This is a genomic window from Paenisporosarcina sp. OV554, assembly GCF_003058165.1.
Taxonomy (GTDB): domain Bacteria; phylum Bacillota; class Bacilli; order Bacillales_A; family Planococcaceae; genus Paenisporosarcina.
This window is the reverse complement of the sequence record NZ_QBUC01000025.1, coordinates 1-52,033: the sequence shown is the minus strand read 5'-3', so window position 1 is coordinate 52,033 and position 52,033 is coordinate 1. Positions and strand designations below refer to the sequence as shown.

The 52,033-nt window shown below is 39.2% G+C and carries 53 protein-coding genes, 2 tRNA genes and 1 rRNA gene; 3 read left to right on the top strand and 53 right to left on the bottom strand.

Features of this window, described 5'->3' with window-relative positions:
• Positions 1-483: 483 nt before the first annotated feature.
• From lysS to C8K15_RS16845, 17 genes are all read right to left on the bottom strand, one after another.
• On the bottom strand, positions 484-1,980 hold the full coding sequence (lysS, locus tag C8K15_RS16925; RefSeq protein WP_108587566.1) for a lysine--tRNA ligase: 1,497 nt from the start codon (positions 1,978-1,980) through the stop codon (positions 484-486).
• Between the two features lie 275 nt (positions 1,981-2,255).
• Positions 2,256-3,281, bottom strand: a complete 1,026-nt coding sequence (dusB, locus tag C8K15_RS16920; RefSeq protein WP_108587564.1) for a tRNA dihydrouridine synthase DusB — start codon at positions 3,279-3,281, stop codon at positions 2,256-2,258.
• Between the two features lie 16 nt (positions 3,282-3,297).
• On the bottom strand, positions 3,298-3,510 hold the full coding sequence (locus C8K15_RS16915; RefSeq protein ID WP_108587562.1) for a helix-turn-helix domain-containing protein: 213 nt from the start codon (positions 3,508-3,510) through the stop codon (positions 3,298-3,300).
• Positions 3,462-3,980: a 2-amino-4-hydroxy-6-hydroxymethyldihydropteridine diphosphokinase gene (gene folK / locus C8K15_RS16910; protein WP_108587560.1), complete on the bottom strand. Its 519-nt coding sequence runs from the start codon at positions 3,978-3,980 to the stop codon at positions 3,462-3,464. The genes C8K15_RS16915 and folK overlap by 49 nt, the downstream gene beginning before the upstream one ends.
• A complete protein-coding gene (gene folB / locus C8K15_RS16905) occupies positions 3,977-4,345 on the bottom strand; it encodes a dihydroneopterin aldolase (protein WP_108587559.1) in 369 nt (122 codons plus the stop codon). The genes folK and folB overlap by 4 nt, the downstream gene beginning before the upstream one ends.
• A gap of 14 nt (positions 4,346-4,359) precedes the next feature.
• Positions 4,360-5,211 (bottom strand): dihydropteroate synthase, encoded by an 852-nt coding sequence (folP, locus tag C8K15_RS16900; RefSeq protein WP_199224134.1) that lies wholly within the window; start codon positions 5,209-5,211, stop codon positions 4,360-4,362.
• A 2-nt stretch (positions 5,212-5,213) separates the two neighbouring features.
• Entirely contained in the window at positions 5,214-6,065 is an 852-nt protein-coding gene (pabC, locus tag C8K15_RS16895) for an aminodeoxychorismate lyase (protein ID WP_108587555.1), read from the bottom strand.
• A complete protein-coding gene (pabA, locus tag C8K15_RS16890) occupies positions 6,065-6,658 on the bottom strand; it encodes an aminodeoxychorismate/anthranilate synthase component II (protein WP_108587553.1) in 594 nt (197 codons plus the stop codon). Before pabA ends, pabC begins: the two co-directional genes overlap by 1 nt.
• Positions 6,655-8,073, bottom strand: coding sequence for an anthranilate synthase component I family protein (locus tag C8K15_RS16885; RefSeq protein ID WP_108587551.1), 1,419 nt, complete (start codon positions 8,071-8,073; stop codon positions 6,655-6,657). Before C8K15_RS16885 ends, pabA begins: the two co-directional genes overlap by 4 nt.
• A 108-nt stretch (positions 8,074-8,181) precedes the next feature.
• On the bottom strand, positions 8,182-9,105 hold the full coding sequence (cysK, locus tag C8K15_RS16880) for a cysteine synthase A (protein ID WP_108587550.1): 924 nt from the start codon (positions 9,103-9,105) through the stop codon (positions 8,182-8,184).
• A gap of 245 nt (positions 9,106-9,350) precedes the next feature.
• Complete coding sequence (locus C8K15_RS16875) at positions 9,351-10,286, bottom strand: peptidyl-prolyl cis-trans isomerase (RefSeq protein WP_108587548.1); 936 nt, start codon at positions 10,284-10,286, stop codon at positions 9,351-9,353.
• Positions 10,270-11,151, bottom strand: a complete 882-nt coding sequence (gene hslO, locus C8K15_RS16870; RefSeq protein ID WP_108587546.1) for an Hsp33 family molecular chaperone HslO — start codon at positions 11,149-11,151, stop codon at positions 10,270-10,272. The genes C8K15_RS16875 and hslO overlap by 17 nt, the downstream gene beginning before the upstream one ends.
• A gap of 17 nt (positions 11,152-11,168) precedes the next feature.
• Positions 11,169-11,933: a type III pantothenate kinase gene (locus C8K15_RS16865; RefSeq protein WP_108587545.1), complete on the bottom strand. Its 765-nt coding sequence runs from the start codon at positions 11,931-11,933 to the stop codon at positions 11,169-11,171.
• Between the two features lie 209 nt (positions 11,934-12,142).
• Positions 12,143-14,140, bottom strand: coding sequence for an ATP-dependent zinc metalloprotease FtsH (gene ftsH, locus C8K15_RS16860; protein WP_108587542.1), 1,998 nt, complete (start codon positions 14,138-14,140; stop codon positions 12,143-12,145).
• A gap of 131 nt (positions 14,141-14,271) precedes the next feature.
• On the bottom strand, positions 14,272-14,814 hold the full coding sequence (hpt, locus tag C8K15_RS16855; protein ID WP_108587540.1) for a hypoxanthine phosphoribosyltransferase: 543 nt from the start codon (positions 14,812-14,814) through the stop codon (positions 14,272-14,274).
• An 18-nt stretch (positions 14,815-14,832) separates the two neighbouring features.
• The gene (gene tilS, locus C8K15_RS16850) at positions 14,833-16,221 is read right to left on the bottom strand and encodes a tRNA lysidine(34) synthetase TilS (RefSeq protein ID WP_108587538.1); all 1,389 of its coding nucleotides are present in this window, start codon (positions 16,219-16,221) and stop codon (positions 14,833-14,835) included.
• A 26-nt stretch (positions 16,222-16,247) separates the two neighbouring features.
• Positions 16,248-18,665, bottom strand: coding sequence for a SpoIIE family protein phosphatase (locus C8K15_RS16845; RefSeq protein WP_108587537.1), 2,418 nt, complete (start codon positions 18,663-18,665; stop codon positions 16,248-16,250).
• Between the two features lie 186 nt (positions 18,666-18,851).
• Here C8K15_RS16845 and C8K15_RS16840 point away from each other — a divergent pair.
• Positions 18,852-18,925 (top strand) — tRNA-Met (locus C8K15_RS16840).
• A 48-nt stretch (positions 18,926-18,973) separates the two neighbouring features.
• Positions 18,974-19,045: transfer RNA gene (locus C8K15_RS16835), tRNA-Glu, on the top strand.
• Positions 19,046-19,092: 47 nt separating this feature from the next.
• On the opposite strand, the gene C8K15_RS16830 is transcribed toward C8K15_RS16835, so the two are convergent.
• The 26 genes from C8K15_RS16830 to metG form a co-directional block, all read right to left on the bottom strand.
• On the bottom strand, positions 19,093-19,554 hold the full coding sequence (locus C8K15_RS16830; protein ID WP_108587535.1) for a DinB family protein: 462 nt from the start codon (positions 19,552-19,554) through the stop codon (positions 19,093-19,095).
• A 135-nt stretch (positions 19,555-19,689) separates the two neighbouring features.
• Positions 19,690-20,112, bottom strand: a complete 423-nt coding sequence (locus tag C8K15_RS16825) for a S1 domain-containing RNA-binding protein (RefSeq protein ID WP_024536352.1) — start codon at positions 20,110-20,112, stop codon at positions 19,690-19,692.
• A 125-nt stretch (positions 20,113-20,237) separates the two neighbouring features.
• Positions 20,238-20,651 (bottom strand): FtsB family cell division protein, encoded by a 414-nt coding sequence (locus C8K15_RS16820; RefSeq protein WP_233260544.1) that lies wholly within the window; start codon positions 20,649-20,651, stop codon positions 20,238-20,240.
• Positions 20,652-20,717: 66 nt separating this feature from the next.
• A complete protein-coding gene (yabQ, locus tag C8K15_RS16815; protein ID WP_369973778.1) occupies positions 20,718-21,191 on the bottom strand; it encodes a spore cortex biosynthesis protein YabQ in 474 nt (157 codons plus the stop codon).
• Positions 21,188-21,487, bottom strand: a complete 300-nt coding sequence (gene yabP / locus C8K15_RS16810; RefSeq protein WP_108587529.1) for a sporulation protein YabP — start codon at positions 21,485-21,487, stop codon at positions 21,188-21,190. Before yabP ends, yabQ begins: the two co-directional genes overlap by 4 nt.
• 87 nt (positions 21,488-21,574) lie before the next feature.
• Positions 21,575-21,865 (bottom strand): RNA-binding S4 domain-containing protein, encoded by a 291-nt coding sequence (locus C8K15_RS16805; RefSeq protein WP_108587526.1) that lies wholly within the window; start codon positions 21,863-21,865, stop codon positions 21,575-21,577.
• 1 nt (position 21,866) lies between these two features.
• Positions 21,867-23,330, bottom strand: a complete 1,464-nt coding sequence (gene yabN, locus C8K15_RS16800) for a bifunctional methyltransferase/pyrophosphohydrolase YabN (protein ID WP_108587524.1) — start codon at positions 23,328-23,330, stop codon at positions 21,867-21,869.
• Between the two features lie 5 nt (positions 23,331-23,335).
• On the bottom strand, positions 23,336-24,955 hold the full coding sequence (locus C8K15_RS16795) for a putative polysaccharide biosynthesis protein (RefSeq protein WP_108587523.1): 1,620 nt from the start codon (positions 24,953-24,955) through the stop codon (positions 23,336-23,338).
• A gap of 118 nt (positions 24,956-25,073) precedes the next feature.
• Positions 25,074-25,610: a stage V sporulation protein T gene (spoVT, locus tag C8K15_RS16790; protein ID WP_108587521.1), complete on the bottom strand. Its 537-nt coding sequence runs from the start codon at positions 25,608-25,610 to the stop codon at positions 25,074-25,076.
• 109 nt (positions 25,611-25,719) lie between these two features.
• Positions 25,720-29,241 (bottom strand): transcription-repair coupling factor, encoded by a 3,522-nt coding sequence (mfd, locus tag C8K15_RS16785; protein WP_108587519.1) that lies wholly within the window; start codon positions 29,239-29,241, stop codon positions 25,720-25,722.
• A 338-nt stretch (positions 29,242-29,579) separates the two neighbouring features.
• On the bottom strand, positions 29,580-29,807 hold the full coding sequence (locus tag C8K15_RS16780) for an anti-sigma-F factor Fin (protein WP_108587518.1): 228 nt from the start codon (positions 29,805-29,807) through the stop codon (positions 29,580-29,582).
• A 55-nt stretch (positions 29,808-29,862) separates the two neighbouring features.
• Positions 29,863-30,426 (bottom strand): aminoacyl-tRNA hydrolase, encoded by a 564-nt coding sequence (gene pth, locus C8K15_RS16775; RefSeq protein WP_108587516.1) that lies wholly within the window; start codon positions 30,424-30,426, stop codon positions 29,863-29,865.
• 104 nt (positions 30,427-30,530) lie between these two features.
• On the bottom strand, positions 30,531-31,178 hold the full coding sequence (locus C8K15_RS16770; RefSeq protein ID WP_108587514.1) for a 50S ribosomal protein L25/general stress protein Ctc: 648 nt from the start codon (positions 31,176-31,178) through the stop codon (positions 30,531-30,533).
• Positions 31,179-31,253: 75 nt separating this feature from the next.
• Entirely contained in the window at positions 31,254-32,213 is a 960-nt protein-coding gene (locus tag C8K15_RS16765) for a ribose-phosphate diphosphokinase (protein WP_108587512.1), read from the bottom strand.
• Between the two features lie 13 nt (positions 32,214-32,226).
• Positions 32,227-33,597, bottom strand: coding sequence for a bifunctional UDP-N-acetylglucosamine diphosphorylase/glucosamine-1-phosphate N-acetyltransferase GlmU (gene glmU, locus C8K15_RS16760; RefSeq protein WP_108587511.1), 1,371 nt, complete (start codon positions 33,595-33,597; stop codon positions 32,227-32,229).
• A 378-nt stretch (positions 33,598-33,975) separates the two neighbouring features.
• A complete protein-coding gene (gene spoVG / locus C8K15_RS16755) occupies positions 33,976-34,266 on the bottom strand; it encodes a septation regulator SpoVG (protein ID WP_108587510.1) in 291 nt (96 codons plus the stop codon).
• Between the two features lie 154 nt (positions 34,267-34,420).
• Positions 34,421-34,795, bottom strand: a complete 375-nt coding sequence (locus tag C8K15_RS16750; protein ID WP_108587509.1) for a RidA family protein — start codon at positions 34,793-34,795, stop codon at positions 34,421-34,423.
• Positions 34,792-35,625 (bottom strand): pur operon repressor, encoded by an 834-nt coding sequence (gene purR, locus C8K15_RS16745; RefSeq protein ID WP_108587508.1) that lies wholly within the window; start codon positions 35,623-35,625, stop codon positions 34,792-34,794. Before purR ends, C8K15_RS16750 begins: the two co-directional genes overlap by 4 nt.
• Positions 35,626-35,681: 56 nt before the next feature.
• A complete protein-coding gene (gene ispE / locus C8K15_RS16740; RefSeq protein WP_108587507.1) occupies positions 35,682-36,548 on the bottom strand; it encodes a 4-(cytidine 5'-diphospho)-2-C-methyl-D-erythritol kinase in 867 nt (288 codons plus the stop codon).
• A 161-nt stretch (positions 36,549-36,709) separates the two neighbouring features.
• Positions 36,710-36,898: a small, acid-soluble spore protein, alpha/beta type gene (locus C8K15_RS16735; protein WP_108587506.1), complete on the bottom strand. Its 189-nt coding sequence runs from the start codon at positions 36,896-36,898 to the stop codon at positions 36,710-36,712.
• Positions 36,899-37,017: 119 nt separating this feature from the next.
• A complete protein-coding gene (gene veg, locus C8K15_RS16730; protein ID WP_016429962.1) occupies positions 37,018-37,281 on the bottom strand; it encodes a biofilm formation stimulator Veg in 264 nt (87 codons plus the stop codon).
• A 147-nt stretch (positions 37,282-37,428) separates the two neighbouring features.
• A complete protein-coding gene (gene rsmA, locus C8K15_RS16725) occupies positions 37,429-38,322 on the bottom strand; it encodes a 16S rRNA (adenine(1518)-N(6)/adenine(1519)-N(6))-dimethyltransferase RsmA (protein WP_108587505.1) in 894 nt (297 codons plus the stop codon).
• Entirely contained in the window at positions 38,315-38,881 is a 567-nt protein-coding gene (gene rnmV / locus C8K15_RS16720) for a ribonuclease M5 (RefSeq protein ID WP_108587504.1), read from the bottom strand. The genes rsmA and rnmV overlap by 8 nt, the downstream gene beginning before the upstream one ends.
• A gap of 389 nt (positions 38,882-39,270) precedes the next feature.
• A complete protein-coding gene (locus C8K15_RS16710; protein ID WP_108587502.1) occupies positions 39,271-40,494 on the bottom strand; it encodes a G5 and 3D domain-containing protein in 1,224 nt (407 codons plus the stop codon).
• A 127-nt stretch (positions 40,495-40,621) separates the two neighbouring features.
• Positions 40,622-41,392, bottom strand: coding sequence for a TatD family hydrolase (locus C8K15_RS16705; protein WP_108587501.1), 771 nt, complete (start codon positions 41,390-41,392; stop codon positions 40,622-40,624).
• Positions 41,393-41,632: 240 nt separating this feature from the next.
• Positions 41,633-43,591, bottom strand: a complete 1,959-nt coding sequence (gene metG, locus C8K15_RS16700) for a methionine--tRNA ligase (protein ID WP_108587500.1) — start codon at positions 43,589-43,591, stop codon at positions 41,633-41,635.
• Positions 43,592-43,929: 338 nt separating this feature from the next.
• Between metG and C8K15_RS16695 the strand changes: the two genes are divergently transcribed.
• Entirely contained in the window at positions 43,930-44,208 is a 279-nt protein-coding gene (locus C8K15_RS16695; protein ID WP_024536327.1) for a transition state genes transcriptional regulator AbrB, read from the top strand.
• Between the two features lie 40 nt (positions 44,209-44,248).
• On the opposite strand, the gene rsmI is transcribed toward C8K15_RS16695, so the two are convergent.
• The 10 genes from rsmI to rrf all read right to left on the bottom strand — a co-directional run bounded on the left by rsmI (position 44,249) and on the right by rrf (position 51,926).
• Complete coding sequence (rsmI, locus tag C8K15_RS16690) at positions 44,249-45,130, bottom strand: 16S rRNA (cytidine(1402)-2'-O)-methyltransferase (protein WP_108587499.1); 882 nt, start codon at positions 45,128-45,130, stop codon at positions 44,249-44,251.
• The gene (locus C8K15_RS16685) at positions 45,130-45,402 is read right to left on the bottom strand and encodes a GIY-YIG nuclease family protein (protein ID WP_108587498.1); all 273 of its coding nucleotides are present in this window, start codon (positions 45,400-45,402) and stop codon (positions 45,130-45,132) included. Before C8K15_RS16685 ends, rsmI begins: the two co-directional genes overlap by 1 nt.
• On the bottom strand, positions 45,389-46,135 hold the full coding sequence (locus C8K15_RS16680; RefSeq protein WP_108587497.1) for a tRNA1(Val) (adenine(37)-N6)-methyltransferase: 747 nt from the start codon (positions 46,133-46,135) through the stop codon (positions 45,389-45,391). Before C8K15_RS16680 ends, C8K15_RS16685 begins: the two co-directional genes overlap by 14 nt.
• A 149-nt stretch (positions 46,136-46,284) precedes the next feature.
• A complete protein-coding gene (gene yabA, locus C8K15_RS16675; RefSeq protein WP_108587496.1) occupies positions 46,285-46,650 on the bottom strand; it encodes a DNA replication initiation control protein YabA in 366 nt (121 codons plus the stop codon).
• 25 nt (positions 46,651-46,675) lie between these two features.
• Entirely contained in the window at positions 46,676-47,491 is an 816-nt protein-coding gene (locus tag C8K15_RS16670) for a PSP1 domain-containing protein (RefSeq protein ID WP_108587495.1), read from the bottom strand.
• Positions 47,484-48,488: a DNA polymerase III subunit delta' gene (gene holB, locus C8K15_RS16665; RefSeq protein WP_108587494.1), complete on the bottom strand. Its 1,005-nt coding sequence runs from the start codon at positions 48,486-48,488 to the stop codon at positions 47,484-47,486. Before holB ends, C8K15_RS16670 begins: the two co-directional genes overlap by 8 nt.
• Positions 48,489-48,586: 98 nt before the next feature.
• Positions 48,587-48,916: a cyclic-di-AMP receptor gene (locus C8K15_RS16660; protein ID WP_108587493.1), complete on the bottom strand. Its 330-nt coding sequence runs from the start codon at positions 48,914-48,916 to the stop codon at positions 48,587-48,589.
• Between the two features lie 55 nt (positions 48,917-48,971).
• Positions 48,972-49,616 carry a dTMP kinase gene (tmk, locus tag C8K15_RS16655; RefSeq protein ID WP_108587492.1) on the bottom strand — a complete coding sequence of 215 codons (645 nt, stop codon included), beginning with the start codon at positions 49,614-49,616 and terminating at the stop codon, positions 48,972-48,974.
• The gene (locus tag C8K15_RS16650) at positions 49,613-51,040 is read right to left on the bottom strand and encodes an aminotransferase class I/II-fold pyridoxal phosphate-dependent enzyme (RefSeq protein WP_108587491.1); all 1,428 of its coding nucleotides are present in this window, start codon (positions 51,038-51,040) and stop codon (positions 49,613-49,615) included. Before C8K15_RS16650 ends, tmk begins: the two co-directional genes overlap by 4 nt.
• Positions 51,041-51,810: 770 nt before the next feature.
• Positions 51,811-51,926, bottom strand: a 5S ribosomal RNA gene (rrf, locus tag C8K15_RS16645).
• Positions 51,927-52,033 lie beyond the last annotated feature (107 nt).

Here is a 52,033-nt window from a genome sequence, read left to right as displayed (position 1 = left end):
TGTATTAGGCACGCCGCCAGCGTTCGTCCTGAGCCAGGATCAAACTCTCCATAATGGTGAGTCGATTAGCTCGACTTTGTTGCTGGCGTCAAAAATTTGACGTTTATAATGAACAATTAAGTTCAAGTTTGTTTTCGATACCGACAGGTGTCGGCGGAAGAAAACGTTTTTGCTTCCCGCACCGAAGTGCGTTCCGCTTGTTAGTTGACGTTTTGCTGTTCAGTTTTCAAGGTTCATTTCGTTGGTCACTCTCGCGACAGCAACTTTTATATCTTAACAAATCCAGTTTGTTATGTCAACAAAAAGTTTTGTTTAGTTATTTTTGTTTGCCGCTCGTTTTGGCGACTTGATTACTATACCACCATACAAAAGTGTGCACAAGTCTTTTTATAATTAAAAGATTATTAAAATAATAGACCGTAGATTCTTCCTTACAAATTAAAAAGAAGCCGGGACGATAACCCGACTTCTTTCTTGACTTACTTAGTCACGATGACGCATTTGTGGGAACAATAGAACATCGCGAATCGATGGTGAGTTTGTTAATAGCATAATTAAACGATCAATACCAATACCTAGTCCACCAGTTGGAGGCATTCCGTATTCAAGCGCTTCGATAAAATCATCATCCATTTCATGAGCTTCATCATTACCCGCTTCTTTTTCAACAAGTTGAGCTTCGAAACGTTCGCGTTGATCGATTGGGTCGTTTAATTCTGTGAAAGCATTTGCGTGCTCACGACGAACGATGAATAACTCAAAACGATCTGTGAAACGGCCGTCTTGTGGATTTTTCTTAGCTAATGGTGAGATTTCCACCGGGTGGCCAAAAATAAATGTAGGTTGAACTAATGACTCTTCGACTTTTTGCTCAAAGAATTCATTAAGCACATGTCCTACTTCCATAGAAGGTTTAATATCCACACCATGTTCTTTTGCTAAAGCGTGAGCTTGTTCTTTCGTCATCTCTACCCAGAAATCAACGCCCGTCATTTCTTTGACTGCATCAGCCATGTGTAGACGTTTCCAGCCAGGGGATAAATCAATCTCATCTTCTCCGTACATTACTTTCGTTGTACCGAGAACATCTTGTGCTACATGTGCGATTACGTTTTCAGTTAACGCCATGATGTCATTGTAATCTGCATAAGCTTCATACAACTCGAGCATCGTAAATTCAGGGTTGTGTCTTGTTGAAATTCCTTCGTTTCGGAATACACGACCGATTTCATAAACTTTTTCTAAGCCACCCACGATTAATCGTTTCAAATGCAGCTCTATTGCAATACGCATATATAATGTCATGTCTAATGCATTGTGGTGTGTTATAAATGGTCTTGCTGCAGCTCCGCCAGCAATTGCATGCATAAGTGGTGTTTCCACTTCTAAGAACCCTTGTCCATCTAAATATCGACGCATCGATTGAATGATACGGCTACGGGTGATAAATGTATTTTTGCTCTCTTCACTAGTAAGTAAGTCTAAGTAACGTTGGCGGTAACGTTGTTCAACATCTTTTAAGCCATGGAATTTTTCCGGCATAGGACGAAGTGCTTTTGTTAAGTGAGTGAATTCAGTTGCTTTCACCGAAAGTTCTCCTACTTGTGTACGGAAAACATTCCCACGAACGCCGACGATATCTCCTAAGTCTGCCGTAGTAAATAAATGGTAAGCTTCGTCGCCAATTGCATCTTTACGTACGTATATTTGAACTTGACCACCGAAGTCTTGAAGATGAGCGAATCCAGCTTTCCCTTTTCCACGCTTTGTCATGATTCTACCAGCGATCGTCACTTCGCGTGGTTCTTCATCCAATTGTTCTTTTGAAAACTGTTCAAACTCTTCATGAATTCCTGCCGATAAATGTGAACGTTCAAAACGCCCGCCAAATGGATCCAGTCCACTCTCACTTATTGAAGACATCTTTTGGCGTCTCACCAAAAGTTGATCATTTGTTTCTGTTTCATCTAAATGTGACATATTCATTTCACTCCCTTTTCTTTTGATAGCTCCGTTTAACCATTTAACGGAAAGCTAAGAAGAACCCAATAGACTGTATTTGATTGAAAACCGATTCAAAAATATCATTTGTTCGTCATCGCTAGCCATTCATAATGAACCTATTGTACACAATTTCACAATCGTCTTCACGTCTTATTGCATTTTTCGTTTAAATCTGAATGTATTTCCATAATTCTGATTATTTTCTTCTATATAAAGAAGAGCTATCACCAAAAGTGACAGCTCTCTTTGTTTTACATTACGCTTGCTTCTAGTTCACGGCCAAGTGCCATTTGCTCTTCTGCAAAGTTGTTAATGAATGTGCGTAGTTCTTGTGCAGATTCAGTTTGGTTAATTAAATTACGTGCTTTTCCGTTTCCACGGATGCCTTTTAAGTACCATGAAGCATGTTTACGCATTTCTCGAACGGCAACGTGTTCACCTTTAAGTGCCACTAACCGTTCGAAGTGAAGTAAGCAGACATCCATTTTCTCACGAACAGATGGTTCTGGTTTTAACTCACCAGACTCCAAATATTCCACGGTGCGGTAAATCATCCACGGATCACCTAATGCTGCGCGACCAATCATGACACCATCAACACCTGTTTCCTCTAGCATACGTTTTGCATCTTGAGGCGTTTCTACATCACCATTACCAATAACGGGAATCTTGACATTTTCTTTCACTTGGCGAATAATATCCCAGTCTGCGTGACCTTCATACATTTGTACGCGTGTACGTCCGTGAACAGCAACCGCTGATCCTCCCGCGCGTTCAACAGCTTGCGCATTTTGAACTGCATATAAATGATCAAGATCCCAACCTGTACGCATTTTCACACTTACTGGTTTTTTTACGTTGTCGACAACAGCCGCAACCATTTCGTAAATTTTTTCTGGATCGAGCAATAACTTCGCGCCCGCTTCACATTTTATAATTTTCGAAACTGGGCATCCCATGTTGATGTCAATAATATCTGCCGTAGTGTTTTGGTCTACATATTTTGCAGCTTCAACAAGTGTATCTTTGTCCCCACCAAAAATTTGTAATGACAACGGGTTTTCTCTGTCATCAATGTACAGCATGTTCATCGTTCTTTCGTTTTTATGCACAATACCTTTATCGGAAATCATTTCTGCATAAACAAGTCCAGCACCAAACTCTTTTACCGTTAAACGGAATGCCGAGTTACAAATACCAGCCATTGGCGCTAACACTACACGGTTATCCATTACATGCTTGCCAATTTGAAATGGCTTATCATTCATCTTCGTCATTGTTCACCCTCCTTTCTTATGAATTCGTTTCACCCATTAACTCTTCTACCTCTATATGCAGCACGGATGCCATATTATCTAATTGTTCTATTGTTGGTACTCGAGTTCCACGCTCGATTTGACCTAATACCGATGTTGACATGCCGATTTTATGGGCAAAGTCGAGTTGCTTCATCGCTTTTAGCTTTCTAAACGCACGAATGCGTCTACCCCATCGATTGTTTTCCATACGTGAACGCCTTCTTTCAGTCCTCTTGCATACTCGCGCAAAGACACACCCGTTACTGGATGAACACCCTCAGGCACCAATTCCATTAACGGTACGAGAACGAACCCTCGCTCATGCATTCGCGGATGAGGGACAGTCAGTTTCTCTGACACTATATTTTTATCATTATAGAGCAAAATGTCAAGGTCTATACATCTTGGTCCCCAGCGAAATTCGCGAATACGCCCTAGAGTCTGCTCAGTTTCCAAGCAAATTAAAAGGATTTTTTCTGCAGATAAATCACTCTTTATTTCGACAACTATATTTAAAAAAGTTGCTTGTTCAGTATATCCTACAGGATCGGTTTCATAAACAGACGAAACCTGAGTTACTGTTAATTCAGGTTGTTCTTGCAACATGAGAACCGCATCTTGTAACATGTCAAACCGATTTCCAAGATTCGAACCTAACGATAGGTATGCGGTATTCATACATATTCGCCTCTCGTAATTTCAACGGATACCGAACGATAATGACCAGGAATTGGAGGGTCAGGTTTAATTACGATTACTTTACACCCTTTTACGCGATCTTTGAATGTCGTTAATATTTCTGTTGCAATTCGCTCTGCCACAGTCTCTACTAACTTAACAGGTTCACCTTCAACAATATTTTGACAAATGAAAAATGCTTCTGCATAGTTTACCGTTTTGTCTAAATTATCTGTTTGACCGGCTTCTTGTAAATCAACAGCTAGAGAAAGTGTTACACGGAAGCGTTGCCCGAGTCTCGTTTCTTCAGCCAACACACCATGATTTCCCCAAAATTCCATGTCATTCACATGAATATAATCCATTTACTTCGCCCCTCTTAACTTTCTATATATGGTTGTTTATCAATCAATACATCCATCATGCGCACAGTGCGAACAATTTCTTTCACGTCATGCACTCGCACCATGTGACATCCATTCATGATACCAAAGGATACCGTTGCTGCTGTTCCTTCAAGACGTTCTTCAATTGGCAGATTTAAGACTTTGCCAACCATCGTTTTGCGAGATGTTGCTAGTAACACTGGGTAGCCCATCTCCACAAGATCCTGTAAATGTTGCATCATCAAAATATTTTGTTGCGTAGTTTTAGCAAATCCAATGCCTGGATCTAGCCAAATATGATGGCTTGGAACTCCTGCAGCTTTGGCAATTTGAACACTTTCTTCTAGATCCTTACGTACGTCCGGCCAGAAATCAGTATAGTTGGTATTATCACGATTATGCATCAATAAAATAGGCACACCGAGTCTTGCCGCCACTTCCGCAATCGCAGGTTCACGTTTAGCACCCCATACATCATTAATGATATGAGCACCTGCTTGTATGGCAGCTTCCGCCACTTTTGCTTTATATGTATCAATTGATATAGCCACATCGAGTTCCCTAGATAATGCATGTATAACGGGAATGACACGAGAGAGTTCTTCTTCAAGACTTACGGCCGCATGACCTGGTCGTGTTGATTCACCACCGACATCAATAATTTTCGCACCTTCAGCAACCATTTTCTTTGCATGATTAATTGCCGCTTCTACAGCATCGAATCGTCCACCATCTGAGAATGAGTCTGGTGTTACATTCAATATCCCCATAACAATTGTTTCTTTATGAAAATCAAAAACCGTTCCATTCACTTCGAACGGTTTTGTATAGTGGATTAAATTCACCATTATCGCTCCTTGCTTGTCTGTTCCACATGATCCTTATAGTGATCGTGTAACTTCCTGTAAATTAATCCATTCTTTCCGTCAAACAGATTCGTCCCAAGTTGATGAATGGGCACCAACTCTTGTACAGCATTCGTCACAAAAACTTCATCAGCCTCTTCAAGCTTTCCAGGAGTAAATAAACCTTCTTCCACATTAATCCCAAGTGATTCCGCTGTCTTAATCACCCAATTACGTGTAATTCCAGCTAAAATTCCTGTTTCTAGAGCAGGAGTATACAATACACTGTCTTTCACCCAAAACACATTTGATGTAATACCTTCTGCTACATGCCCTTCACCTGTTAAAAAAAAGCCTTCTTGTTCTGCAAGAGATGGTAATTCTAAGCGCGCCAGAACATTATTTGCATAATGGTGAGATTTATATCGATGTTCGCTTTCTGGTGTATTGCGTCGAGTTTTTAACCATACGGCTGATTTTTCTTTGCCACGTATAAAAGGCGGCAAGTTTTTTCTAAACAAAATGACTGACGGTTTTTCATAAACAGAAGGAGCTAAACCAATTTCATGCTCGCCAGCAGATACATTCAGTCTAAAATAACCGTCTTTCCCGCCACTTCTTGCATTTAGCTCAAGTATGATAGCTTTCAACATCTCTAAATCTAATTCGAGTTCAATTCGAAATTCATCGAGCGCCTTACGCAACCGTTCTATATGGTCTTCAAGTAAGAAAGGCTCTCCTTCATATGTACGGAATGTTTCGAAAAAACCTAAACCATATAAAAAACCGTGGTCAAAAGGAGAAATACGCAACTCATCTGCCTTAACAAACTCCCCATTCATCCAAGCCCACATTACACTTCCTGCTTCTTAGCCGGCTGGCAATAGGTGTGAATGAAATTCCGCAGCAATTGTTTACCTTCTTCAGTCATGATTGATTCAGGATGATACTGAACGCCTTCAATGGCAAATTCGCGATGACGAAGGCCCATAATTTCGCCTTCCGCCGTCCAAGAAGTCACTTCTAAACAATCGGGAAATGATTCTTTTTCAACAATTAATGAATGATAACGCGTTGCTTGAAATGGATTTGGCATTCCGGTATTAACACCTTTTCCATCGTGATGAACAGGTGAAGTTTTGCCATGCATTAAGCGCTCCGCTCGAATGACATTTCCACCGAATGCTTGTCCAATCGATTGATGCCCTAGACACACTCCGAAAATTGGAATCTTTCCAGAAAAGTGCGTAATGACATTTAGGCTGACGCCTGCATCATTTGGCGTACAAGGTCCTGGAGAAACAACAATCATTTCAGGTTTTAACGATTCAATATCAGCAATCGTCAATTCATCATTACGTTTAACGATTAACTCTTTTCCAAGTTCGCCAAAATATTGAACTAAGTTATAGGTAAATGAATCGTAGTTATCGATCATTAAAATCATTTTTTCCCCACTCCCTCCGCCATTGCTTTTGCTTGCCACAGTGCTTTTGCTTTGTTTAAAGATTCGATGTACTCATTTGCTGGACTCGAGTCAATAACAATACCGGCTCCTGCTTGAATATGAGCCATACCATCTTGCACAAACGCTGTGCGAATGACGATATTGAATTCCAAGTCACCTGTGTAACCGAGCCAACCGATAGAACCTGTATATAAACCGCGTCTGACGGGTTCAAGTTCTTCAATAATTTCCATTGTCCTGATTTTAGGTGCTCCCGTAATGGTTCCTCCAGGGAATACCGCGCGAAGGACTTCAGCATTAGATGTGTTTTCAGCTAGTGTTCCTCTTACGTTAGAAACAATATGCATCACGTGCGAATATTTTTCGATAACCATGAACTCGTTTACTTCAACAGAACCATATGCCGAGACACGCCCTAAATCATTGCGTTCTAAATCAACTAACATGACATGTTCAGCACGTTCTTTTTCGTTATCAATTAATTCTTTTGCTAGTAGCTCATCTTCATTTTCATTTTTCCCACGAGGACGCGTTCCTGCGATTGGCCGAGTTGATAGTTCATCGCCTTTTTTCTTCACCAATAACTCTGGCGATCCTGATACAACTGCAAACTCGGGCGATTGAATAAATGCCATGTACGGCGAAGGATTAAACGAACGTAACGCCTCATAATATGTTACGGGAGATACGCTTAGCGCCTTCGATTGACGAACAGACAAGTTTACTTGGAACACATCGCCTTGGCTAATATACGCCTGGATACTACGCACTGCTTCTTCAAAAACGTCTCCAGTCATAGAGACATGAAGTTCCGTCTGGTCGTCAAGTACTTCTGTCGCTCCACCCGCAATAAACACTCGAGCCGCTAAACCTTTTTTAGCCGCTTGTCTCCATTTTTCACTTTCTGCTTGCAAATCAACATCCACAGTCGAAATATGCATAACATGCACTTCTTCTTTCTCAATATCTAAAACCGCCCATTGATCCAGCAAGTAGAAGTACAAGTCTGGAATATGTAAATCATCTTCCGTGCCATTTGGCAACGCTTCAATTTGTCGAGCATAGTCGTATGTAATGAACCCTGCTGCACCACCTTGAAAATCTGGCAAATCAGCGATATGTGCAAATTGATATTCTTCTACTAGCTTTTCGACTAATTGCAGAGCTTCTCCGTGTCTTTCTTCCACTTTCCCATCACGCCACTTTATCAGTAAACCACTTTCAGTTGATTCTATAACGGCTAATGGATTCCATGCTGCCACACTAAATTGCCCTCCGCGTCCACTTTCCATCAAAATATGGTGAGACTCAGTTTGTGTGAGCTCTTTATAAGCATAATAAAAATCATCTTTATTTAGTGACATTGTTGCTGTATGTAATTGAACATCCTGCATGTCCATTCTCCCCCTGAATAACAAGTATCGCTTTCATCTTATCGCGAATCACTAGTTAAACGCCACAAAAAAGAGAGAACGTCTCCGCTCCCTCTTTATCTATTACTATTAGTCTTCAAATTGATACAGTGGTGTACTTAAATAGCGTTCTCCATTCGAAGGAAGAATAGCTAAAACTTTTTTGCCTTTACCAAGTCTACGTGCTACTTCTAACGCCGCATGCACAGCGGCTCCTGATGAGACACCACCAAGAATTCCTTCTTCTCGCGCTACTTTTCGCGCTGTTTCATACGCATCTTCATTTGACACTTGAATAATGCTGTCATAAATTTCAGTATCCAACACTTCAGGAACGAAACCGGCACCAATTCCTTGGATTTTATGAGGTCCTGGTTGACCACCCGATAAAATTGCTGAATCTTTTGGCTCAACTGCCACAATTTCAATTCCCGGGAAGTTCTTTTTCAATACTTCACCAGCACCAGTGATTGTTCCACCTGTACCAATACCTGAAACAAAAGCATCTAGTTGATCCATCGCTTCTACAATTTCAGGACCAGTCGTTAAACGATGTACTTCTGGATTTGCTAAGTTATTAAATTGTTGAGGCATATACCAGCCGTTTTCTTCTGCTAATTCAGTTGCTTTTGCAATTGCACCCTTCATTCCGTCAGGTCCTGGAGTTAACACTAAGTCAGCACCGTATGCACGCAATAAATTACGTCGCTCCATGCTCATTGTTTCAGGCATAACAAGTACCGATTTATACCCTTTAGCTGCAGCAATCATAGCGAGACCTATTCCTGTGTTACCACTTGTTGGTTCAATAATCGTATCACCTTGTTTTAACTTTCCATCACGTTCTGCCGCTTCAACCATTGAAAGAGCAATACGATCTTTCACACTACTACTGGGGTTGAAGAATTCTAACTTCAAATATACCTCTGCGTCTTCAGGTCCTGTAAGTCTGTTTAATTTAACAATCGGGGTTTTACCTACTAAATCTGCTACTGAATTACCTACTCTTGTCATTTTCTCACTCCTAATACCTAGTAGTTCAATTGGTTTTATTATCTTCTTAATCCTACCAATTTTTCTGACTTTTCGCAAACAAAAAGCAGCCACCTGAACGAATCAGAAAACTGCTTGGTTATATCGTTATAATACGTAACTTTAAGCCCTTTTATGTCTATTCCAGAAGATTGCGTAACGGTTACTCGTAGGCAAAGGAAACCACCGTGAAGTCGAGCTAGAGTGGCGCTTTCAGCATTTCGATCTTATTCGCCATAAAACCATTCGGTGTCAAATTCTTTCCAAAACGCTTCTGGGGAAACGGATTGTGGTAGTTGTTCCAAAGCCAATTCACGTTTGATATGATCTTTCACATCTTCAAAAGAGAACTCTTGACCTTCTACAATATCCTGTAAGTAGACGACGCCGTATCGACCTTCAGATAGTGCAACTGGACTACTCCATTGGTCTACTTCTAGTTTACTAGCTGCTTCCACAACAGAAGAATCTACATTCTCTTGACCTTCAGAAATATATCCAATATCTCCACCAAGACTTGCCGAAGAAGCATCAACTGACCGTTCACGAGCTAACACATCAAACGAAGAACCATTTTCGAGTTCATTTACTGCCTCTTGTGCGTCTGATATAGTCTGTAAAACAATTAAACTCGCTTGATATGTAGTAGGGATATTATAAAGGGACTGGTTTTCATCAAAAAATGTTTGGATTTGCTCATCTTCAATCACCACGTCTTTTGTTAACACTTTATCTAGTATTAATTGGGCACGCGTTTTTTGACGGTGCATATCACTGTTCAAAGACAGACCTTGTGAACCAGTGCTGTCTTGAGCAGTTCTGATTAAGGACAATTCCAAATCTATTTCTTTATCAGTCACTTTAATTTCGTATTTTTTAGCAGCCGTATTCATTACTCGAGCGTTTACCAGCTCAAGTAATGTTTCTTTTCCATACTGCTCTTCCATCGCGACCATCCAGTCTTCACGGGAAATCTCCTCTTTTCCAACTGTAGCCACAACTTCATTGCCGCCAGTTGGTCCGTTTGGAACTAGCCAAGCGATAAACCATAACATGTTTCCAAGCAATAAAAGACCTAAAACAATAAGTACAGGTTTCGTTTTCAATTTCTTCTGAGTAAGTCGCCCGTCGCGACCACCTACATTATTATGAGTTGATTTCATCGATATAAGATTCCAATTCTTGCTGTGAATATTCATACGTTTCCATACAGAAATGACATTGCGCTTCTGCTTTGCCGTCATCTTCAATCATTTCTTGAATTTCATTTACACCTAAAGCTAAAATAGCCGTTCCAAATCGTTCCTTCGAACAGTTACATTCAAATGAAACGTCCATTTTATCTAGTACATGGACATTTTCTTCACCTAAAACCTCTTGCAATAATTCTTCAGGGGATAAACCCTTTGCAATCAGTGTAGATACAGGCTCCATAGAACTTAGTTTTTCTTCAATAACAGAAATCGTGTCATCTTCAATTCCTGGCATTAACTGAATGATAAAACCGCCTGAAGCCAAAATTGAATTATCCGGATTTACTAACACACCTAACCCAACAGAAGAAGGTACTTGTTCTGATGTAGCGAAGTAATATGTGAAGTCTTCACCTAGTTCACCCGATACTAGTGGCACTGAACCCGTAAAGAAGTCTCTCATTCCTAGGTCTTTAACTATCGTCAACATGCCATCTGTTCCAACTGCGCGTTTCACATCAAGCTTACCGTGCTCATTCAATTCAAAGTGGGTCTGAGGATGTGAAACATATCCACGTACTTCACCTTTTGAGTTACTATCGACGATAATGGCACCGATAGGACCTTTACCTTCCACTTTAACCGTTATCTTATCTTCACCTTTAAGCATAGCCCCCATCATAACGCCAGCTGTCATCGAACGACCAAGTGCTGCTGATGCAGTTGGCCACGTTGCGTGACGTTGTTGTGCTTCTCTTATTGTATCGGTTGTACGAACCGAAAAAGCTCTCACTTTTCCTTCAAATGCTAAAGCTCTTACTAAATAATCATTCATTTTCGTTTCCTCTTTTCTTAATGGTTACGTTCGTATATTAAATGCAATCCTTTTAAAGTTAAATAAGGGTCAATTTTATCGATTACGGTCGATTCTGCGGCAATTAAATTAGCCATCCCACCAGTCGCAATGACAGTAGGCTGTAATTTACTTTGTGCTTTCATACGAGATACAATACCTTCAACTTGCCCGACATATCCGAAAACAATACCGGCTTGCATGGCAGAGATTGTATTTTTACCAACTACACTCTCGGGCTTGGTTAATTCAATACGAGGTAATTTAGAAGCTTTAGTAAATAGAGCTTCGGTTGAAATACCAATACCAGGAGCAATCGCGCCACCCATATAATCGCCTTTTTCATTTATATAACAATAGGTTGTGGCCGTTCCAAAATCAACAATAATGAGTGGTGGTCCATATTCTTCTATCGCCGCCACTGCGTTGACAATACGGTCTGCGCCAACTTCACGAGGATTTTCGTATTTAATATTTAATCCCGTTTTCACACCTGGACCTACTATGAGTGGCTTAAGGCCAAAATATTTCTGACACATGCGTTCCAACGAAAACATGATAGACGGAACAACGGACGAAATGATGATGCCATGAATTTGACTAAAGTCGATACCGGCATGATTAAATAACGCCTTTACTTGCATGCCGTATTCGTCTTCCGTTTTGTAACGATCCGTTTCCATGCGCCAGTGATGAATTAATTCGTCTGAATGATAAACACCCAGCACAATATTCGTATTTCCAGTATCTAAAACGAGTATCATTAGTGTACCTCACAAATTCCATTAATAGATTGCTTTAGTATTGCAGTCTGCCTACTTTGACCTTCTACACTTCGCTTTTCGTGTCTAACAATCAGGCCATATTTCTCACCTATACTTTTCTGTAAGTCATCATACCATAATTATCTATGCATAAAAAAGCTGAGCGACTTCCACATAGGGAGGCCGCTCAGCTTTATATGCATTATTCGTTATTTACGATCTTCTTTAATGCCTGGTGAAGGTTCAACTGTTGTTTCTTCCTTCGGTAGATCCGCTATTGATGGGTCGTTTGGTGCGCCTGTAACGTCTGGTGTTACTTCGTCAACCTTTTCCGTTTCCACATCTACTATTTCAGTTACAGAATCCTTAACCGGACGAACAGGTAAAGTACCATGTTCTTTCAGGTGCATAATTTGACCAGCATCTAATGTTTCTACTTCAAGAAGTGTGGTTGCAATTAGCTCAAGCAATTCACGTTTTTCCGTCAAAATTTCTTTCGTACGGGCGTATTGCTCTTTGATCATAGTTTGCATTTCTTGGTCAATTTCGTAAGCAATCGCATCTGAATAATTTTGTTCAGAGTTAAAGTCACGACCCAAGAAGACGTTTCCGCCTTGCGCTTGACCAAATTGCATCGGTCCAAGCTTATCGCTCATTCCGTATTCTGTCACCATGCTCCGAGCAATACTCGTCGCACGTTGGAAGTCATTATGAGCACCAGTTGAGACTTCACCGAAGACTACATCTTCAGCTACACGCCCGCCAAGTAAACCAGAAATTTTATCAAGTAATTCTGGTTTTGTCATGAAGTAACGATCTTCTTTTGGTAACATAACTGCATATCCACCTGCTTGACCACGTGGAACGATGGTAACTTTATGTACAATTTCTGCATCATCTAAAGTTAATCCAATTACTACGTGTCCCGCTTCGTGGTAGGCAACAATATTGCGTTCTTTTGCTGAAATGACTTTACCCGTTTTAGCAGGACCTGCAATTACACGGTCAGTCGCTTCATCAATATCTTCCATATCAATCTTCTTCTTGTTACGACGTGCAGCAACTAAAGCTGCTTCGTTCAGAAGATTTTCTAAATCCGCACCAGAAAATCCTGGTGTACGTTGTGCGATTGCTTTAAAATCTACTTCTTCTTCTAAAGGTTTGTTACGTGCATGTACTCTTAGGACAGCTTCACGACCTTTAACATCTGGGCGACCAACCGTGATTTGACGGTCAAAACGTCCTGGACGAAGAAGAGCTGGATCTAAAATATCTGGGCGGTTTGTTGCCGCGATGATAATAATACCTTCATTCGCTCCGAAACCATCCATTTCAACAAGTAATTGGTTCAAGGTTTGTTCACGCTCATCGTGTCCACCACCAAGACCTGCTCCACGTTGACGACCAACTGCATCAATTTCATCGATGAAAATGATACATGGTGCATTTTTCTTGGCATTTTCGAAAAGGTCACGTACACGAGATGCACCAACCCCAACAAACATTTCCACGAAATCAGAACCACTAATAGAGAAGAAAGGAACACCTGATTCGCCTGCAACAGCACGAGCAAGTAACGTTTTACCAGTACCCGGAGGACCAACTAGAAGAATCCCTTTAGGAATACGAGCACCAATTGCATCGAATTTGCGAGGGTCTTTTAAGAATTCAACCACTTCTACAAGTTCTTGTTTCTCTTCGTCCGCTCCTGCTACATCTTCAAAACGAACTTTTTTCTTTTCATTATCATATAATTTCGCTTTACTTTTCCCGAAATTCATCACTCGGTTACCGCCACCCTGAGCTTGGTTCAACAAGAAGAAGAACAGGATAAAGATAATGATGAATGGAATTAAGCCGGTAAAGAATTGCACCCATCCGCTTGTTTCAGGTGCTGGTAAAACTTTGACACCGCTCGTTTTTGACGCTTTGTCGATGGCAGTTAGGACTGATGGGTTATCCATAGTAATGGCAGTGACGAATTCCTCGTCTTTTTTATACCCTTCCATTTTCCCTCGAACTTCATACACCCCTTGATCTGGTTGCATTGAAAATTCAGTAACCTTGCCACTTTCTAACGCAGTAAGAAACTCGCCATAATTGACTTCTTTGGTAGGTTCTTTCCCGCTGTTAAACGTACCAAAAATCCCAATAATTACGAGGAAAATTAATAAATAAAATATGGTGTATCGAAATATTCGATTCATCCCGAACCTCCTCAAGAAATATACAGAAAAACTAATGATAATCTTATCATACGAAGAAAAAAGGGTACAACGATATGCCTTGCCTTTTACACGTTATTCTTTAATTTATGTCGTAAATTAAATTCAATCTATTAAAAAGAGTAAACTTCTTTCTTCAAAACTCCTACATACGGTAAGTTACGATATTTTTCCATGTAGTCTAATCCGTATCCTACTACAAAAGCATCAGGAACAATAAAGCCAACATAATCCGCTTGTAGATCAACTTTACGACCCGTTGGTTTGTCTAGTAATGTAACGACTTTAATCGATTTTGCTTTACGGTATTTAAACAGGTCAACTAAATAGCTAAGTGTTAACCCACTATCGATAATATCTTCTAAAATTAACACGTCACGACCTTCAACACTTGTGTTTAAATCTTTTACAATTTTCACTTCACCAGAAGAAACTGTGGCATTCCCGTAACTTGAAACGTCCATGAAATCAATTTCCATGTAAATATCCATACGCTTCATAAGGTCAGCCATAAATGGCATTGCGCCTTTTAGTACACCAACCGCGAGTGGGAATTTATCGTTGTAATCAGCAGTTAAAACTTCGCCTAATTCGCGAATTTTTGTTTGTAGTTGTTCTTCAGAAATTAACACTTCTTGAATATCTTTTTCTAACATATGGGTTCCTCCTTGAGCTTAGTGGCTCTCTTTTTCAATCATGAACTGATGTGTCCAACCTTCATGTGGTTGTTTAGTAAAACGCGAACCTAATCGCACGCCTGGTACACCAATTATCTCTCGTTGATGTGTTTCGAGCAATTGAACTGCCTGGCGGGTATGTCGAGGAACTTTTTCATCAATCATTAAGCGAGATAAACGCTTAGGTTCTTTCATTCCTTTTAGCAACAATCGGTCTCCCGGTTGTCTTCCTCGCACATGAATAGGTAGTTCACTTATATTAAGTGTTACATACCATCCGTCGTCCACATTCATCTCGTCTTCTCGATTAATCATCTTTATCCGTAAGTCCATCCCAACAGAAACCCACTCTCCAATGACAACTATGCTCTCAGTGGCGGGTATTGCTGAGTTCGCTTCTTCAAAAGAAAACAGCATTGTTGAGTAGTGGCGGAACCCTTTTCTCCCGTCTGGAAGATGAATCTCACTTGAACCATCACATTCGAGACACTGGCTATGGACTTGTTCAATAAGCGAATGGCTTAACCATAAACTTTCATTAGGGTATAGATAGTTTAATAGTAGTAGAACTACTCTTTTTTGTAAAGCAACCTCGATACCTTGAAATTGAAGTAAGTCGATAGATAGTGCATGAGAGTCCGATGAAAGGATGATTTTTTCATATTCCATCATGGCAAGTTTGTGCAACAATTGCTCATCTTGTTGCTGCTGATGTGTCCATTTCGTAATAGCCGCTGCCACATTTTGGTTTTCTTCTTGGACGAGCGGGACGATATGATGACGGAATCGGTTACGGGTATAAGTGTCCTTTTTATTACTGGAATCTTCACGATATGTATAGTGCTGTTCATTCAAATATTGTTCTATTTGTTTTCGTGTTACAGATAGCAAAGGACGAATTAATTCACACTTTCCATAATTGCGTTTTGCGTACATACCATTCGATCTTGTTCCTCTTGTCAAACCCATAAATACAGACTCCACTTGATCATCCGCATGATGAGCTACTGCCAGTTTGTTGTAATGACTTTCCTCCATCACTTGTTCAAAAAAGCGATAACGTTCACGACGACAAACATCCTGTAAGTTCCCATTTTCGCGAAGAAGAATGTTTTTTATAGGTAATGTTTTACTGTGAAACTGAATGTTCCAACTGTCACATAAATCCCTTACAAAACGTTCATCTTCGTCGGACTCTTTTCCTCTAAGACCATGGTTTGCATGAATACAACCTAGTTCGATAGCGAGAAAATCTTTTTGTTTGTGCAAAAAAGTGAGGAGCGCAATTGAATCTGCGCCCCCAGAACATCCGACAAGAAGTCGATCTCCTTCGCTTATTAATCGATGTCTTTGATTATATGTTAAAATCTCTTCACGAAAACCCAACTTCTTGTCACCTCCTTGCTTTTATTCTATTTTATCATTCTTTCCCGGGAAATATTTCGATAAGATGGAGAAAAGAGTGACCATTCTGGTACAGCGTGTCTTAGTTTTACCACAATAAGTGTTCGATCATCTTCAGCAGCTGGATATTTATTATTAAATTCTGCAGCTAATACATCAGCGAGAGATCCTGTAGGCGTCGATTCATACTTTTTCATTAACCTAATTAGTTCGTTTTCTTGTTCTTCTAAAGAGTAATCCGGTGAAAACATTCCATCTGACAACATAACTAAAATATCTCCAGCTTTAACAAGCCGTTCTTCTGCATCTACCGACATGGTTGGTAAGAACCCAATTGGCACACTTTGACTATCAATTTTCACACAATCCTTCCCTCTTAGTAAATACGTTGACATGCTACCCGCTTTAAACGACCACAATTTACCTTGCTGTAAATCAAGCAATGCTAAATCCACCGTTGCATATAAATCGGAATGGTGTTTGAGTGACATGACGTAATGTAACGTATGCATTGCAGTTTCTGGGTTCATTTGGTGTTGTAAACATTCTCTTAATAACCTAATGACTTTTCTACTCTCATGATAAGCTTCCATATTTTGACCCATTCCATCAGATAATACGAATGCAACTAGCCCACTATGCAAAGGAATGACACTATGGGCATCCCCAGAATATACCGTATTTTGATAGGAACTCGTAAATACTCCGTAATCATACGTAAATCTCACAGCAGACTGAAAAGTAATTTGGATGTGTGAAAATGGATCCTTAATTTCAGAAGTACGACTAATTTCAAAAGGTTCATCATATAATTCATGAAGAATCGGAATGATAAGTCTCTCACCTATCATTTGATTCGTTTCCCACTCTGCTTGTTTGATTGGTAAACAACAGACAATCTTTCTTGCTCCTTGTTCTTCGGAAAGCATATCAATTTGAAAATGTGCAATTTTAGCATCATCTAAGCGTTTCGAAATTTTCTCTTCTTCTGATTCGTGGTTTGCTTCATTCATCTGAAGGTCTGCCATTAGATCGCTGACATGCTGACTCATGTCACGCAATTGGTAGGCTAGCATCTTTTTACCATGAGCATAGTGTCCAGCAAGTTTGTTATTTGCATACTCTTCTTCAAGTGCATCCACCAAGCCATTTGAACGTACACATTTTTCTTGAATCCGATCATTTAACCGATAACGAACACCTGATTTGGTATGAGCCCTCATTTCTTTCCATTCCTCGATCACCGGGTACATCCCTTGGCCAGAGTCACCCCAACATTTATCTTGTCTAAAGCAAGTTCCACATACAGAATATTCAGGTGTTTGGCTAGTCGAAGCAGTTTCTTTTTGTGTGGGAAAGCGATCGTTGACAAGTTGTGTAATAAATTCTACAAACTGTTGGAAATCGAATAGTTGAGTATTTACTTTATCAGTAAGCCATTGTTGCCTTTTAAAAAGAACTGATGATGGTTTTGGGAAAAACTGATTCTGAGCATAGTTTATCCAAGAAGTTGGCAATATAAAAAAAATCATGCTCGCACAAGCGAGAGAAGCAAAATAAACTTTATCGAGTGGTAACGTATTGTCATATACAGTGAAGAATAGCGCGGCTCCGAAAGAACCTATTGCAATCCATAATCGATTTTTATTTTGAAACAACCCCGCACTTAATCCAGATAGGGCATAAACCGCAATCATGCCGCTAAACGATAGTTGGGACAGGCTAAGTATTGTACCCATAATAGTGGCTACTGCCGTTCCGACAAATACCCCACCCACACTAACCGCTCCAAATATCACAAGATGAACGAGTACTAGAGGCACTGAGACGAGACCAAATAACAATCCCCCCATCCCCGTTAACATCAAAGCACTCACCATCACCGCTGCTCCAATTCGTTCAAACGTCCATTTCGCTGTCGTAAGAGCGTGCATAGGAACAAACAGTTGGAATAAAAAGACCGTCATAATCGCAGATAAAATACTTTCATACAAAACTAGTAACGATACCGACAATGGGATGGCGCCGCCATATGATACCCACTGCCATCCAAATTGGACAAGCAAGATTACCATTGCAACTTGAAATGGTATAAATTTTTTGTTTTTAAGAATTTGGCTGATTCCTTGATAACCACCGATCTGCAACACATGAAGGATAGTCTGACCTATTCCGAGCGTCAAGCTCCCACTGAGGCCCCCAATCCAAACAAACGGTAGATAACGCGGATACCTCCTCGCCACGATTGCCCAAATTGGTAAAAAGAAAGGTACCGCTGCTTCAAATAACACTGCTTTCGATAAGAAGAATGCAAAGAATAAAATAAGTGTAGATAGTGTGATTTTTAATTTTTTCTTTTTTACTAAGAGCATCCAACGGCTCCAAACAGGCATTTTCTTCACACCATCAGTTGTTAACGACTTCATGAAACCATTCCCTTCCCCTACGATGTTTCTCATTATAGGAGAAGGATTGTTTAAAGTTTGTCTATTTGTGACAACACAAACAAAAAACATTTCGACGAAATATCAGAAGAAACCGTAAAAATTTTTAAAAGATAGCTTGACATTCGCATATATTCACTTGTATTATTATAAATGTTCTTTAAAAACGGCGGCCTAGCTCAGCTGGCTAGAGCGTACGGTTCATACCCGTGAGGTCGGGGGTTCGATCCCCTCGGCCGCCATATTAAGAAAAGCAGAAAGCGCCACTTTGGCGCTTTCTGCTTTTCCTAGGCCCCTTGGTCAAGCGGTTAAGACACCGCCCTTTCACGGCGGTAACACGGGTTCGAACCCCGTAGGGGTCATCCGAAAAACTCACAAGAGATATTCTCTTGTGAGTTTTTTTGATTATCTAGGAGTTTCTTACACGCTCAATTTGTCGTTTATGATGTTCATCATGTTCCCAAAAATCAGTGAAATAGCTCATAATCGACAAAGTATGATCACCAATTTGAAATTCTTTATTCCATTCACTTTCATCTACTACTTCAAGTTTTTGTGTAATGCGCTGACGCTCAATTTTCGCATAAGCGATGGTTTCTTCAAATGTTTGTTCAGCAGCACGTGCTGCAGCTTTTGAATTAAATTCTTCGAAAGCTGGAAATCTTTCAAGTTTAGCACCTTCTTTCATGTTAGGAAGTCGATCTTCCGAAGTGAACCGATCCCATTCAGCCAAGTGCATGACAATTTCATTTGGTGACCATTTTCCTTGCTGGTATGGACTCATTGCTTGTTCAGGTGTTAGTTCTTTTAATGAATCCAACCATGCTTGATAATTTTTATGTGTTCTTAATATTTGTTGTTTGCTGCTCATAAGCCACACTCCTTTCTATTATTTTTCTCTACCATAAGCTACAATCCCTTTATTCCAATACGCAAAAAAACATCCCCGCATATCAGCAGGGATGTTGTTAAAAACACTTTTTCTACGATCAAAACAGCCAGCAAATTATCCTCGTTTAGCTCCGCGACCGCCACGTTTAGTTTCAGTAGCACGTTTTAAAGTGGTCAAACGCTCTTCACTGTCTTTTAAGAAACGCGCCATTTTTTGCTCAAAATTCTCTTTAAACGGACGATCTCGATCGTTTGGACGATTATTCGGGCGTGGACGTTGAGGACGTTCTGGTCGCTCAGCTTGTGGCTTGGCTTTACGAATAGATAAGCCTATTTTGCCGTCAGCTTCCACATTCATCACTTTTACTTCAACCATATCTCCGACTTTCAAATGCTCGTTGATATCTTTCACATAGTTGTCAGCGACTTCACTGATATGAACAAGACCTGTTGAGCCACCTGGTAGTTCGACGAATGCGCCGAAATTTGTGATTCCTGTTACTTTACCTTGTACCTTGCTGCCTACTTCAATTGACATAAAAAAAATGCTCCTCCTTAAAAATTAAGCCGGCTTCTTTAGAAGCCTTGTAATAGTAAAATCGGACCCAAAAATAAAGATCTCCATTCTTAATTATATCCAACAAAAAAAGAGTGTCAATAAGACTACTCTTTTGAATCAATGTTTTTGTCATCATTTTCTTCATTTTCAGGGATAGCAAAAATAATTTCATTGTCTTCTGAAAGGAAATATTCTTTTCTTGCAAGCTTTGCAATATATTCATCATCATTTAACTTTAAAATTTGAGATTTCAACATGTCGTGTTCGTCTTGAACTTCTTCTAAGGCTTGAAGAACTTCTACCTTTTGGTTTTCTTTAGCAGCTAGCGCTTGTGATTTATCAAACATTGTAAGCGTTAGCCAACCCATTACTACAACTACAATGACAGCGAAAGCACCCAATCGTCTAAACAAACGGGTTTTATGTGCTTTTTCACGCTTCTCTAGGCGTTCAACCGAGCGGACATAATCTTTATTAATGGATGAAATATTACGATTTTCTTCAGTTTTCTTATTCACACCCAAGTTGTTCACTCCCAGCCATAATTTGTCAACTTATTAGTAGTTGCTATTATAACTGATAAATCATTTTTTTTGAAGGGTCCTTCGGGGTATTTTTTCATTTATTTTATTAAATAGTATTATCAAAGGCCATAGTATAACCATAAATAGTTTAACAAGGACACGAATAATATTACGTATGATTGTCACAATTAAATGAATGACCCACCATATTGGATGTACAATTAATCTCATAAATACCCTTCTCACAAAAAGCATTGGTGTTCGAAACCATAACTCATAACAAATGATTCCAACAATTTGAGCACACGGATCGTATATTCTCCACGTTCCATCTCTTAACTGAAATAATAAGTAGAAACTCGCAATTCCGAGTCCTATCCATAATAAAATTTCAAAAAATCTTTGATAACGCCTAATAATTGCACCTGGACGGAGAGCTTGACAACTGTCACGAAAACTTTCAACTAAAAAACCTGTGGCCACGCCACTTAACATCATGGCCAACAGACTTAAGAATTGATATGAAATCGTCATCCAAACAATTTATGCAGGAAGTTACGGGTAGGTTCACGATCTTCATCATCGTATTGGAAAGTTCGCACATGACCTTCAAGAGTCAGTAACCCTTTGTCCACATCTAGATGCACAATCCGTAACTCTTCACCTTTAATACTTAAATGTCCTTGTGAAGTTTTTACTGCAAACTCTTCTGCGTCAAAACGCTCAATAGATTTGACAGATGTTAAGTCCATACGCTTACGATTTCGTAAACTAATAACGTGGTCTCCTGATGGAATCGTGATAGATGGATGTTCGGCTTGATATTGCATAAAATTCCTCCTTTACTTGTCCAGTCCATTAACTATATGCAGACAAACAAAAAAGCATGACCATTTTTGGCCATGCTCATTAATTAATTAATCTTCATCATCGACAAATTCAGGATCAACCTTTTCAAGTCTTTCTTCTTTTAAGATGGTATACATCATTGTTGACTCTTCCTTTTTAACAACTTCTTTCAACATCTCAATACATGCTGTTACAACCTTTTGGCCAAAACGAATGGCTAATTCGTCGCCCACTTTAATGACTGAACTTGCTTTACTTACTTTGCCATTGACTGTAATACGTCCTTGATCTGCCACTTCTTTTGCAAGTGTACGTCGTTTAATTAAACGTGAAACTTTTAAAAATTTATCTAATCTCATATCATTCATCCCCTTTGGATTGTTTGGCTTGTTGCCAAAATGCTTCGAGTTCATCTAATGTATATTCACTGAACTCACCTTTACCTCGTGCTACGCTTTCCTCAACAAATTGAAAACGTGTTTTAAATTTGCGATTCGCATGTATCATTGCCTCTTCAGGCGAAAGACCATAAAAACGAGCTACATTCACAATTGTGAAGAGTACATCGCCAAGTTCATCGAGTTGTGATGCTTTAGTACCGGCGTTAATTTCATGGGTAAATTCTTTCCACTCTTCTTCAAATTTCAACCAAGCACCCTCAGCATTTGGCCAGTCAAAACCAACTTTGGCTGCGGCTTTTTGGAAGTTGTAAGATGTCAAAAGTGACGATTCTGAGCGTTCTTGTCCATCTAAAACAAGTATATGTTGATTCCCTTTTTCTTCTGATTTCAATTGTTGCCAGTTGCGCAATACATCTTCTGAACTTTCAACTTTTACGTCCCCAAAGACATGTGGATGTCTGCGAATCATTTTAGAAGAAACGCTTTCGAGCACATCTTCTAAGCTAAAGTATCCATCATCTTCACCAATTTGAGCATGTAAGAACACTTGAAGCAAAATATCGCCTAATTCTTCTATCATGCCATCATCATCTTGGTCATTTACAGCTTGTAAAAATTCATGAACTTCCTCTATTAAATATTTCTTTAATGTCTCATGTGTTTGTTCGCGATCCCATGGACAGCCTTCAGGTGCGCGAAGCATAGCGATAATCTCTCTAAATGTTGACCATTCTTTTAATCGTGCTTCCCGCTTGTTTGTCGGCGGCACATAAATCGTCGTCAAATTGTTCAGTTCTGCAGCACGGTCGAGTTCGTAAAGCGGCACGACTCTCAATAGCTCATCTGCAGAACCAGCAGCCGTTACAATGGTTACGGGATAATCCTCTGGATACTTCTCCATTAACGTTAACTTCACGTCAGACGCACTGTACGCATCATATACTTGAGCGATTAAGACATGTTGAGACATTTGAACGTCGTCTCTTTTAAACATCGTTCCATCAAGCAACTGAAAACCTTCAATTGGGTCAATGCGTAATGCATTAAAAATAGGGTCTAAAAAGCTTTGCCCACCAACAATTTCAAGTTGAATGCGTCCCTCTGTTTCTGCTTCCACTAACCACTGAACGGTTTGTTCCGCAACTAAAGGATGACCTGGAACTGCGTAAAATAAAGAATCTGATTGTGATAATGTGATTAATGTTTCAACAATTTCTTTATACACGGCTTCAAAAGCATCGTGTTTTTCGTAAATGGCATCAAAACTTTCAAACGAAATTCCTTCATTCACTAGTTCCTGTAACACCGGATGTTCAGCTGTTCGCACATAAAGTCTTTGTGCCTTCACTAATTTTTTATACACACCTAGCGGTAACTGCTCTAAATCTCCCGCTCCTAAACCAAGAACTGTAATCGTATGCATAAACGTCACCCCTTCCTCTTTTCACTATGTAGCCACAATTGAATCATGGCCATTCTCCGCCCAAGTGGCAATAAAAACCATTCTTTTTCCGCAACAATTCGACTCTTTGCTATATATAGTAAAAAGACAGTTGCCCCTAAACCTACACTGCTGAGGGCTGTAAACATGGCTCTTAAGCGACTTGAAAACCCATCAAATATCCAACTATCTGCAATAATTCCCCACATCATTACGATGACAATCATAAATAACGAAGCTACACCTAAATGGCCATAAAATTTGGCTGTGGCGAAACGAATCTTCCAAATTGAATAGACATACACGTATAGACTTAGCGTGATAAAGGCAAATCCAACATTACTAGCAATCGCCGCCCCCATTATTCCATATTTAGGGAGTAACCAAGCATTGCATAGCCACTTAAGAATAAGTCCAGTGATTAACAAGAACGCTGGAAGAACAACTTTTCCTAAACCTTGTAGAACAGACGTCATGGTTAAGATTAGCGACAGCCAAAATATTTGAATACAGAATATCATTAATGTTGCTGATAAGTCTCTCGTTTCAAACAACATTTCATTAACTGGTGGTAACACCAAAATGAGACCTAGCGTCGCTGCCGTTCCGAATAATAAGGCAATCCTAAACGTTAATTGTGCGTAAGGAATAGCATTTCTACCCGACTTTTTTTGGGTAGTATGGGCAATTAACGGAACTATGGAGAGTGACAAAGTAGAAGCAATTAGAATTCCCATTTGAACAAGAGGTAAGCCTCTGTCATAGGTCCCTTTCGTTTCCATCGCGGTTAAACGATTCATTCCCGTTTCAGTTAAACTACTAAAAATCGTAAATGAGTCGACTAATTGGAAAAATAACAAGATAAGAGAACTCATACTGACACTTAAACTAATAATAGTCAGATCTTTAATAATTGGACCAACCGGAACTTTGCTCTGCCTTTTCTTAAATAAACTATACGATAGTTTCTTTCGTATAAATAAAAGAAGCAATATGATACCAGCGATTTCGCCCACGATGGCACCTAGTAAGGCGGTACTCCCTGCCGTATATAATGATGCGCCCGTCTTCACGACAACATATGTACCTACTAAAATAACTGTCACGCGCACCATCTGTTCAATAACTTGTCCATATGCAACAGGTTCCATTCTTCCTTCAGCTTGAAACGAACCTTTTAGTAGCGCCAAAATAGGCATTAATAACACCACAAACGATCCAGTACGAAGAAGTTGGGCAAGTTCTTTATCACCCATCCATCGTGCTAATACATCTGCTCCTGTAAATAACAACGTAAAACTGACAATTGATATCACACTTAGATAAATAAATGCTATTCGTAAGATGGTCGATCGCTGATCCAAGTTTGACTGGTCATGTGCATCTGCTAAAAGTTTAGAAATAGCGACAGCAAATCCATACGAGGTCCAAACAGTTAATACCCCGATAAATGGATAGACTTGCTGATATATGTAAAAACCTTGATCCCCGACAATATTTTGAAAAGGAATTCGGTACACTGCACTTAAAGCCTTGACGATTAGGGCAGCAATTGTCAACAAAACTGCACCTTTCATAAATTTTTGCATCGTCCATTCATTGTTCATAGTTGTTCCTCATTCCAATCAAGCAATAGCTAGCGCGGACGAATCCACTTTTAATGACTTCTATTATAACATGAAAAAAAACGTCTTCTTATGTGATTAAGAAGACGTTTTTCTACATTTAGTGTTCCATTTGTTTGGCTAGAAAATGTGCTGCTGTTTCTACTGCTTTTGTTTCTGAATCTCCAATAAAATGAACTTTTGATATTAAGTAAACAGCACCAATTGGGTTGCCATCGACAATAATCGGCGCAACACAATACGATTTCACTTGTTCAACTTGACCTGGAATCCATTCTACCGCTTTTTCCATTTTTTCCGATACGATCGTTCGTGATTGCAAAATTTCTTCTGCTTGTGAGGATAATCGACGATTTAAATAATCTTTTTTCGATACACCTGCCACTGCAATCATTTCATCCCGGTCGCTAATAAAAGCGGGTGTGCCAAGTGTCGCATACAGCGTTTCTGCATACTCTTGCGCAAAACTACCGAGTTCACTAATTGGGGAATACTTTTTTAATATGACTTCGCCATCTCGGTCCGTAAAAATCTCAAGCGGGTCTCCTTCACGAATTCGGAGAGTTCTTCTAATTTCTTTTGGAATGACGACACGGCCGAGGTCATCAATTCGTCTGACGATACCTGTTGCTTTCATCCTTGTTGCCTCACTTTCAACAGAATTCAAATTTCTTTGATTTCTACCTTAGTATGCATCAAGATTGGACAAAATATGCAAGTCCGTCATTGCTCACCAAAAAAGGAATCTAATTCTTTTGAGCTTGAGGTAAAATCATCATCATCGCTTCTAAAACATCAAACGGATGATGTGTACCCGTTTTCTTTTCATCAATAGATAATAACAATTGTTGGTTAGCGTTCATCTGGAATCCTACTGCTCGCCCGTAAACCATTGATGACTCCACTAACATGGCACCGTTCGTTGTCTGAGTGCCACTTTTCGAAAATTTCACAACCAGTTGTTTATTCTGTTCTTTAATTGATTCCACATTCGCTTGTTTTGCCCAAACTTTCATTCTTGAAATTTTCATTAAGCGTTCTACCTCAATTGGCATATTTCCAAAACGGTCGATCAATTCATCCACTAAGTCTTCGTAATCCTTCTCATTTTCCACTGCTTTAATTCGTTTATACATCTGAATTTTTTGGAATCCATCTGGAATATAAGCATCAGGTAAATAAGCATCATACGGTAATGAAAATTCGACATCAAGGATTTCATCTTTTTTGATGCCACTTTGTTTTTCTTCGATTGCTTCTTGTAACATCTGAGCATATAAGTCAAAGCCGACTGAATCGATAAAGCCATGTTGTTGTGACCCTAATAAATTCCCTGCTCCACGTATAGATAAATCGCGCATGGCAATTTTAAATCCTGAACCCAGTTCTGTGAATTCTTTAATGGCTTGTAATCGTTTTTCAGCCACGTCAGTTAACACTTTATCACGTTGATACATGAAGTACGCATAAGCCACACGATTTGAACGGCCTACACGTCCTCTTAATTGATACAATTGCGACAGTCCCATACGGTCTGCATCTTGCACAATAAGCGTATTCACATTAGGAATATCAATCCCTGTTTCAATGATGGTCGTCGTTACGAGCACATCAAAGTCACCTTCTAAAAATGACAGAATAACGGATTCTAGCTCTCTTTCCGCCATTTGCCCGTGCGCAAAACCTACACGCGCTTCAGGAACAAGCATCTGTATCTCATCCACTTTACGTGCCATATCTTCAACTCGATTATACAAATAAAATGATTGTCCACCTCGAGCCATTTCACGTTCAATAGCTTCTCGAACAAGTGATCCATTTTGTTCCATTACATATGTTTGAACAGGAAAACGATTGGCTGGTGGTGTTTCGATAACCGATAAGTCACGAACGCCAATCATCGACATATGAAGTGTTCTCGGAATAGGAGTAGCAGTTAATGTTAAAACATCGACATTCGTCTTTAAATGTTTGATTTTTTCTTTGTGTGTCACACCAAAACGCTGTTCTTCATCGACGATAAGCAATCCTAAATCATGATAGACAATATCTTTTGACAATAAACGATGTGTCCCAACAACTACATCTACTGAGCCTGCTTTTAATCCTTTAGTCGTCTCAGTTTGCTCTTTTTTTGACCGGAAACGACTTAATAATCCCACTTCTACTGGGAAATCAGCAAATCGTTCTTTCATGGTCTCGTAATGTTGTTGCGCTAAAATGGTCGTCGGTACTAGAAAGGCTACTTGTTTACTCTCTTGTACTGCTTTAAATGCAGCTCGAATCGCCACTTCCGTCTTGCCGTATCCAACGTCCCCACAAATCAAGCGATCCATTGGTCGTTCTTTTTCCATATCCCGCTTAACTTCTTCAATTGAACGTAATTGATCATCCGTTTCTTCATATGGAAATGCTGATTCAAATGCTTGTTGCATGTCTTGATCAGGCTCAAAAGCATGCCCTTTTTCAGACTCGCGTTTTGCATACAGTTTAATTAAATCATCTGCAATATCTTGCACCGCAGCTGTTACTTTAATTTTCGTTTTCTTCCACTCAGCGCCACCTAGTTTATGGAGCTTTGGTTCTTTCTCTTCTGAGGCGACATATTTTTGAATTTGGTCAATTTGATCAACTGGAACAAATAATTTATCTTCCGCACGATAACGAATGTGTAAGTAGTCTTTATGAATCCCATTGATTTCAAGCGTCTCTATCCCAATATACTTTCCAATACCATGATGAATATGAACGATATGATCGCCAGGTTTGATTTCAGAGTAACTTTTGATACGCTCAGCATTCGTCATTTTTTGTGGACGTGCTTTCTTTTTCGGACGTTGCTTAAACAGCTCTTCGTCTGTTAGAACCGCTAAGCGCTGAAGAGGCAATTCAAACCCACTCGACATTTCACCTTCTACGATATAAATACCAGGTTGTTCAGGTGCATTTTGTTCCCCTAACACATGACCTATCATGCCGTAATCTTCGAGTACATCTTTCACTTTTTTCTGGCGCTCTTCACCATCAGCTAATACAAACACAAAAAATTTGCCCGCTTCAAAACGTTCCATTTCATTTTTCAAGAGGTTCATTTGCCCGTGAAAATGTTGCATTTGTTTACAAGAAAACGCAATTGATTTTTGTAATTTAATACCGGAGAATGTGCGTGCAAACAAAGAAAGATACACTTTCCGCTGATTTAACATGGCAAGAATCTCTTTAAAACTGAATGACAATTTCACATCATGGACGGTTTTTCCTTCTTCAAGCAAGGAAATATACCAATCTTTTTCTTCGCGTTCTAGTGATTCTGTCGTTTCTTGTATCCGTCCAAGCTCATCAAATAACACCAAACCATCTTGTGCAAAATAATCGCCCAAGAAAGTAGGGTGGTCTTCTAGTATGGAGACATACTTCGTCATTTGTTCGGGTACATCACCCTGTCTAAGCAATTCGATGTCATGATTGATATGTTGTAGAAGCAGTTCTTTCGTTTCAGACTTCTTCAGTTTTTTCAAACTAGAAGCCAATGAATCTTCTAATTTTTCAGCAAGAATAAGAAGTTGTTGACGTGTCCAAACAAATTCTGTTGCCGGAAGAATACAGACCTCTTTTAGTTTTTCAATTGAACGTTGATCTTCTGCTGAAAAGGTCCGAATTGAATCGACTTCCGTATCGAAAAATTCAAGTCGAACTGGATGTTGCAAATAGATGGGGTAAATATCTAAAATACCTCCACGTAATGCAAAATCACCGGGTGCGGTAACCATTGCTTGCCTTGAGTACCCCATCGCAACCAATTGATCTAGCCACTCATCCATCACTACTTGTTGTCCAATGGCGGTTTCAAGGCGGCTCGCTCGCCATTGCTTTAAGTTTGGCATATGACGTCTCAGTCCTGCAATTGGCGTAATAACGACACCACGCTTCTGTGAATGCATAAATTCAAGCGTCTCAATGCGCTCTGCTCTAAGTTCAGGACTTGATACTGACAAATCCGCAGCAATCAACTCATCTGCAGGATATAAACGCACTGCTTCTTCTCCTAGCAGCTTTACCATATCTTCAAATAACCGCTGAGCCTGTAATAAATTCGGCGAAACTATTAAAATCGGTCTCTCCGTCTCTTTTGCTATCGACTGAATGAAAAGTGGACGTGCTCCCCCAACGAGGCCTGTTACAAGTTGCTGGTCGATACCTTTTTTAATATCTGTAAGCAACGTGTTTATATGATGATCTTTCATTAATAATTGATGTAATGGTTCCATATGAACCTCCTTACTTAGAAAAGTGCAAAAGCCTACTCTAGCTCGACCTCCGCCGGTAGAAGAAACGAATCAAAAACCTGTTTTCGAATGAGACTAAGGTTAGGTCGAGACGTCCTGCTCCTGCGTTTATTCGTCGCAAAATGCATTCCTAAGAAATCTTGTCGCAACGCCTTCATGACCTACATCCTGTGGCCCCAAGCGGAGGTGCGAGCTGGGCTTCGGAGTTAGACATAAAATATAGAAATCTTATGTTTGCTCTCTTACGAATAACCGCAAAGAGCAGGTGCTATTAAAACAGAAAAAGGCTTTGTGCGCGAAACCCGCGCCAAAGCTAATTCCTATTGTATCCACTTTTGCATAGCATAGTAATTTGGGTTATCCCGTAAAGATTTTTCACAATGCTCACAAATACTGGTTACTGTTAATGTTCCCTCTTCATCCTGTGTGATAAACTCTTCTGCAAATTCTTCTCTCATTTGCTTTACTCGACCATGCTGCAGAGCGGATTGGCCTGATAGATGCCCCATTTCTGTCTTGCAATGCCGACACTTTACACGAATTGCCATAATACGGACCGGCCTCCTTTTTCAAAGTATAGACCGGCCGACCTAAAATTATTCCTTATGCCCCATTAAAACGGTTCATCACTTCTAGAAATGGTGAGGATAACCAATATTCACATGCATCAGCACTCTTCGTTATGGCCTCATCCACCAAAGGTTTTTCATCTGGTTTAAACCTAGATAATACATAATCAGGTACTTTCATGCCAGCTGGTGGTCGATCCACACCAACACGAATGCGATTAAATTCTTGTGAACCTAGGTGTTGAATCATGGACTTAATACCATTATGACCACCTGCACTCCCTTTTTGACGAAGTCTTAACTTGCCAACTGCGAGATCCAAATCATCGTAAATGACCACAATATCCTCTTCCGCAACTTCGAAATAATCCATCATTGGTACGATACATTCACCAGACAAATTCATATAAGTGAGTGGTTTCACGAGCAAAACCTTGCCTTCTGGTCGATGAATAATTGTGTACATCCCTTTAAACTTCATTTGGTTTAATGGGGTGTTGAAACGTTTTGCAAGTTCATCGATCACATCAAATCCGATGTTATGCCTTGTATGTTCATACGGTTTTCCAGGATTGCCGAGTCCGATTATCATTTTCATAAACGATACTTCCTTTACTTACTGAATACTTTCCATTTTACCACAAAGAATGGAATCCATAAAAAAAGGGATTGTCAATTGACAATCCCTTTTTGAAAAATAGCTTATTCTTTTGGTTTAGTTGCTTCATCTGTGTTTTTTTGTTCAGCTTCTTCATCTTTAGCTACAGCCGGTTCATCTGCAGTAGTTTCTAATTCTTCATCTGAACGTGGTGCAGTAACTGATACTAAAGCGAAGTCATCTTCGTTCAAAATTTGGAATTCGGATTTTTCACGAATATCGCCAACTGTTAAGGTATCACCAATAACAAGTTCCGAAACATCTACTTCGATTGATTCTGGAATTGCAGAAGGTTTTACTTTAATTGTTACTTCACGGTTTGATTGATTCAAGACGCCACCTTCGCTTACGCCTACAGCTTCACCCGTTGGTACTACTGTTACACTTACTTCTAATTCATCAGACATGTTAATAGCCAAGAAATCAGCGTGAACAAAATTCCCTTTTAAGACGTCCATTTGGTAATCACTTAATACAACATTCACATTTTTACCATCAACGTCTAATTTCATGACACCGTTACGTCCTACTTCACGTAATGTTTTCAATAAATCTTTTTCGCTTACAGCGATTGAAGATGTATCTGTTTTATAACCATAAACGACTGCAGGTACGAAACCTTCACCTCGTAATTTAGTTAAGTTTGATTGTTGTGCAATGTCACGTGTTTGTGTTTTTACTGTCGTAGCCATCTATATTCACTCTCCTGTATGATTCATTCTATTTCTATGTTTACCCAACAGAGCAAAAATGAAACATGGAGAACATCAATCAAATAAAGTACTAACAGATTTCTCTTCAAAGACACGTACGATTGCCTCAGCTAATAAATGAGCAACTGATAATGTTTTGATCTTCGGTGAGGTCTTTTCTTCAGGTAATTCAATTGAGTTTGTTATGACTAATTCTTTAATAACAGAGTTGTCGATACGCTCAATTGCAGGTCCTGATAATACTGGATGTGTACAACATGCGTATACTTCTTTCGCTCCGCTTTCTACAAGTGCGTTAGCTGCAATCGTAATTGTACCTGCAGTATCAATAATATCATCAATAAGAATGCAAATTTTACCATCCACATTACCTACAATGTTCATAACCTCAGCTACGTTAGGACGTGGACGACGTTTATCAATAATCGCTATAGGTGCTTTTAAACGATCCGCCATTTTACGAGCTCGTGTAACTCCACCATGATCCGGTGAAACAATAACAATTTCAGATGGATCAATATTTTTCTCTAAGAAATAATCAGACAAAATTGGTACTGCGATCAAGTGGTCGATTAAGATATCAAAGAACCCTTGAATTTGAGGAGCATGTAAATCTAATACGATGGCACGAGTTGCACCAGCAGTTTCTAGTAAGTTAGCCACTAGTTTCGCTGTAATTGGTTCACGTGCGCGTGCTTTACGGTCTTGACGAGCATAACCGTAGTAAGGAAGAACAACATTTACTGTACGTGCAGAAGCACGTTTCACAGCGTCTACCATAATTAAAAGTTCCATTAAGTTTTCGTTTACAGGAGAAGATGTTGACTGGATGATAAAGACATCACACCCACGAATACTTTCTTCAATGTTAATTTGAACTTCACCATCGCTAAAACGGTTAACTGAAATTTTGCCAAGTGGTAAACCCACTTCTTCCGCTAATTCTCTAGCAAGTGACTCGTTTGAGTTTAATGAGAAAATTTTTAATTTTGTATTTGCGTATTGGTAAGACATGATGTTCCTCCTGTTATTTTAATTTTAGTTTTTGTGCGTATCCTTCTTTGTTTTCTTGGCGTGCTCGACCAATTGACAAAGCTTGTGCAGGTACATCTTTTGTAATGGTTGATCCAGCTGCTACATACGCACCTTGACCAATTTTTACAGGAGCTACTAAGTTTGAATTACATCCTACAAAGGAGTCATCCTCAATCGTCGTTAGGAATTTATTTTTACCATCATAATTCACAGTAATTGTGCCACACCCAACATTTACACGTTCTCCAACTTCAGCATCTCCAATATAACTTAAATGTGATACTTTCGATTGGTTACCCAATTTTGTTTTTTTAATTTCCACAAAATTACCGATTTTAGCTTCGTTGCCGATTTCTGAATTTGGACGAATATGAGCAAATGGCCCAACTGCCGTATCTTCTCCAATAACACTTTCAGTAACGACAGATGAATGTACGGTTGTGCGATGTCCAATTTTACTATTTGTAATTTGACTATTTGGTCCGATTAAACAATCTTCGCCTACTTCACTAGCTCCTTCAATCATAACGCCAGGTTGCAACACGGTATCAGAACCGATAATTGCATCCGCACTAATGTAAGTATTTGCTGGATTGATAATCGTTACTCCGTTTCGCATATGTTTTTCGATAATGCGTTTACGCATCAACGTTTCAGCTTGCGAAAGTGCTACACGATCGTTCACACCAAGCGTTTCTTCAAAATCATCTGTTGCGAAAGCAGAAACGATGTTTCCTTGAGATTTCAAGATCTCAATCACATCTGGTAAATAGTATTCACCTTGTGAATTATCATTTTTCACCAGCTTTAATGCCGCAAATAAAGCTTCATTATCAAAGCAGTATGTGCCCGAGTTAATTTCTTTTACTAGTTGTTCTTCAGCCGATGCATCTTTTTGCTCCACAATACGTTCAACATGCCCATCAGAATTGCGAAGAATGCGACCGTAACCTGTAGGATTTTCTGGAATTCCAGTAAGAATCGTCGCCTTAGCCGAAGTTTCTTGATGGTGTGCTAGTAATGCTGTCATCGTTTCAGGACGGATTAGAGGTGTGTCACCGCAAATGACAAGTGTTGTCCCGACTAACTTCCCTAAAGCAGCATCTGCTTGTAAAACAGCATGTGCCGTTCCTAGTTGTTGTTCTTGAAGTGCATATTCACTGCGACTTCCGAGCTGGTCTTGTACTTTTTCAGCACCATGACCTACGATGGTCACAATGCGTTCTACTCCAATTCCCTCGATGTGATCAACCACGTGTTCAACCATAGGTTTACCACATACAGGGTGCAAAACTTTATATAATTTGGACTTCATACGTGTACCTTGACCTGCAGCTAGTACCACTGCATATGTATGTGTCATTTTGTAAGTCCTCCAGTATGTTCAATTTACTCTTTTGACTATAGCCGAAATACACTCGTAATTCAAGGAAATCCCGCTTGACAAAATAGTGACAAAACCATTATGATTAATCATTTTTCAATAAAAAGAACTTCTCACCCAAATGGTGGAAGTCCTTTCCTTGTTAATTCATTTGTTTTTCACGTTTTACTTGGCGAGCAAAAAATTTTATCATTTCAGGAATACTTACCAGTGTTGGTAAGTAAATATAGTTAAACCACCTTTTACAGTGGAACGAGTTGTAAAATTAGAACAAAACTCTTTCCTAATCGCCTTTTTCCAATAAAAAAGAAACCTATCATGGACATGACAAGTCTCTTCATTTGTTCTATTGCTCTATTAAGCACCAGCTTCTTCATATGCAATAACGTCTTCTTCGCGAGACTCATGGTATGCGTGTAATACCGCTTCTTGAATTTTCGTTCGAGTTCCAGTATTAATCGGATGAGCGATATCTCGAAATTCTCCATCTGGCGTTCGTTTACTTGGCATTGCCACAAATAGCCCTGCGTTGCCGTCAATGACACGAATATCATGTACGACGAACTCGCTGTCTAGTGTGATGGAAGCAATGGCACGCATGCGGCCATCAGTTTGTACTCGACGTAATCTAACATCAGTTACTTCCATTCCTTATCCCACCTTTCTTCATAGATGATTTACAGACTCTGACAACTATATTCTACATTTATCATAATTTTCCTTCTTTTTTAATAGAATATTTTAAAAATTAAAAATACAAATAAAAAAACCATAGAGATATGCTCTATGGTTTCATCTGAATTTATGAAATTACTGCAATGACTTCTATTTCAACTTGCACATCTTTTGGTAGTCGTGCAACTTCTACAGTCGAACGCGCTGGTTTATGATCGCCAAAATGTTGACCATAAATTTCATTGAAAAGAGCAAAGTCGTTCATATCTTTAATAAATACTGTTGTCTTCACAACTTGTTGAAGCGAAGATCCTGCTTCTTCTAATACAGCTTTCAAGTTCGCAAATACTTGATGTGTTTGTTCTGTAATTGAACCTTCCACCATATTCCCATCGGCTGTTAATGGAATTTGACCCGAACTATAAAACATGCCATTTACAATCATACCTTGAACATAAGGTCCTATCGCCGCTGGGGCGTTCGTTGTCGATACTGATTTCATTGACCTTTTCCACCTTTCAAAAAATAATTACCTTCTGTTAAAGCAATAGTACGCTCTTTTTCATTTACTTCATGTAATTTAACAAGTGACAGATAATTTTCAATTAACTGTTCGTCCGCGTGTTCTGTTTCAACTAATACCGCAACGCCTGCTAATTGACAATTAAATTCCTCAAGTAAATTTTTCATGCCATTCATCGTACCTCCGACTTTCATAAAGTCATCTGTAATAAGTACGCGTTGGCCACTCTTCATACTGCGTTTTGACAACACCATCGTTTGAATTCGACGTGAAGAGCCTGACACGTAATTAATGCTGACAGTTGATCCTTCAGTTACTTTGCTATCACGTCTTACCACAACTACCGGTACATTGAGGTGACGCGCGATGGCATGTGCAATCGAAATACCTTTTGTCGCCACTGTCATGATGACATCAATCGGTTCTTTCGCAAACGCAGAAGCAAACACTTTTCCTACACGATTCATCATTTCAGGGTTACCCAGTAAATCTGTCATATATAAATATCCACCAGGTAGCAAACGGTCTGAGTGACCAAGCTCTTCCATCAAATCTTGAATCAATTCACGAACGGCTTCATCTCGCATTTTAGGCATATACTTAACACCACCTGCAGCTCCAGGAACAGTCATTAATAAACCAATACCTTTTTCTTCAAATGTTTCTTTAACAATGGTTAGGTCTTCACTTATTGAGGATTTAGCAGACTGGTACATATCCGCAAACAAAGTTAAGGGTATTAACTGCTGGGGATGGTCTAATAAATAATGGGTCATATCAACGAGACGCTCACTGCGTTTCCACTTCATCGGTCACACTCCTAAACACGAATGATTTATACGTAAGTTTAAACAAATATACGGTTTTAGGCAAGTGAATCCCGTTCTCCCAACAATCTTACCGCATAAACTTCGTCACAAAAACCACGTAAGCCATTATAAATTCGGTTTACTCTCGATTCATGTTGTACAATCCCAAATACAGTTGGACCACTTCCGCTCATTAACACAGCATCTGCTCCAAATTTCATCATTTGTTCCTTAATCATCGAAACTTCAGGATGTAACTTTAAAGTTACTGATTCTAAAGCATTGCCCATCGCTTCACACATTAATTCATAATTTTTTTCATGAATAGCACGAATCATATCTTTGGTATTCGGATGAACGACTTCGTTTATTTTTAAACCACCATAAACATCCGCCGTTGACACACCAATTGAGGGTTTAGCTAAAATTATCCAACAGTTTGGTGGAGCAGGTAGTTCTTGAATAAGTTCTCCTCTTCCTGTTGCCAGAGCTGTTCCCCCGTAAACACAAAACGACACATCCGAACCAATTTTAGCGCCATGTTCAGCTAATTGGTCTGCCGTTAACTTTAAATCCCATAAATAATTTAATCCTTTTAAGGTCGCAGCAGCATCACTACTTCCACCAGCTAATCCAGCAGCGACAGGAATTTTTTTCTCTAATACAATCGTTACGCCTTCTTTTATGCCATATGTATCTCTTAATAACTTTGCCGCCTGATAGGCTAAGTTACGGTGGTCGTCTGGTACGTAGCGATCCGCTGAAATGATGCGTATGAGACCATCTGAACGTGGTTCTAATCCAATGCGATCTGCTAAATCCACCGTAGTCATGATCATTTCCACTTCATGATATCCATCCGGTCTTTTGTGTAGGACATCCAGTGTCAGATTGATTTTTGCGGGCGCTTTCACATAAAGCATAAAAATGCCTCCTTTATCTCTTTATTGCTGTTCCCTATTTTACCACAGCTTAGGATGATGAAAAGGGAGAAGAAATGAACGCAATAAAAGGCGGATTTCTCCGCCTTGTCAGCTCCATATGAATTTTCACTTGCGATTGCATGTCGCAGAGAAGATCGTTACTACTTCTTGTAGTGATTTTGCCCGTTCATTAACCCGGTTTGTGCCATTTCAACCGCTCGTTTTACCATATTACCTGCATCACGAGATGTTATGCCTCCCCAACCGTCACGCTCAACGACTTCGTAAAATCCAAGCTCTTTCGCAATTTCCTCTTTAAGATGATTTGACATTACACGATTACGTGCCATGTTTTTCCTCCTCATGAAGGCTGACAAAAGTAGTATGTACTAAAAACAAAAAAACACTCAAGGATAATAAAATCCTTGAGTGTTTTAATAAAATAGAATAAGTTCACTAATACGTAAGATTATTTGACGACTACAAGTTCTTGCATTCCGTCAACAATTGTAATTTCTACTGCTTCAGTTAAAATGTCTGTGTAGCTGTAAGACACACGCTCAAAAGCGTTCTCGTCCTGATCAAGATCCACTACGAACACTGCATGATACGTTTCACGTAAAACGCCAGCTCGTTCAATCGTTTTCTTGCGACCACCGTTTGCTTTCAATTGCAAACGTTTACCCAAATGACAATCTAAAGACTTTTTAATATCTGCTAAAGTTTTTGGCATTTCGCTTACACCTCACTTAAATATAAGCATACCATATACGAAAATATTTGTCAACCGAAATAAACATTTTAACAATGAAGCAAACCACTTGTCAATCAATTTTTTAAAACTAATTTGTCTTTTTTATAATTTAATGTAATAAATTCGTTACAAATCAGCTGTTTCTTTGAAATTCGGAAGCAATAAATTCGATAAATTCCCAAACTCTTGAATCGATAAAGTTTCGCCTCGACGAGTTGGATCGATATTTGCTTCAGCAAGGGCAGCTAAAATTAATTCTTTCTTCTCTTTTCCATGCGGCAGTTGTGATTGCAAATTATTTATGATTGTCTTTCTGCGTTGAGCAAAAGAAGAACGAGAAACGAAGAATAGAAAATCTTCATCCAAAACGGAAACAGGAGCCGTCTCATAACGAGTTAATTTGATTACTGCAGAATCAACGTTTGGTTGAGGAATAAACACTGACTTAGGGACCGTCATGGCAATTTCTGCCTTCATATAATATTGAATGGCAATGGACAATGAACCATAAGCTTTCGTACTTGGTTTTGCCGTGATACGATCTGCAACTTCTTTTTGCATCATGACGATCATTCCGCGGATTGGAAGTTTCTCCATTAATAATTTAATCAAAATAGGAGTAGTTACATAATAAGGTAAGTTAGCAACCACCATAACATCCTTGTAATCAGCCAATTTCTCTCTCATCATCTCTGATACATTGACCTTTAATATGTCTGAATGGATGATTTCTACGTTGTCATATGGAGAAAGTGTATCTTCTAAAACAGGTAGAAGACGTTGATCGATTTCAAAAGCAACCACATGACCTGCTTTTCGAGCTAAATGCTCCGTTAATGCACCAATACCCGGCCCAATCTCAATAGCTGCCGATTCGTTAGTCAAATCTGCATGGCTTACGATGTTATGAAGAACATTCGGATCAATTAAAAAATTTTGACCTAAACTCTTTTTAAATGAAAATCCGTATTTTTTTAAAATTTCTTGTGTGCGTTTGGGAGTTGCAATATCTTTACTCATGTAAGTCCTCCTGGTCTAGTTGTGCTAAGGCTTTTTCAAATTGCTCAATTCCAATTTGGAACATTGATAATCTTTTTTGAAGTTGCTTGCCATTAGTATAGCCAATTTGTAATAATTCACCGAGTCGATTACGACGGATTTTAGCGTCAGGATGACCAATCAATTGTGATTTCATCAATATGTGAAGTGGTATTTCTTCAGTCTGATTCAGTGTATTTCTAGGTGTATAGACATTTTGTAAGGCTTGTCTTATATCTTCATCCGCAGCATGCTCAATACCTAAACCTTTGCCGTTTTTAGCAATGGTTTTTTCTTTTGATAAAAATGCGTGCTTCACACCTTGTACTTGTTCCTCAATAATGGCACGAATCCGTCGTCCAGGGTAGTCAGGATCCGTAAATACGATAACGCCTCTTTTGTTCTGAGCATGTTGGATACGACGGATAGTTTCTGCTGATATCGCAGATCCATTTGTTTCTATAGTATCTGCTCGAACAGCACGTTTAATAGCTGTCGTATCATCTTTTCCCTCCACCACAATAACTTCTTCAATAAACACGATTCATGCCTCTTTTCCAATGGGTCTTTAACTATTCTACTTGCGCCATGTCTTTATGTATACACAGAAATGCGTAACAGGCCATGAAAGCCCGACACCGGCGCTGGAAGGATGAAAGGCGACATTCGCCTTTCTGACCCCATACTGGCGCCCGCGGGCTGGGCTGGGCTGTGAAGCTAGACACGAAAAGCGTAGAAGCCCAATCTAGCTCGACTCCGACGGTGGAAGCAAGGTCTTTCTTTGCGACGAGTAACCGCAGGAGCAAGGTCTTCATGACCTCCTTCATGTGGGCCCAAGCGAAGAAGTTATAACATCCTGTGTCGCAGCTTAACTATTTTCTTATGTAGACAAAAAGCCTTCCCTAAACATAAGGGAAAGCTTAATTTATATTAGTTCAAGATTTTAATTTTAACCTGTTTGCGTCCGAACCCATAAGCTTTATCAGTCGATGCCATAAACAAGTCGATTTTCTTTCCTTTAATAGCTCCACCTGTATCACCTGCAATCGCGTATCCGTAGCCTTCTACCCAAACCTTAGAACCTAATGGGATTACACTCGGATCTACCGCAATTACTTTTAATGATGGATTTGCTTTCAGATTAATACCCGTGGCAGTAATACCTGAACATCCATTACAGTTCGCCGTATATGCAGTAGCAGATACATAAAACTCTTTTCCACCTGATGGGGCATCTGTTGACGATTTAGACTTTGTTGTACCACGTGAAACACTAGCTGTAACCACTTTCGTTCCCACCGCAATGACTTTCTTAGTAGGAGAACTCACTACTTTTTCGTTCTTCAAAACACGGGAAATAGCTTTACCGTTCTCAGAAGTAATTTCAAAGATACTTTTAGTCAAACCTTTTTTGCCTTCTTGTACAACTTTTTCTTTACCTTTTAGTAAATCTTTATCTTTACGTGTTTCCACAGCGAAATTTGTTTTTGCTTCCACTACATCGGTGACTTTTTCTACGCGAACGACTTGTATAACATCATTTGGATTCACTACATCTTCCATTTTGTGTTCTACACGATCAAATTTATTCATTTTGATCTCTTGTTGTTTTAAAAAGTCAGCGACCGTAGTCGAAGTGGACCAGATTTTCTTTTCATTAATACCATCTATCAGCGTTACTTGGAACGCTTTTTCGATTGCAATGTTAGAATCAGATCCGACCTTTGCATTAAGCTCAGGTGATAACTTATCGTGCTCAGAAACTTTTATTTTTGCTTCTTTTAAAACTTCACTTACTTGATCAGATGTCGTGTCGATGGTTTGTTGCTTCCCATCAACTGTAATCGTAATTTTTTTCGCCTGTTCCCACTCGACTGAAATACCATTTTTTATCGACGTGTTCACTGAGGGTAATACTAAATCAGCATCGGAAACTTGAACGTTTTGTTCAATTAATAAATCTCCGACTGTATCTGCATGGGTATGAATTTCTTGTTTTTTACCATTAACCGTCAATGCGACAGTATTTTTCGTTCCAACGAAAAGAACGGCTGATATAACTGAAATGAACAAGATAACTGCAATGACAGCAATTCCTGTTTGTTTCGTCCTCAATGATTGGGTAAACAGGTTTTTCATGAAATTATTTGACATAAAAAACGCCTCCTTATCATTCGTGTGATTATATAGATTTCAAAAATGCTGTCAACCATTCGGAATTAGTCTGAATATTCTGGTCGACAGACGATTCCTTTCCAAGTATTGGATTGTTATCTATAATTCATACTGGGATTTTGTAAAATTTTAAAGCATTTTCAGTAGTTACTTTTGCTACTTGTTCAATAGAAATATTCTTCAATCGAGCAATTTCTTCCGCTACTAATACTACTAAAGCTGGCTCATTGCGTTTCCCTCTTAAGGGATGTGGTGCTAAATATGGTGCATCTGTTTCGATCATTAAGTATTCTAATGGAATTTCAGTGGCTACTTCTTTAGGCTTTTTGGCATTTTTAAATGTCACGGGACCTCCGAGTGAAATCATGAAGTTTAAGTCTATGCAAAGTTTTGCGGTTTCAACACTACCTCCATAACAATGCATGACACCACCGGTTTTTTCGGCATGCTCCTCTTGCAAGATTCGCACGACATCTTCTGTTGCATCTCGATTGTGAATGACAATGGGTAGATCAACTTTTTGTGCTAAACGAATTTGTTTTCTAAATAAATCTTGTTGCACATCACGAGGAGATTTATCCCAGTGATAATCCAGTCCAGTTTCACCAATTGCTACAACCTTCGGATGCGCAGCTAACTCTTCAATCCAAAGTAAATCTTCATCTGTGCAATCAATAGCATCAACAGGATGCCATCCTACAACCGCATAAATAAAATCATATTGTTCAGCTAATGAAATGGCCCTTTTTATCGTTTTACGATCAAATCCGACTACTACCATATGCTTTACTTTTGCTTCTAGAGCTCTATTTATTACTTCTTCTAAATCTTCATCATATTGATCTGCATTTAAGTGAACATGTGTATCTATATACATAATAATCCGCCTCACGTAATCTCTATTTTAGATTTTAATCAGTGTAATGACATCACAGCATTGTAACATTTTGATGACAAAGCCATGTTTTTTATACATTAGTCAGTTTATTCCCCTAAAATAATCAAGTTATTTCAAATAACTTTACTCCATTTCATACAAGCGATCTAAAGAATAACGTTTAATTCTTTATTAAATAAGCCTGCTTAGCGTAGGCTAAACAGGCTTATTATAAAATACTTATTTTACTTTTGCTCCATTTTCAAGCTTTTCATCAACTGTTGCAAGAGTTAAGTACCCATCTTTTTCTCCAGCAAGAATCATCCCTTGAGATAATTCTCCTCGAAGTTTTACAGGTTTTAGGTTAGCCACTACAATGACTTTTTGACCTACCAGTTCGTCAGGTTTGTAACTTTTAGCAATACCAGAGACTACTTGACGTTGCTCATATCCTAGATCTACTTGAAGTTTCAACAATTTATCTGCTTTTGGCATAGCTTCGCAAGCAGTAACGGTTGCTACACGTAAATCTACATTTAAAAATTGATCAATCGTAATTTCTGGCACTTCAGTTGTTTCTTCTTTTACTATTTCGGGCTCTTCTTTTTTTACGGATCCACGCATTTGTTCTTGAATGTAACTGATTTCAGATTCCACTTCTAGTCTTGGGAAAATCGGAATTCCTTTTTCAATTACTTTCGTTCCAGTAGCAATACTTGAAGTATTTTCTAACGACTCCCACGTCAATGCATCTGCAGATAAACCAAGTTGTTCTGCAATTTGTTTCGGTGAATTTGTCATAAACGGTTGTAAGTAAACGGCAATTTGACGAAGACTTTCAGCCAAGTTCCACATAACTGAACCAAGCTTTGGCTTGTCAGATTGTTCTTTTGCTAGAACCCAAGGTTGTGTTTCGTCAATATATTTATTAGTGCGTGAAACGAGAGACCACAAATCACTTAACACGATACTAAACTGCATTTTTTCCATATTTGTTTCATACTTATCTTTAACTTCTTTTGCATGAGCGTGTAATACCGCATCAAATTCTGTTGGTTCATTATGTTCTGTTGGAATAACACCATCAAAATACTTATTCATCATTGAAACAGTACGATTTAATAAATTTCCTAAATCATTTGCTAAGTCAAAATTCGTGCGTTCCACAAATGCTTCTGGTGAAAAGACTCCATCTGCTCCAAATGGCAGCTCACGTAGTAAGAAATAACGTGTAGCATCTAGACCATAACGATCTACAAGAAGTTCAGGTGTGACAACATTACCTTTAGACTTCGACATTTTACCGTCTTTCATCATAATAAAGCCGTGTGCAAACACTTTCTTCGGTAATGGCAAGTTCAAGGCCATTAAGAAAATAGGCCAGTAAATCGTATGGAAGCGCACAATGTCTTTACCTACAACATGTACATCTGCTGGCCAATACTTATTAAATAACGATTCGTCATCAGATTTATATCCAAGTGCTGTAATGTAATTCGATAATGCATCTACCCACACGTAAATAACGTGTTTTGCGTCCCCTGGTACTCGAATTCCCCAATCAAATGAGGTACGAGAAACAGACAAATCTTCTAACCCAGGTTTGATGAAGTTATTAATCATTTCATTTTTTCTAGATTCAGGTTCTATGAATTCTAAGTGTTCATCATAATATTTCACCAATCGGTCCGCATACTTTTTCATATTGAAGAAATACGATTCTTCCTTAACTTTATTTACTGGACGTCCACAGTCTGGACAGTTCCCATCTTCTAATTGGCTCTCTGTGAAATATGATTCACAAGGTGTACAATACCACCCTTCGTATTCTCCTTTATAAATATCACCATTATCTAAAAACAGTTGGAAAATCTTTTCAACACCTTCTTTATGACGTTGTTCAGTAGTTTGAATAAAATCATCATATGAAATGTCCATTAATTCCCAAACTTTTTTGGAAGCTTCAGCAATTTCATCCACATAAGACTGCGGATCTTTTCCCGCTTCTTGAGCTTTTTCTTGAATCTTTTGACCATGCTCATCCATTCCCGTTAAGAAATGAACATCAAATCCACGTAAGCGCTTGTAACGGGCCATAGCATCTGAAGCTACAGTTGTATAAGCTGTTCCAATATGGAATTTTCCACTTGGGTAATAAATAGGAGTCGTAATATAAAATGTGTTATTTTCGTTGTTCACGTAGATTCGCCCTTTCGTTCCTGTAAAGTAGTAATTCTATTCTATCCGAGTCCTTCTTTTGTTTCAACGATAGAAGATTGACGAAAAATGTCGAATGAAGTTCTTGTTAATTTATACCCATTTATTTTCAATTTTTGCCATTCATTAGACATAATTTGAATTTATAATCAAAAACGTTCAAAAATATCTATTAAATATCATATTTTTAACAAATATTACTTTGAATTGGAAAGAATAATTATTGACGTATATGGCAGTACTTGGTATGATAAATAACAGACAAGCAATAAATGTCGAAATTTGACGAATTAGCTTTATAATTCGAGAGGAGTGTTTTTATGAAATCTACAGGTATTGTACGTAAAGTTGATGAATTAGGTCGCGTTGTTATTCCAATAGAGCTTCGTCGTACTTTAGGAATTGCAGAAAAAGATGCATTAGAAATCTATGTTGATGAAGATAAAATCATCTTGAAAAAATACTTACCAAACATGACTTGTGCTGTTACTGGTGAAGTATCAGATGACAACTTCCGTTTAGTAGGCGGAAAATTAATCCTAAGCCCAGAAGGCGCAGATTTGTTAGTAAAAGAAATTCAATCAAACCAAAATAAATAACTTCAAAATCCGGAGCGACTATTTGTCACTCCGGATTTTTTTATTCTTGAATATGATATTCTTGATAGACATCTCTCTTTGGTAAATCGCGTTCAACAGCTACCACTTTTATAGCCTCTTTTGACGTCAGTGATTGTTTTTCAATTACTTGATTAACATGATCAGTAATAGATAAATTCATCCACCATTTTTCACTATCTATTGGGTTTTCTTCAGTAGATCCTGCAAATACTAAGACAAATTCGCCTCGAATTTCTTCATTTTCCACCCAAATAACTGCTTCATCCAATGTACATCTGACAAATTCCTCAAACTTTTTCGTCACTTCTCGTGCTAACACTACTTGTCTAGAGGATCCCAGTATTTGTTGTGCATCACGTAATGTATCCTTTAGACGATGAGGTGCTTCGTAAAAAATCATGGTTTCTTTATGATATTGAATGGCTTCGAGCGCAGCTTTTCGGTCCTTCTTTTGTCTCGGCAAGAAGCCGTGAAAAGTAAATGACAACGTTGATAGACCTGATGAAATCAATGCACTCAATGCAGCATTTGCACCGGGAACTGGTACTACAGATAAATTTTCTGCTACAGCTTTAGCTACAATATCCGCTCCTGGATCTGAAATACAAGGCAAACCGGCATCACTAACAAGAGCAATGTTCTTTCCTGCCCGAAGTAGCTCAAGAAGTTTATCGCCGCCGTACTCTAGATTATGTTCATGGTAACTAATGAGCGGTGTATCAATTTCAAAGTAGTTACACAGCTTTTTCGTATTTCGCGTGTCTTCTGCGGCTATGTAATCGGCTTCTTTCATCATGCGAATTGCACGGATTGTCATATCCTCTAAATTACCAATTGGCGTGGCGACTAGATACAAAATCCCGGTTGTTGATTGTCCTGAAAAACTTTTTTGGGTCTTCATCATTGTTCACCTCTCAGTCCATTTGCTATATACTCTGTTTTTTTAATCTTTGTTAACTGTTTAAATGCATATTCTGCTTTCATCGCAAGTTGTTTCGTTTCATGAACTTCTTGATAAATACAAAAAACCGGGCGTTTAGCTCTTGTATACTTCGCCCCTTTGCCACTATTATGAACACTCACTCGCTTGTCCAAATCATTAGTGTAGCCAGCATAATAAGAACCATCTACACATTCCAAAACATAAAATTTATGATCATTAGTTCTTTCCATATAACATCTCTCGCACTTCTTCTGTGTATTCCCCGTGTTCATCATATACATATAATGGAGGAAGAATCTTTAAATCAGGTTTCCCATCTTTAATTCCTTCTATTAACAACGTATTCGCTTCTTTCCCTTCCTTTGGGTACACGAAGCGAATGCGTTTTGGCTCCAGTCGATTTGCTCTCATCGCCGTTACGATATCTAACAACCTTCCCGGACGATGCACAAATGCCGCTTTTCCACCTTGCTTCAGCAACTGACTCGCTGACTGTACTGCTTCATCTAAAGTTAAATGGAGCTCATGCCTAGCGATAGCTAAATGTTCTTTTAAGTTTTTATTACTTGCCTCATGCGCAGGAAAATAAGGAGGATTGCACGTCACCACATCATATTTTTCAAACCCGAGTTGTTTTGGAATTGTCCTAACGTCACCCTCGAGAATAGTAATTTGTTCGTGTAATTTATTGTAATCCACACTTCGTATAGCCATATCAGCTAACCGTTGTTGTAATTCGACACCAATTATTTTCGCCTGAGTTCTGGCACTTAAAAATAACGGGATGACCCCATTTCCTGTACATAAATCCACGATAGCCCCTTGCTTTATCGGAACGTATGTAAACTTAGCAAGCAATACTGCATCGAGAGAAAAAGAAAAAACCGAAGGACTTTGAATGATACGAAGCTCTTCTGCAAGCAAGTAATCCAATCGCTCATCGTCTTGTAAGTGTAAGTCCATTTGTTATACCCTCCGACATTAGAAAAACACAGCTTGCACCCATAATGGTGTAAGCTGATGACTTTCCCTATACTGATATCCAAATTTATCTTTCTATCATCACAATAAAAGACTGACATCCACTTACGTACAGTGGAATCAGTCTTTCATCACCCGTTTTGTTTATTTAAAAAGGCAAGGCAAAATAAGCAATCTTCAGCTTTGCGTGAGCTTCCAAAATGTACATGACAAACATGGAAACCTTCTTGATATAGTCGCGCTAAATTATCATAACCCTCACCAATATCAAGACGGCTTAATTTTTTCGCATTCAGTTCGGACTGTTTTAAAACTTCTTCTTCGGCTGCATGAATTTCATCTAACCGTTGACGAAGAAGAAAATTCTCTTGTTGCAAAGACTGATGTTCCTCCATCATAAAAGCTACGAATTCTTTAAGTGCATGGAACTGTCCTTGCAATGATTCTAGTTGCTGTTCAAATTCCATAACTGTATCCAAAAAATTACGATCTTTCACATAAATCACCTCATTGTTCAGTCCATTACACTTGGGTTTCTGCAAATTGTTGAATTTCTTCTAATGTATAATCAAGCACACGTTGTTGTTCAGCTAACTCCACTTGCATCACGCGTTCTAACAAATTTATTCCTACTACTTTACCTTTACCTTCAGGTGTTAATATACGTGCACCCATATCAGGCATTAACTCTTTTGCTGTTTCATACTCATCATTTTCGTATTTAAGACAGCACATTAATCGTCCACATAAACCTGAGATTTTCGAAGGATTTAGAGACAAATTTTGGTCTTTCGCCATTTTAATTGAAACTGGTTCAAAATCGCCTAAAAATGTAGAACAACACAACATACGTCCACAAGGTCCAATTCCGCCAAGCATTTTCGCTTCATCTCTTACACCAATCTGACGAAGCTCAATTCGTGTTCTAAAGACAGAAGCTAAATCTTTTACTAAATCGCGGAAATCTACTCGCCCTTCAGCTGTAAAATAAAAAATGATTTTATTTCGGTCAAACGTATATTCCACATCCACCAGCTTCATTTCTAAGGTATGTTCGACAATTTTTTCTGTTCCAAGCTCAAATGCATGCTGCGATTCTAGCTGATTTTCTTTCACTTGATGACGATCACGTTCATCAGCGGGACGTACGACTTGCTTGAGTGGTAAAACTACATCATGTTCCTCAACTTGTTTAATAGCTACTACAACCTTGCCATACTCTATTCCTCGTGCTGTCTCTACAATAACATACTGATCTTTTTCCAAAGGAAAATCAGTTGGATCAAAATAATATATTTTACCCGCTTTTTTAAAGCGGACACCTACCACATTATACAAACGAATATCCCCCCTGCAAATTCAGCATTAACTGCTCCATTAACAGCGTCCGATTCATATTACGATGCAATTGTTGCTTCGATTTTAATATTGCCTCGATTTTATTTGACAAGTGCTCAAAAGAAATATGAAGAGCGCGTTGTTGATAAAAGGGCAAGAAATCCGGATACGTATATGTTGCATTACTATTAGCCTTAACTGCCACTAAATCGCGGTATGCGAATAAAAGTAAATCCAATGCTTGTTCTGTTTCTTCTTTTTCTTTTAATAGCGGTAACCAATCCTCATGTACCGATAGCATTGCTTCATGGACATTAGTTTCGACTGCCTCTATTAATTTTAACACTGTTTTTCGAACCTGTGCAAATTGCTCATCTTTTGCCAAGCGTAATGACTCTTCCAAGTCATTAGTTATCATCGAAACGGTTGCAGCCATAGATGCTGTAAGACCTTCATCTAGCAGTATTTTTACTCGTTCATCATAAGGAATTGATGGAAAAGAAATAATTTGACTTCGTGATCGAATAGTTGGTAAAATCGCGTGTGCTTTTTCCGTTAGTAATATAGCAGTGACCAATCCTTCGGGTTCTTCTAAAAACTTCAATAAAGTATTTGCAGCAGAAGCATTTAATCTATCTGCCCGATGTAGTACATATATTTTACGACCCGCTTCTAGGGCCGTTTTATTCATCTCAAAAATCAGTTGTAACATTTGATCTTTTTTAATATCTTGACCGTCTGGTTCAATTTGAATAAAGTTTGGATGATTCCCAGACTCAAATCTCCTACATCCGCGACATGTTTCACATGAAACATTTTGAATCGGTTTTTCACATAATAGTAATTTAACGAAAGATCTCATCACTGCAACTTTTCCAGTGCCTTTTGCTCCTTCAAATAGATATGCGTGAGCAACTCGGTTTTTTTGAAAAACCGTTTGTAGTTGCTTCATAACAACAGGTTGTAACTTTCTAACATCCTTTAGGTTTGCATTCATTTCGGTGCTCACCCCTTCTTTCAAAAAAAACCGTGCTCCGGATATCCGGAAGACACGGGATTTTCGTGTATGGCTAAAATTATTTCAAAATAAATCTGTTAGAAATGATGGAACTGTTCGATCGGAAGCACGAATACCGTTGCGCCACCAACTTCAACTTCAACTGGATAAGGAATATATGAATCGGCATTTCCTCCCATCGGAGATACAGGAGCTACCATTTGCTCACGAGAACGACAATTATCACGAATTAAATCAAGTGCATTAGACACTAAATCATCCTCTGTACCTATTAAGAACGTTGTGTTTCCTGACCGTAAAAACCCACCAGTACTTGCTAACTTAGTGGCACGAAAATCACTTTTTGTCAGTGCACTCGATAAACGGCTACTATCTTGATCCTGAACGACAGCCACGATAAGTTTCATCAGCTCATCCCCTTTTCCGGAAGTTCTTCCTATTATTATAACATGAAAAGATGGATCATTTCATGCGTGATTCAAGAGAATTTTTCAGAACATTCAGCACGTTTTCCGTTACTTCTTCTTGCGATTTTGACGCATCAATTACGTGAATACGGTTTGGATAACGTTTAACTACTTCTTGATATCCTTCCCAAACGTTTTCATGAAACGCTAAACTTTCAGCGTCTAGTCGATTTTTTTCTCTTTCATCGTGCTTAGCAATCCTTTTTAGTCCAATTGATGGCTCTATATCAAATAATAGTGTCAGATTCGGCATCAACTTTCCGATGGCAAACTCATTAATCGAGAGCACTTCGTCAATTCCTAAACCACGTGCATATCCCTGATAAGCAAGAGAAGCATCAATAAAACGATCACATAAAACAATTTTATTGTCTTTCAATGCTGGAGCTATCTTTTCCACTAAATGTTGCCTTCTCGCTGCTGCATATAATAGAGCTTCTGTTCGACCATCCATCTCGGTATAAGTATTGTCTAAAATTACTTCTCGTATATGTTCTGATATCCGAATCCCACCTGGCTCACGTGTTGAGACAATCTCATATCCTTCTGACGTCAATTGTGCGACCACATCACTCATTACAGTGGTCTTCCCCGCGCCTTCTGGTCCTTCAATCGTAATAAAAAATCCTTGGTTGTTCATATTTTTTCCTCCTTCAAAACGAGCAAGTGTTTGTTGCCCAGGTCATGCTCACCTTGAATCATTGCCCCGCTCGCTAAATAATCCGCAAGCATTTTCAATTTAGTCGTAGTTATTCGTTCTCCTCGAACGAATAATGGGATGCCTGGCGGATAGGGAATAACCATTCCTGCACAAATGCGACCAGCGGCCTTTGTATATAAAATGAATTCTTCTTCTTTGTTCTGTAAATCATGGTAGGAAACAGCTAAAGTCGAAAGAGCTTGTAATTCATGTGAGTAATCAATGTCTATCTTGTCCCTTTGTAGTTTTAAGCATTTTTCTACAGCGGATTTAATCTTCATACGTATTTCAGCATAAGGGAATTGATGTCTCGCCTTTAATAGCGGCAGTATCAACAGAACTTGCTCAGGGTCCGCTAGCTCCACGTAGACACCTTCGTGCTCCATCTGCTTCTGCAAACTATAGCCTGTGTATTTGGAGACACGTAAAAGTAATTTCAAGGGATCATCGACTTCAATTACTTCAAGAGATTTAATCGTTCTTAAACTCTCCACGAACTGCATACGAGTTTTGAGAAATAACTGATAGTCTCCACGCGAATATGTACCGATATATTGTCTTGCATCATCTAGTGAAGCGAGTAATATATACGATGGGCTACTAGACTGAAGCATTCTCAAATAACGATTTACTTTATCTTTAGAAACAAGTTTCGAATGAATATGTAAATACGAACCCATCGTCATTGCAGGTAATGTTTTATGAGCAGATTGTACAACTACATCTGCACCCATTTCAAGCGCAGACATCGGAAATTCATCAGTTGCGATAAAGTGTGCACCATGTGCTTCATCGACTAATACAGGAATCCCATAGGAGTGTGCCATTTTAATCACTTCAAACATAGTGGGGTTGGTTACACCATAATAGGTTGGATGAGTTAATATAATTGCTTTAGCATCAGAATATTGCTCAATGGCACCTTTCATAGTTGCCATGCTTATATGTGTAGCAGTATGTGTCACTTCATCCCATTCTGGGGTTAAGAATATCGGAAGTGTTCCAACTAATTCTAGCGCATTAAAAATTGATTTATGTGCATTTCGTTGAACCAACACACGGTCCCCTTCTCTGCATGTAGCATACACCATCGCTAAATTTCCAACGGTAGAACCATTTACAAGAAAATAACTATGTTGGGCACTGTAAGTTTTAGCTAGTAATACTTGTGCTTCTTCTATAATGCTTTCCGGGTGATGATAATCATCGAGTCCACTAAGCTCAGTATAGTCAAATTTCATCACATCTATAAACGCACGTGGCAATTCAGACAATGCTCCATGCTTATGACCCGGCACATGAAACGATATATTTTGGCTTTCATAAAACCGTTGCATCGCTTCGACAATTGGTCGTTTATCCATTTGCTAATCCCTCTCACTTCAATATGACTTTATTATACAACAATATGAATCCTTCGAGGGTCTATTCGAAGAAGGCGCACCTGAGGGCTTTTCGTTTCTCGCGTATATTATACGCTCCGAGTCTCTTCCCTTTGTCTCCTCGAACTCTTTGTTCCTCCTCTTTCTCGCACACCTTCGACTCAATAGAAAAAATGAACACAAAAAAACCAGTACCTTTCGGTACCGGCTTCTTACTTGCCTAGCGACGTCCTACTCTTGCAGGGGGAAACCCTAAAGCTACCATCGGCGCACGAGCTTAACTTCCGTATTCGGGCTACGAAAGACGATGAACGGCAGCTTTCTTCGTCACCTGCGGGCTTCTCGTTTCTCGCGTATGGGATACGCTTCGAGACTCGCCCCCTTGGTTCCTCGAACTCTTTGTTCCTCCTTTCTCGCACACCTTCGACTCAATAGAAAAAATGAACACAAAAAAGCCAGTACCTTTCGGTACCGGCTTCTTACTTGCCTAGCGACGTCCTACTCTTGCAGGGGGAAACCCTAAAGCTACCATCGGCGCACGAGCTTAACTTCCGTATTCGGGCTACGAAAGACGATGAACGGCAGATTTCTTCGTCAACCGCAGGTCTTCGAGTCTCGCGTATATTATACGCTCCGAGTCTCTTCCTTTTGTCTCCTCGAACTCTTTGTTCCTCCTCTTTCTCGCACACCTTCGACTCAATAGAAAAATGAACACAAAAAAACCAGTACCTTTCGGTACCGGCTTCTTACTTGCCTAGCGACGTCCTACTCTTGCAGGGGGAGACCCCCAACTACCATCGGCGCTAAAGAGCTTAACTTCCGTGTTCGGTATGGGAACGGGTGTGACCTCTTTGCCATTATCACTAGACTTATTGAGTGTTTGTTCACTCAAAACTGGATAAACGGGCCATTGAAAGCCATTCAAAATTGTGGTTAAGTCCTCGATCGATTAGTATTCGTCAGCTGCACACGTCG

What these genes read in the sequence shown, in the direction of transcription:
- lysS (WP_108587566.1), bottom strand. Translation starts at nt 1,980, where the DNA reads ATGTCACATTTAGATGAAACAGAAACAAATGATCAACTTTTGGTGAGA.
- dusB (WP_108587564.1), bottom strand. Translation starts at nt 3,281, where the DNA reads ATGACGAAGATGAATGATAAGCCATTTCAAATTGGCAAGCATGTAATG.
- C8K15_RS16915 (WP_108587562.1), bottom strand. Translation starts at nt 3,510, where the DNA reads ATGGAAAACAATCGATGGGGTAGACGCATTCGTGCGTTTAGAAAGCTA.
- folK (WP_108587560.1), bottom strand. Translation starts at nt 3,980, where the DNA reads ATGAATACCGCATACCTATCGTTAGGTTCGAATCTTGGAAATCGGTTT.
- folB (WP_108587559.1), bottom strand. Translation starts at nt 4,345, where the DNA reads ATGGATTATATTCATGTGAATGACATGGAATTTTGGGGAAATCATGGT.
- pabC (WP_108587555.1), bottom strand. Translation starts at nt 6,065, where the DNA reads ATGTGGGCTTGGATGAATGGGGAGTTTGTTAAGGCAGATGAGTTGCGT.
- pabA (WP_108587553.1), bottom strand. Translation starts at nt 6,658, where the DNA reads ATGATTTTAATGATCGATAACTACGATTCATTTACCTATAACTTAGTT.
- C8K15_RS16885 (WP_108587551.1), bottom strand. Translation starts at nt 8,073, where the DNA reads ATGCAGGATGTTCAATTACATACAGCAACAATGTCACTAAATAAAGAT.
- cysK (WP_108587550.1), bottom strand. Translation starts at nt 9,105, where the DNA reads ATGACAAGAGTAGGTAATTCAGTAGCAGATTTAGTAGGTAAAACCCCG.
- C8K15_RS16875 (WP_108587548.1), bottom strand. Translation starts at nt 10,286, where the DNA reads ATGAAATCAACTCATAATAATGTAGGTGGTCGCGACGGGCGACTTACT.
- hslO (WP_108587546.1), bottom strand. Translation starts at nt 11,151, where the DNA reads ATGAATGATTATTTAGTAAGAGCTTTAGCATTTGAAGGAAAAGTGAGA.
- C8K15_RS16865 (WP_108587545.1), bottom strand. Translation starts at nt 11,933, where the DNA reads ATGATACTCGTTTTAGATACTGGAAATACGAATATTGTGCTGGGTGTT.
- ftsH (WP_108587542.1), bottom strand. Translation starts at nt 14,140, where the DNA reads ATGAATCGAATATTTCGATACACCATATTTTATTTATTAATTTTCCTC.
- hpt (WP_108587540.1), bottom strand. Translation starts at nt 14,814, where the DNA reads ATGTTAGAAAAAGATATTCAAGAAGTGTTAATTTCTGAAGAACAACTA.
- C8K15_RS16845 (WP_108587537.1), bottom strand. Translation starts at nt 18,665, where the DNA reads ATGAAGTCGTTAACAACTGATGGTGTGAAGAAAATGCCTGTTTGGAGC.
- C8K15_RS16830 (WP_108587535.1), bottom strand. Translation starts at nt 19,554, where the DNA reads ATGAGCAGCAAACAACAAATATTAAGAACACATAAAAATTATCAAGCA.
- C8K15_RS16825 (WP_024536352.1), bottom strand. Translation starts at nt 20,112, where the DNA reads ATGTCAATTGAAGTAGGCAGCAAGGTACAAGGTAAAGTAACAGGAATC.
- yabQ (WP_369973778.1), bottom strand. Translation starts at nt 21,191, where the DNA reads ATGACGATTTCATATCAATTCTTAAGTCTGTTGGCCATGATGTTAAGT.
- yabP (WP_108587529.1), bottom strand. Translation starts at nt 21,487, where the DNA reads ATGCAATATCAAGCCGAACATCCATCTATCACGATTCCATCAGGAGAC.
- C8K15_RS16805 (WP_108587526.1), bottom strand. Translation starts at nt 21,865, where the DNA reads ATGAGATTAGATAAATTTTTAAAAGTTTCACGTTTAATTAAACGACGT.
- yabN (WP_108587524.1), bottom strand. Translation starts at nt 23,330, where the DNA reads ATGCATACGATTACAGTTCTTGGTTTAGGAGCGGGAGATTTAGAGCAG.
- C8K15_RS16795 (WP_108587523.1), bottom strand. Translation starts at nt 24,955, where the DNA reads ATGAACAATGAATGGACGATGCAAAAATTTATGAAAGGTGCAGTTTTG.
- spoVT (WP_108587521.1), bottom strand. Translation starts at nt 25,610, where the DNA reads ATGAAAGCAACAGGTATCGTCAGACGAATTGATGACCTCGGCCGTGTC.
- mfd (WP_108587519.1), bottom strand. Translation starts at nt 29,241, where the DNA reads ATGGAACCATTACATCAATTATTAATGAAAGATCATCATATAAACACG.
- C8K15_RS16780 (WP_108587518.1), bottom strand. Translation starts at nt 29,807, where the DNA reads ATGGCAATTCGTGTAAAGTGTCGGCATTGCAAGACAGAAATGGGGCAT.
- pth (WP_108587516.1), bottom strand. Translation starts at nt 30,426, where the DNA reads ATGAAAATGATAATCGGACTCGGCAATCCTGGAAAACCGTATGAACAT.
- C8K15_RS16770 (WP_108587514.1), bottom strand. Translation starts at nt 31,178, where the DNA reads ATGGCTACGACAGTAAAAACACAAACACGTGACATTGCACAACAATCA.
- C8K15_RS16765 (WP_108587512.1), bottom strand. Translation starts at nt 32,213, where the DNA reads ATGTCTTACCAATACGCAAATACAAAATTAAAAATTTTCTCATTAAAC.
- glmU (WP_108587511.1), bottom strand. Translation starts at nt 33,597, where the DNA reads ATGACACATACATATGCAGTGGTACTAGCTGCAGGTCAAGGTACACGT.
- spoVG (WP_108587510.1), bottom strand. Translation starts at nt 34,266, where the DNA reads ATGGAAGTAACTGATGTTAGATTACGTCGAGTACAAACTGATGGCCGC.
- C8K15_RS16750 (WP_108587509.1), bottom strand. Translation starts at nt 34,795, where the DNA reads ATGAAATCAGTATCGACAACGAACGCCCCAGCGGCGATAGGACCTTAT.
- purR (WP_108587508.1), bottom strand. Translation starts at nt 35,625, where the DNA reads ATGAAGTGGAAACGCAGTGAGCGTCTCGTTGATATGACCCATTATTTA.
- ispE (WP_108587507.1), bottom strand. Translation starts at nt 36,548, where the DNA reads ATGCTTTATGTGAAAGCGCCCGCAAAAATCAATCTGACACTGGATGTC.
- C8K15_RS16735 (WP_108587506.1), bottom strand. Translation starts at nt 36,898, where the DNA reads ATGGCACGTAATCGTGTAATGTCAAATCATCTTAAAGAGGAAATTGCG.
- veg (WP_016429962.1), bottom strand. Translation starts at nt 37,281, where the DNA reads ATGCCAAAAACTTTAGCAGATATTAAAAAGTCTTTAGATTGTCATTTG.
- rsmA (WP_108587505.1), bottom strand. Translation starts at nt 38,322, where the DNA reads ATGAGTAAAGATATTGCAACTCCCAAACGCACACAAGAAATTTTAAAA.
- C8K15_RS16710 (WP_108587502.1), bottom strand. Translation starts at nt 40,494, where the DNA reads ATGTCAAATAATTTCATGAAAAACCTGTTTACCCAATCATTGAGGACG.
- C8K15_RS16705 (WP_108587501.1), bottom strand. Translation starts at nt 41,392, where the DNA reads ATGTATATAGATACACATGTTCACTTAAATGCAGATCAATATGATGAA.
- C8K15_RS16695 (WP_024536327.1), top strand. Translation starts at nt 43,930, where the DNA reads ATGAAATCTACAGGTATTGTACGTAAAGTTGATGAATTAGGTCGCGTT.
- rsmI (WP_108587499.1), bottom strand. Translation starts at nt 45,130, where the DNA reads ATGAAGACCCAAAAAAGTTTTTCAGGACAATCAACAACCGGGATTTTG.
- C8K15_RS16685 (WP_108587498.1), bottom strand. Translation starts at nt 45,402, where the DNA reads ATGGAAAGAACTAATGATCATAAATTTTATGTTTTGGAATGTGTAGAT.
- C8K15_RS16680 (WP_108587497.1), bottom strand. Translation starts at nt 46,135, where the DNA reads ATGGACTTACACTTACAAGACGATGAGCGATTGGATTACTTGCTTGCA.
- holB (WP_108587494.1), bottom strand. Translation starts at nt 48,488, where the DNA reads ATGAATGCAAACCTAAAGGATGTTAGAAAGTTACAACCTGTTGTTATG.
- C8K15_RS16660 (WP_108587493.1), bottom strand. Translation starts at nt 48,916, where the DNA reads ATGAAACTTATCGTGGCTGTCGTTCAGGATCAAGATAGTAGCCGTTTA.
- tmk (WP_108587492.1), bottom strand. Translation starts at nt 49,616, where the DNA reads ATGAACAACCAAGGATTTTTTATTACGATTGAAGGACCAGAAGGCGCG.
- C8K15_RS16650 (WP_108587491.1), bottom strand. Translation starts at nt 51,040, where the DNA reads ATGGATAAACGACCAATTGTCGAAGCGATGCAACGGTTTTATGAAAGC.